The sequence below is a fragment of the Pseudanabaena sp. BC1403 genome (genome assembly GCF_002914585.1).
Classification (GTDB): domain Bacteria; phylum Cyanobacteriota; class Cyanobacteriia; order Pseudanabaenales; family Pseudanabaenaceae; genus Pseudanabaena.
Window position 1 is genome coordinate 1 of record NZ_PDDM01000013.1, and the last position, 57,671, is coordinate 57,671.

Genomic DNA, 57,671 nt, shown 5'->3' on the forward strand with positions numbered 1-57,671 from the left:
GAAATTTTGGGCAAGGTTAAAACATCATGTCAGTAAGATTATAGGAAAATGTGAAAGTTTATGGGATGCCGTACAGCAAGCCTTCTGTCAATTGTCCTAACTATCCCTTTCTTTGCTATAGTTGCAGTCATACCAATTCACAAAAGTGTGACAACACTTCTGTGAATTGGTATGACCAAACCCTGTAAGGGTTTTATAGCAAAAAAAGATCTAGTTAGGACATAGCATTAGCATCTAAAAGGCTCTATTGCTAGGAAAGCCATATATAAATATGTCCTATCTTTCCCTTTTTTTACTATACAAACACAAAATGGCTGCGCCACTTTGTGTTTTGGTATCACTTGTCTTAGAACAAATCAAAACCCAAGAATTGATTGGCGGCGCTTCGCGCCGCCAATCAATTCTTGGGTTTTATGTTCTAGTGCGCTTGGCGACGGCTATAAATGTAAATAAATTTATGAAGTTTAACTCAAACCGACGTTAGTTAGGATGTAATCGAGGATGCATCATTGAGGGGATCTCTACATTGCCAAGTAAATGCATTTCAATAATTGCCTGAGATTTTTCAGGCGTAACATGCCAGTAATACACATTATCTGGTAACACAACAACTATTGGGCCAGAGCCGCATAGTCCTATACATCCGCAAGCTTCTACACTTACATTTGCAATTTTTTGCTGTTGTAATGTTGCCAAAACTTTAGCCGCACCATCTTTTGTACAGGTGAGATACTGACAGACAAGAACTTGACGGATGGGATAATTATCCAAGGTATCGATCGCAGTTTTTAATATCGACAATGTATGGAGATCTAAATTCTAGCGCACGACTAAAACTGGTGAAGCACAATGGTGCAATACGTAATCGCTGACGCTACCCAGCATCAGCCTTTCGACTGAACCCAATCCTCGCGATCCCACTATTAATAAATCGGGATTTTCCTCTTTTGCCACGTAGCAAATTACATCACGAGGTTGACCTATTTCCAATCTGGTACGACCATCGACCTGTGCAGATTGACAAGTGTCTTGAGCCTTTTGCAGCAGAGCTTGACCTGCATTCAAAATTTTACGCTCTAGCTCTATGTCAGGAAGTCCGCGCCAGCCGACCCAATCACCAGTGGGCAGCATGACTTCAGGAATATAGCTGCTGAGTGGTTCAACTACAGTCAGCAAGACAATTTCGGCTTTTAGCGGAGCAGCAAAAGTCAAGGCTTTTGCAAGCACATTTTCGCTAGCTTGAGAGCCATCAATAGCAACTAAGAATTTCATATGGTTACCTTAATATAGAACTTATATTGTCTGTAAAGCATCTGTAATGCTTGGTAAGTAATGCATTCGTTGCATATATAGCGATCGCTAATTTTAATTTTCAAGATTTGGTTAATCTAGCGCGTTTATTTGCAATAAATGGGGTGTAACTGCAATAAACCGAGAAAACTCAAATTTGCAAATATCTATATAACTAATTACAGACCCAAATATACTGAAGTTAATAAACAAGTTGTAAATCTTTGCTGTAGTTCATCTCTTGTAATATTCCATGACACGCGATATTCGTATTGGTTTTGCTAACTCTGTGGGTAATACCCCCCTGATTAAAATTGAGTCTCTTTCAGAAGCAACTGGCTGCACTATTTTAGGGAAAGCTGAATTTCTGAATCCTGGTGGTAGTGTTAAGGATCGAGCTGCTTTGTTTATGGTGTTAGAGGCTGAAAAAGCAGGAACACTCAAAGCTGGTGGCACAATTGTGGAAGGTACGGCAGGTAATACTGGTATTGGACTCGCTCTTGTTGCTAATGCGCGTGGTTATCGCAGTGTGATTGTGATGCCTAGTAATCAATCGCAAGAAAAAATTGATTTGCTCAAGACTTTGGGTGCTCAAGTAGAACTCACTAATCCTGCGCCTTTCTCTAGCCCTGATAATTACTATCATGTTGCTCGAAAACGAGCCGAAGAAGTTGAAAATGCTTTCTGGGCAAATCAGTTTGAGAATATGTCTAATTCGGATGCACACTACTACACAACTGCTCCTGAGATTTGGAGTCAAACTGCTGGAGAACTGGATGGGATCGTTATGTCTTCTGGGACTGGAGGCACAATTGGTGGTGTGACAGCTTATCTAAAAGAACAAAATTCTGCGATCGCAACTTATTTAATTGACCCGACTGGTTCAGGTTTGTATAGCTATATTACAACGGGCGAATTTAAGGCTGAGGGTAATTCAATTACAGAAGGTATTGGCATTAACCGAGCAACGGCAAATTTTAACCGCGCTAGATTAGATGGGGCTTTCCAAGGAACCGACCAGCAAGTAATTGAGATGTCACAATATTTGCTAAAGCATGATGGCTTATTTATCGGCAGTTCGGCGGCGTTGAATGCAGTTGGTGCTGTCAAGTTGGCGCGAAAACTGGGCAAAGGTCACACGATCGCGACAATTCTCTGTGATGGTGGTGGTCGATATCAGAGCCGAATGTATAACCCAGAATGGTTAGCAGAAAAAGGCTTAACTCCAGTGTCTAAAGGCTTGGACTTTATGGATGACTAATTTGATGACTGATTTAACAACTAAAAAGTATCGATGTATCGGTGTTGGTGTGGTCTGGGATTGCGATCGCCAACGTATTCTAATTGATCGCCGTTTGCCTGAAGGTGAACTGGCGGGATATTGGGAGTTTCCTGGCGGCAAGATTGAGGGACATGAAACTGCGGCGGAATGCATTAAGCGGGAGTTGCAAGAAGAACTGGCGATCGATGTTGAAGTTGGCGATCATTTGATCACAGTTGATTTTGAATATGAAACGCTGCGGGTAAGTCTGATTGTGCATCACTGTCGTCATATTTCGGGAGAACCGCAGACGCTCGCCTGTTCAGAAATTTGCTGGGTAACCGTTGACGAATTAGATAGCTATCAATTACCTGCTGCCAATTATCAAATTGTCCATGCTTTAAAAGCATCACAGGCTCTTGGCGAGATGAATTAACTTATGAAATTTTTTGTTGATCTATGAAAACCGACAAGCTATTTTACCGAATCTTCTTAAGCCAACCCAGTTTGATTGCCGAATTGTTATCGGATATACCTGAAGATTGTCAATTTGAATATAGCGCTCCCGTTGTCAAGGAAAAAGAAATTCGCTTGGATGGATTGCTAACACCAGTTAGTGAAAATCCTGATTTACCGATCATTTTTCTCGAAGCCCAAATGCAACGAGATCAAGAATTTTATGGTCGTTACTTTAGTGGCTTATTTGTTTATCTGCATCAATATAAAATCACAAGACTTTGGCGAGGACTTCTGATCTTGCGCGATCGCAGTCAAGATTTAGGCTCAGAAAGAACCTATCAAACCCTTCTCAACAAGCAAGTCCAAAGATTATATTTAGACGATTTACTAACTCAAGAAAACCTAAGCCCCAATTTAGCCATCTTGAAACTAATAGTAACACCAGAAAACGAGGTCGTATCATTAGCTCAGAGCATTTTAGGCGGTATCGAGACAGCTGAAGAATTTCGACAAAAACTAGATTTGGTAGAAGCTATACTAGTAAATAAATTTCCTGAATTAAGCATAGAGGAAATCCAGAAAATGCTCGATCTTAGAGAAGCTGACATCACTAAAACTCGTTTTTATCAGGAAGTCCTACAAATTGGTCGCCGCGAAGGTGAACAAATCGGTCGCCGCGAAGGTGAACAAATCGGTCGCCGCGAAGGTGAACAATTTGGTTTGCAAATAGGAGAAGCCAATATGGTAATCCGCCAGTTGACTCGCCGTTGCGGTAGTCTCACGCCTCCTCAAATGCAAAAAGTGCGATCGCTTTCCTTACCGCAGTTAGAATCTCTCGGAGAAGCATTGTTGGATTTTAAAAATGTAGCTGATTTAGAAAATTGGTTTAAGTCGATTGTCGTTCAAAAACACCCCTAATTTAACGATTTAGGAGAGAAAGCAAGCACATTGAGAAGGTAAGATGCTTGCGACTAATCATCATATTATTTTATGTCCGAAGAAATCAGTGCTGAGCAACTAGCATCGCAACTATATCAAGAAGGGGTGAGTAACTTTGAGAGTGGCAACTATCAGCAGGCGATCGCCCTGCTAGATCGCGCTCGCGCTTTAGCTATTTTAGAAACTACATTGGGCGGTGAAATTCTGATCTGGCTAGCCAATGCCTACGATGCGGTTGGTAAAACGGAGGAAGCGATCGCCATATGTCGCGGCCTCAAAAAACACCCAACTAATAGTGTGCGGAAATCAGCACGTTATATGTTGGGTGTTTTAACTGCACCGCAACTGAGCAAATTGGATGGAGTTGTCTCTGAAGTGCCGATTTTACAGTCGCCTGATACCTATCAATCTAAACCCGTCGCTAGAAGCAAAAGTTCAAGTGATACTGAGAAAAAGCCATTTCGTGAAGTGTCTCTAGAGAAACCCAACACCAATAGCAATAATAATTTTTTATGGTTTGCGATCGCCTTTTCTCTCTTGCTTTTAGCCGCTTGGGCAGCAAAATAAACAGAGGAAGTAGCTTTTAGCGGCGCTATTTTCTCTGTTTAAGGGAGCTCCAAGGAAAAATAATATATAAAACCCAAAAATGTGGTGGCGGGCTTAGCCCGCCACCACATTTTTGGGAGCAATTATTTTGTATAAGTCCCTAAGCACTGTAAACATCAAACTCAAAAATGAATGGTATGCTAGCTTATACTTTTGTTAAGTTACTTAAAGCAAAATTCAAACTTACAGAGATTTGCGATCAAGAGAGCCGCAATATTTTTGTTGCAGGTGCTGCTTTACAGCAGCACCTGCAACAAAAATATTGCTTCTGGTTTCAGATCAAAATGCAGTAAACAAGTAAATTTCAACTATTTCTGGGAGTAAATGGCGTGATGAGGCGAGCGATCCCCGCACAATGGCTTAATTTAGGAATGCACCTAATTTCAATGGTGTTTGGTCTTTTTGGCTTGATTTTTGTACTACCAAATACCAAGTTTATTGAAAGCTTATCTGAAGCTGGTTTGCAGGTCTTTTCATGGGGAATGCAAAATGGCGGCGCATCCTACATGATTTTTGGTGCGATCGCCGCATTTCTTTACGGTAAGCAAACTATCGGTCTTAAGCGTACTCTTGCGTTTTGCATTCCTGCGATCGGATTGTCAGTAAGCAGCGAATTATTAGGAACTAGTACAGGGTTTCCTTTTGGTGCTTATGCCTATCTGAGCGGATTAGGTTACAAAATCGCTGGCTTAGTCCCATTTACAATTCCCCTTTCATGGTTCTATATGGGCTTCTCAGCCTTCTTACTGTCTGCAACTTTGATGCGCTTCGGTACAGGTTGGGGCTATAGGATTGCCGCGATCGCACTCGGCGCTTTGATGCTGACATCATGGGACTTTGTACTTGATCCCGCGATGAGCCAAACTCCTTATCCTTTCTGGGAATGGCATCAAGCAGGCGAATTTTATGGAATGCCTTACCAAAACTTTTTTGGTTGGTTTGGAACTGGCTCATTATTTATGACCGTTGCATCACTAATTTGGGGCAAAAATAATCAACCAATTCTCAACCGTCAGCAAATCACTTTCCCAGCGATTATATATGCTGGAAATTTCATGTTTGCATTGATCCTGAGCTTTAATGCAGGATTTTATATCCCGGCTTTGTTAGGGATTGCTGTTGGTGCTTTGCCACTTGTCGTGCTTTATCTGACCACACCTAATGGTGAAGATGACAATGCGATCACTAACTCTGATGCCAATATTCCAGTTGTAGTAGTCGATACTTCTAAGATAGAAACGATCGCAACTCGTTAAAATAATTGTCAAAATAAAAAAGGGTAGTCGCTTAGCGACTACCCTTTTTTATTTGCCTTGCAAGGATTTTAGCTCTCGCAGAATTACCATCAAACCTTTGTTTTGGTGATCAATTTGTTCTGAAATTTTTTCCATGCGTTGATTCAGGGATTTGATCGCGTTGTCTTGATGCTCGATTCGAGTATTTAACTCGATAAACCGCGCCACAACTTCGCGCTGAATCAAGTTCTCTATCCCTTGTACTAGCAAAGTCTCAGTCGCGGTCAGGCGATTGACGATCATTTGTAGACTAGGCTCTTCAGCACGAGGCATCTCTTTAGGCACAGTAGATACAGGTGCAGTACGAGAAGTTGCCGCAGAACTTGTTTGTTGAGCAGTCTCAGGAGTCAAAAAGTTCTGAATGCGGGCAACTAATACATCCGCTTCAAAGGGCTTTTCGAGGAAATCAAACTCAGTGAACGGTTCAGGTACATGCTCGGTGACTTGCTCTTTGAGTCCCGAAATCATGATTACAGGGACTTTTTGTAATCCTTCAACACGACGGATTGCCTGTAAGGTTTGATAGCCATTGTATTTGGGCATCACAAAATCGAGCAAAATTAGGTCAGGAAAGGCTCGGCGAGCAGCATCTAAACCTGATTTGCCATCACTTGCTTCTAAGACATCATATTTGCCCGACAAAATGCTTTTAACCATTTTGCGGATCATGATGCTGTCGTCAATTACCAGTACTTTCTTTGCAGTCATGGATTTGAAGAATCCGCCCCAAATAATAGCTATGCGAGACCATCATATTACATCACAAAACTTGGTTGATTGAAATTTTTTCTGATCAACTGCTTTGATTAATCATGTACATCTACTTATTAGTGGGAATATTCCAAGTTTGTAATCTGCATCTGATCAAGATGAGCGCGATCGCGTTAAACTTAAAAGACCCATTTTCTTTCGGTTTTATGGCAAAACGATACACTATTGACTCATCGCAAATTATTCGTCGTGTCGAAGAACTGATAAGCGCATCTTCTAACCGTTATCGCATTACCGTTCAAGTTGCGAACCGCGCCAAACTCAGACGATATGAAGATGATGACTATGACGATCGCATGATGAAGCCGATTTTACGCGCCATTATGGAAATGTCTGACGAAATTTCCCAGCCTGAAATTTTGAGCGACTGAAAGCCCTAGAGTTGGCGGCGCTTAGCACCGCCAACTTTGCTAATTACTATGCTAAATTTCGCATCTCAAGATACATCTAAGCAGTTGTTAAGCGGTGAAGGTTGGCGGATTGGTCTGCGCTCGGATGTCGATTTGTATAAGGGATTGGTGGGGACTGACAGTTGGGCGATCGAGCTAACTGAACGTGAGTTTAAAGATTTTTGTAAGCTAGCATCACAACTTGCCGAGACGATGCAGATTATGGCAGCAGAGCTGTCGGACGGCGAGAAGATTTGTTGTACGTTGGAAACTGAAGATATCAGCCTTGAAGTTAATGGGTTTCCCCATGCTTTTACTTTACATTTACAATTATTGACTGAGCGAAGTTTTGAAGGTTTTTGGGATGCGGCGGCTGTACCTTTTTTAATCACGGCGATCGCAAATCTCGTTGGCTAATCATCACAGCTAGGAGTTGAAAAAATGACCATTGTTGTTATTGAAAAAACTACGCCTGAATCAGAAGTAAAGCAAAAGCTGACATTAGAGCAATTTTTGCAATTGCCCGACCTTGATGGAAGTTATGAACTATTTGAAGGAGATTGCATAAAAAAAATGTCACCAAAGTTTTTTCATTCTTCTTTAACAACTGTGTTTTGGGTCGAGCTTTCGGCATGGTGTGATGGACGTGGGCGAGTGAGGGTCGAGTGGTCGGTAGTCCTCAAACGACGTGGACAAGATTGGGTTCCTGTACCTGATTTGCTATATGTTTCTCACGATCGCCTTGCTGTAGATTGGCGTGAGGATACTCCTTGTCCTGTATTGCCTGAGTTGGTGATTGAGATTGTATCGCCCGAACAGACTTTTAATCAGTTAGCCCAGAAAGCGATGGACTATTTGAATGCTGGAGTTGATCGAGTGTGGGTAGTTTATCCACCGATGCGAAGTCTGACCGTGTTTTTTGTCGATCGCCCACCTGAGACTTATCGCCGCGATCGGCTATTAACAGATGAGATATTTCCTAACTTGGCTGTGACATCAGAGCAGTTTTTTGTGAAGGCAGGAATTTAGATCGCTTGTGCTCAAAACCAAAAGAGAGTGGCGGTGCAAAGCACCGCCACTCTCTTTTAGTTTGCAATTATGCCGAGAGAACGTGTGGCGTAAAATCTTCTATTTCTTGCAAATAAGAATTTGTTTGGAGTAGTCGCGAAGGGTTTGTGAATAAATGAATTTTGCTCCAAGAGTCGCTATAGTCGGTGTCTGCGATTAAGGAGGATACTAACTCATTGGAGATTGAATGCCACTGTGCATTGGTGGCATTCAATTGTTGCCATTTAAATGTGACTTCACTGTACTCTGTGCAAATTTGTCTGCTGTCATAATTAGGGTCATGCTCAATCCAAGTTAGACGATTAGGATTAAGCTGAAAATCCTGAATAATCTGTGTGGCAAGCTTTTCAATCTGAGATGGAATAAACCAACCAATTTCACAGTTTTGGGGTGAGACGATCACGACTTGCTGTCCAAACTGTTGATAGATAATGCGTAAATGACATTGCAGTTGCCAAATTGCAGAATCTTGACCAGTAACGTGACATTGATAAAAGAGATTGATGTTTTTCATAAAGTTAAATTGTGTGACCTAAGCTGCAATATCAAACAACAGAGCTTGATTTAAAAAAGATAATGAGGGAATGATGAGGAGAATCTGTAGTTAGTGAAGTATTTTTCAAATAATTCGTTGTACTGAAATAAAAATCATTTTTTTGGGCAAAAATGTTGCTAAGCGATCGCAGCTACCAGCCTAAAATCTTGGTAATTTCAGGAACGATTTTGATCGCACTAAAGGGTTTGGCGATCGCGCCTTTGACTCCCAGTTTGGTAAGTTTTTGGGGCTCCAGCAGATCTACGCGAGCGGTGATAAGTACAACAGGGATATCAGCAAGTTGAGGATCGGCTTTTAAGTTTTTGAGGAAGGTAAACCCATCCATATTTGGCATCATCATGTCCAGCAAAATTGCATCAGGTTTTGCCTGAGCTGCTGCGGCTAATCCTTTGTCGCCAGAAGTCGCGATCACTGGTCGCCAATCGCTGAAATTATCTATACAAGCCTCTACAATTTGGAGAATGTAGTCTTCATCATCAATCAATAAAATCGTTTTACTAGATGCACGTTGCGTTTCCATTTTGTTTTTTAATTACTAGTCACTAGTGTAAAAAACAAAAATGAGGACAATCTGAGAGATCGGAATTACCAACCAAGCATCTCGGCAATTTGATCGGAAATTTTGAGAGGCTCAAAGGGCTTGGCGATTGTTCCTACTACTCCTAACTGGGCAAATCGTTCGCGATCGCTTACCTGTACCTTCGCTGTTAAGAAGATTACGGGAATATTTTGAGTAAGTGGATTTTTTTGCAAGTTTTGATAGACGGTGATGCCATCCATTGTCGGCATCATCACATCAAGGAGGATTGCGTCAGGCTTGAGGGTTTCCAAAAGGCTAAGTCCTGCTTTGCCAGAATTAGCCTTTTGTACTTTCCATCCTTTAAAGCTTTCTAGGCATACAGCAATGACTTCCGCAATATTTGGCTCGTCATCAATAAGTAAAATTGATTTGGTCGTCATAAATTTAGAATCTCCTCTTAGGATTGCAAATCAAATAAATTACTTTCTACTGTGACTCTAAGAAATCCCCCTCAATCCCCCTTAAAAAGGGGGAAGAATTAAATTCTCCCCCCTTTTTAAGGGGGGCTGGGGGGGATCTAGACAGTTCTTAAATGGTGTCCAAAAAACCAATAATTGTAGAGTCGAGCTTCGCTCGACTCTACAATTATTCTTAGCTTATGCGATGGGGAATGGTAAATGAAAAGGTACTGCCTTCTGACAATACACTCTCGACCCATATCTTGCCACCATGTTGTTGGACAATACTGCGACAGATCGCCAAACCTAAGCCTGTGCCTCCCATTTGACGTGAATCGGAAGCATCGACTTGGTGGAATCGTTCAAAAATACTTTCGAGATGATCGGCTGGAATACCACGCCCGCGATCGCATACTCGAAAGACAATCTCATTAGCAATTTGTTCGGCTTCAAGTTGCACCTGACTTTGAGGTGGCGAAAACTTAACGGCATTACTGAGCAAATTAACTAAGGTTTGGACGAGGCGATCGCGATCGGCAAAAACTTGCTGTGGCTGGACATTGCATAATATTTCGATCTGGCTTTCGGCTGCGATCGCCTGCATCGTTTCGATCGCCTGTTGACATAGCTCAAGCACATCATACCAATTGCGATCAAGTGTGACTTTGCTAGATTCTAAACGCTCTAAGTCCAGAATGTCATTAACCAGCCGCACTAATCTTTCGGTATCTGAGGAGGCAATATTGAGCATGTTTTGGGCAGTCTCAGGTCGATTAGCCAATACACCTGAAGAGATCAAGCCTAATGCGCCCCGAATCGAAGCTAATGGAGTTCTGAGTTCATGGCTAACAATGGAAATAAATTCACTTTTGATCCGATCAACTTTTAATTTCTCAGTAATATCTTCGCCAATACTCAGGGTTCCAATAATTTCGTTTTCTTGATTACGCAGAATAGTATTGTTCCAAGAGATCATTCTTTCTTCGCCAGCCTTTGTGACTATGGCATTTTGATAATATTTCGGAAAGTCATTAATCAGTAGGCTAGAAAAACCCTCTCTGATCTCCGATTGATCGATCTGGGGTATAAATTGAGAGAACCAGTCTTTGCCGATTACTTCCTCCATGTCATAGCCTGTAAGCGCTAACAAAAATGGATTGATATATTCCACCTCTCCCCCACAGTTCAAACCCACTACGATTAAACTGACATTATCTAGTAAATATTGCCAACGACGGTTTGATTCTTGGAGAGCGATTTCATTCAGTTTGTTCTGCGTAATGTCATAGAAGATCGATAGTATCGTGGCAATTTCGCCATCTGAAGCATATTCAGGAATGAGATGAGCGCGATAATATCCCATGCTCTGATCTTCTGGAAATGGATATTCGATTTCATATCGCTGGTCTTGACCAGTTTCGAGCAATCTGTGAGCAGCAGATTCAAGCATGGCTACATTCTTTTCAGGGAATCCCATTTCGCGCAGGGTTTTACCCAGAAACTCTTTAGCGGGGATACCTGTAGCTCTTTCTACGGCTGGATTAGCATAGAGATAACGCATTTGGTGATCGAGGCGAAGCGTCACGTTCGGCGAATTCTCGGCAAGGGCGATAAATTCCTGTTGGCGTTGATATAGCTCGGCAGTGCGCTCAACCACACGATTTTCTAAGTTTGCGTTAGCTAGCTGAAGTGCAAGTTCGACATTTTTGCGTTCCCCAATTTCTTTCTCTAAAGAGAGATTTGCAATCTGAAGATTGCGATAGAGTTCAGCTTGTTGAATCGCGATCGCTAACTGCACCGATAACTGCTGAAGTAAGCGAATATCTGACTCTTCCCAAATCCGTGGAGACTCACATTGATGGGCGATTAGCAACCCCCATAAAGTTTGAGTTTGGTTATCAGTTATGAGGATTGGTAAGACTAAATTTGCCCTTACCTGAAACTGTTCCATTAGGTTCAGATGGCATTCATGCAAGTTAGCCTTATAAACATCTGAAGTCGAGAAAACTCGCCCTTCTCGATACATTCCACCGAGATTGCCTTGAAAACAGCACTCGTCAATGTGTTGATTTAGACAGGGTTTCCATGGTGAGAGAACTGACTCTGCGACAACAGTTCCAGTCATGTCAGGATTGAACTGATAAACAATGGAACGATCAGCATTTAAGAATGCACGTACTTCTTGGACAATCGAGTTAGCAATATCTTCTATACTGAGATATTGCCGAATATGAAGCGCAATTTTAGCAATTAAAATTTCCTGCTGTTGCGATCGCCTCATTTTGCGAGTGAATTGAGAAATCGAGCTAGAGATCGGATTGGAAGATGAATCTGGCATGATTTCGGGCAATATTGAGAAAATACTTTATTTGCACAACTTGAGACAATAAGTATATTTAGCATAGCCTATAAAAATGAAGACAATCTGAAGGAATCAAGTCGATGTGGGGATATTTAGAAACCATTTAAGAATTACTTTCTGCGGTCAAAAGCTCCAAGAGATCCCCCTCAATCCCCCTTAAAAAGGTGGAGGAATTAAATTCTCCCCCTTTTTAAGGGTCTAGCTCAATTCTTACAGCAATTACCGATCAAACGAACCACAAGAAAAAATTTAAAAGCGTTGCTTCGCAACGCTTTTAAATTTTTTCTTGGTTTGGGTTTAAGCGCAAAGCGCAGTAAATGGTTTCTTAACCATAATGGTGTGTATGCCCATTCCCATCTGCCGCCTGCCTCAGACGACTACGCTCTAAACGGCTGAGAATGCGTGTATACAAATCTTCCTCCACAATTGGCTTGCTGAGATAATCATCTGCTCCAGCAACAAACAATTGACGAATTGTCTCGCGATCGTGATGAGCCGACAAAAACACAATTGGTAAATCTTTCCATAGCGAAGATGTTCGCATGGATTGACACAAATCCATACCGTTACAGTCTGGCATGATCAAATCCAAAATCAGCAGGTCAGGAGAAGTGGATTCCAAAACCTGCCAAAACTTCTGCGGATCTTGCAAAGTGATCACCTCAAGATTCCAATTTTCCAGTAAAGCCCGCAAAATCGTCAGAATATGCGGATCGTCATCGACAATCATTACTTTGGAGAGATCGCCTTGCTGTTGTTGTGGGTGATGAGATTGGGGCTGAGATGTAGAAATGCTAGGACTTACAGTCTTAAGTGGGTCACAAGTACTTGCTTCTAAATCAGTAATTAATTGCTGCAACATCGGCGGATCAGTCTGCACTAAAGCAAAATCACTTTTGAGTTTCTGCTCGATCTGAAATGCGATCGCCGATCCTTCTGGAAAACCTAAAGAACCCATCGATCCAATGAGCCGATGCGCCTCCATATATCCGTCATAGCGTAAATCTTCGTCCAAGTTGCCCTCATCTAAAGCGATCGCTACTCGACGTAAAAGCGCGATCGACTCTGGCAAAATTGCGATTAACTTCTTAGTCACAATCGCAATTACCTCCAGCACTCGCACCTTATCTATCTGCGATGGGCTTTCTTCAGACAAAGGATTTGTGACTACAGGCTGAACATCAGGTATCTCCGCAGCTTGAAAAGGCTCAGGTTTGAGGCGATATCCCAATCCATATAATGTCTCAATCGGATCTATAGGCAGTCCCGCCGCCTTCAGCTTTTGACGTAATCCCTTAATATGTGTTGTCACCGCCTCCTCACTGGGAAACTCTCCCGCCGACCACACCTGATCGATCAAAGCACTACGGCTAAATACTCGTTGGGGATGTCTGAGAAACAACTCTAATAGCCGATATTCCTTTTGGGTTAAGCGGAAAGGTTTCAGGTTATAACTAAATGTATTTGTTCTAATATCCAGATGAAGCCGCTCCCACGTTAATTCCTGAATGAGATTATCGCGATCGCTATAGCGCCTTAATAACGCCCGAATCCTTGCCAATAATTCCTGAAAGTTATAGGGCTTCACCACATAGTCATCCGCACCTGCCTCTAAACCCATCACGCGATCGTTGGTACTATCCTTTGCGGTTAGCAATAGCACGGGGGTATTGTAACCAGCAGCACGAAGCTTGGTACATAGTCCAATACCATCACTATCAGGCAACATAACATCGAGAATGATCAAATCGTAGGTATAGGTTTCGATGTATTGCCACGCAGTCTTAGCATTGAGAGCAGAATCAATTGTGTAATGCGACTCTGCTAGTAGCTGCGAAAGTAGCTCCGTAGAATGTAGATCGTCTTCAACTAGTAAAATCTTCAAAACATCTTTTACCTTATTGTGAAACACTCATCTGTATAGTCATTGCATCTATCTTCCTCTTAACAATGACATATTGGGTCTGTCTATACGATTATCCTAGGAAATCAAAAACACACTGTAAATACAAATCGAATTTTTAGCTGGGTGTTAAACTGAATATTAGGCGTAAGTACTTGGGCTATTAGGAGTTGAATAGATGATTTTAGCGACAAAGCTAAAGCTTCCTCAGCAATGGCATCTGGCAACTTGGGAAGATTATGAGGCACTGCGAGATGACGAACAGAGCGATCGCTGTAAGTTGTTTTTTGATAATTATCGTTTGTGGGTAGAAATGGGTGCAGAAGGAATTAATCACGCTAAATTTGGCGATTTATTTGCATTTATTTTGTATATCTGCGCTATCAAATTCCCTGATTTGAAGTTGAGTACTTTTGGTGGCTGTCAGATGGAAAAAAGAGGGGCTAGGGCGGCAGCACCTGACATTGTTGTGTATGTTGGGGATGATATTCCCACTTGGCAAGACGGACAATCTCGGTTTATTAATCTCGATCAATGGCGATCACCAGATTTAGTGGGTGAAATTTCAGATACGACTTTGGCAATCGATTTAGATCAAAAGAAGCAAATCTACGCAGATTTAGGAATTACGGAATATTGGGTAATTGATGTCCGTGCTGATCGCATTTTTGCTTTTCAATTAGATGAATCAGGTGCTTATCAACAATGTGAAACTTCTCAGATATTACCAAATTTAGCGATCGCCTTACTGGAACAAACGATGCAAATGTTATCCACAAAAACTAATACTGAAGCCGCTATCTGGTTTTCACAGCAACTAAAATAATTCTGACCAGTTAAAAATCATCTCAGGAAAAGCAAGCGGCGACAGAGTATCTCCCTTTTCATAGCGCTGCATTCTCTTATAACCTGATGCTGATGGTTGTGAATATCCTTCTACTAATTTTTTATTCACATCAAATAGCCACATCTCTGGAACCCCGTTCGCAGCGTAAAGAGGACTTTTGACATCACGATCATAAGCGATCGTGCTATCCGCAACTTCGATAAGCAACAAAATATCGTCAGGCGTAGGCAAAGCCTCTGCATAAAAATCATCACGTAATTTCAAGATCGCCAAATCTGGCTGTGGTTCAGAATGATCGCTCAAGCGAATTGGATTCTGCGCCCAGATAATCGTCCGATTGCCTAATTTGATTTGAAAAGCTCTAGTTGTTTTCGCCACACAAGCTCCATGTTTTCTACCAATGGGCGACATTACTCTGATTTCTCCATTAATTAGTTCAAGGCGATCGCCTTCAGCAAATACACCCACTTCGTGCATCAGCTCATATTGCTGCACTGTGAACTTATACACATTAGATGTGGAGTTTGGTGTAATTAATTGGGCTGTCATCGTAGTTCACCTAAGATCACGGTGGATTTTTATTCGACGAAAGGTGCGCTTGGCGCACCTTTTTGGTGATTACATAAATTTTATTGCATAGATTTTCGCGCGAGACTGACTGCCTTGACAAAGCTATAGACACCTACAGGTAAGCTGATTAGCAAAATTGCCCAAGTGGTAGCAAAGCCGAAATCTGGCGCACCGTATGACAATTCATAAATGCAACCAACAAAGGCGATCGCTGCAACAATTGAAATCAGCAAAATTAATTGAGCTTTTATATAATCAGGGGACATGGTTATTTGTAATTTTATTTGTAATTATTATTGAGTTTATTGTAAGGACTTTGGACGCTTGGTTTGCTTTTGGGCATACATCAAGCGATCGCCATCTTCTAGAAGATCTTCGATTGATTGATGACGATTAGGATCAAACGCAACAATACCAACACTACAGAGAATATCGTAGCCACGAGCAGCGGTTTTATTAAAGTCTGTTCTGATTTGCTCAAGACGGCTCAAAATTAATTTGCTTTGTTGATGATCGGCATTGGTCAATAAAACGACAAACTCATCGCCACCCAGCCGACCAATCACATCAGACTCACGAAAAGCTTCTTTTAAGATTTGACTGAAACCAATTAAGGCGCGATCGCCTTCAGCATGACCATAGCGATCATTAATTTCTTTAAATAAATCTAGGTCAAAGAAAAATAGTGAAGCTGGCTTTTCTAATCGTTTGCACAAATTTAGCGCATGAGTAGATAGGGCGATAAATCCCCTGCGATTAGAAATTTGTGTCAATTCGTCAATGGTTGCCATCCGCACAGCCGCCATCTCCTGCTCAGCCATCTGCCCAAGATCACGTAACAGCCCTTGATCTTCCTCGCTAAATGTACGTGGATCTCGATCTACTAAACAGAGAGTACCAACCTTGCAACCATTAGTAATAACGAGGGGAATTCCAGCATAAAAGCGCACTTTAGGATCACCCAGCACAAATGGATTATCCAAAAACCTCTGATCCATTAAGGCATCAGGAATAACAAAAATATCATCCCCCAAAATTGCATGACCGCAAAATGATGTCGCTCTGGAATATTCAGATGTTTCTACGCCTATACCTTGAGAAGACTTGCACCAGAGTCGGTTCATATCAACCATGTTAACCATTGCGATCGATACACCAAATAACCGCTTAGCAAGTCGAGTCAATCGATCAAAGCGTTCCTCTGGTTGCGTATCGAGAATATTTAGCGATCGCAATGCACTTATACGAATTTCTTCATTTTCTGGGTAATCTGGCACTTTCATTTTGATCGGGCTGAATGTTTAGTATTATTAAGAACAAAGGTGAGCGGCGCGGTGTGTTGCTCACCTTCATATTCGCATACAGACTGATACGTGATGGAAACCAGATATAACCCCCAGCAGATCGAACCCAAGTGGCAAAAAGTTTGGGCACAGATGCAGCTTGACAAAGTAAATAATGATGCAGTTGGCGCGACAGGTAGTAGTCAAAAAAAGAAATTCTACGCGCTGTCAATGTTTCCCTATCCATCAGGGGATCTGCATATGGGGCATGTCCGCAACTACACGATCACCGATGTCATCGCTCGATATAAGCGGATGCAGGGCTATCAAGTTTTACACCCAATGGGCTGGGATGCTTTCGGATTGCCTGCGGAAAATGCAGCGATCGATCGCAATACCCATCCTGCCAAATGGACTTACGCAAATATCGCCAATATGCGATCGCAGCTTCAACAAGTGGGCTTGTCCTACGACTGGGATCGCGAGTTAGCGACCTGTTCGCCCGACTATTACAAATGGACTCAATGGATCTTTTTGCAATTTTTAGAAGCAGGTTTGGCTTATCAAAAAGAAGCAAAGGTTAACTGGGACCCAATCGATCAGACTGTAATTGCCAATGAGCAGGTTGATAATGAGGGTAGATCTTGGCGATCGGGTGCGATCGTTGAGAAGCGCAAATTGCGTCAATGGTTCTTGAAAATCACCGACTATGCCGAACAACTTTTGCAAGATTTGGATAAGCTCACCGACTGGCCATCCAATGTCAAGATCATGCAAGCCAACTGGATCGGCAAATCCACAGGCGCAGAGCTAAGTTTCCCAATTGTTGACAGTGACGAAAAAATCACAGTATTCACTACTCGCCCCGATACAGTCTACGGCGTGAGTTATGTCGTGCTTGCTCCAGAGCATCCTTTAGTCGAGACATTGACTAGCACTGCCCAAAAAGAAGCCGTTGACGCATTTATTCAAGAAGTCAAAAATCTCAGCGAAATCGATCGCACATCTGATGATCGTCCTAAACGTGGCGTAGCGATCGGCGCAAGTGTAGTTAATCCGTTTACAGGAAAAGAAGTTCCCATCTGGATTGCGGACTATGTTCTATTTGAATATGGAACAGGCGCAGTCATGGGAGTTCCTGCCCATGATGTCCGCGATTTTGCCTTCGCAAAACAATATAACCTTCCAATCCAAACAGTAATTAATGCGCCTAACTCCAATGGTGAAGAACTAAAGGCTGCCTATACTGAATCTGGAACTATGGTCAATTCAGGTGAATTTGACGGATTAGATTCCGTAACAGCGAAAACCAAAATCATCAAACTTGCGGAATCAAAGCAATGGGGAACTGCCAAAATCACCTATCGCCTTCGTGATTGGTTGATTTCCCGCCAAAGATATTGGGGCTGTCCAATTCCTGTCATTCATTGCCCTAGCTGCGGCATCGTTCCCGTTCCTCATGCAGATTTACCGATCGCATTGCCAGAGGATGTCGAACTCACAGGTCGCGGCGCATCACCCCTAGCCCAACTAGACTCTTGGGTAAATGTCCCTTGTCCCAAATGCGGCACAGCCGCCAAGCGTGAAACCGACACGATGGATACCTTTATCGATTCATCTTGGTATTTCTTGCGCTTTGCCGATGCTAAGAACGATCAGGAAATAGGCGATCGCAATGCCATCAATAACTGGATGCCCGTCGATCAATATGTTGGCGGCGTAGAACATGCGATTTTGCACTTGCTCTATTCGCGATTTGTGACTAAGGTTTTGCGCGATCGGGGCTTACTCAATTTCGATGAACCCTTTATGCGTTTACTCACTCAGGGCATGGTACAAGGGTTAACCTACATGAACCCCAACAAAAGCGGCAAAGACAAATGGGTTCCCTCGGCTTTAGTCGATCCTACAGATCCCAAAGATCCGAAAACAGGCGAACCTTTACAAGCGCTATATGCCACGATGTCCAAATCTAAGGGTAATGGGGTATCTCCTGAAGTAGCGATCGCAAAGTATGGAGTCGATACTTTGCGAATGTTCACACTCTTCAAAGCTCCACCTGAAAAGGATTTGGAATGGGAAGACGCGGACGTAGAAGGGCAACAACGCTTCTTAAATCGAGTCTGGCGCTTAGTCTCTAGCTTTGCAGAAACTAAACAGCATGGCATCTCCAAAAAGATTGATAAGAACTTGCGCCGCGCCATTCACATCGCAATTAAGGAAGTATCCGAAGATTTCGATGGTGGTTATCAGCTCAATACCGCAATTTCCGAAATGATGAAGCTCAGCAATGCTTTGCAAGATGCAGAAGATAAGAGTTCCGCAACTTTCTTGGAAGGTGTGGAAACTCTCTTAACTTTGCTTGCTCCCTTTGCGCCACACATTGCTGAGGAACTTTGGGCGCTCATCGGTCACGAAGAATCGATTCATTTGCAAACTTGGCGCACTCATGCTCCAGAAGCACTTACTGTTGATGAGATTACGCTCGTAATTCAAATCAACGGTAAAGTTCGCGGCAGCCTCCAAGTACCATCTAGCGCTAGCAATGACAAGCAAGCCTTAGAGGAATATGCCCGCAGCTCGGAAGCGGCGCAGAAGTATCTTGAAGGTAAGGAGATCAAGAAGGTGATTGCAGTTGTAGGGAAGTTGGTAAATTTTGTAGTCATCTAGTCTTCTCTTTAATACGCTATCAGCCGATAGCGTATTAAAGAGACTTCTATTTAATACCAAAGTCTAAAGTGAAAAACATCGCCATCACTCTTTTAGACTTTATTGCCTAAACAAAACTCACACTAAAGTCACACGGCTTTATTATTTTTGCTAAAATCAACATAACTAGGCTGTGAGCAGAAATATCATGCAAGCGACTGTAATTGAAACAGAACAGGAACAAGAGCCTCAAATTCATCTTTGGTCGATCGCGGACTATCATCAAATGATTGAGGTGGGAGTTTTGGATGAGGACGATCGCGTAGAACTGTTGGAAGGAAAAATTGTTTGTATGAGTCCACAACGACCATTTCATGCGGCAAGTGTGCAACGTAGTAGTAGATTACTATTTAAATTGCTAGGAGATCGCGCCGAAATTCGCATACAGTTACCCGTGACATTAGGGAATGATTCTGAGCCAGAACCAGATATTGCTGTTATCAGGTTTGATGCTAATGAGTATTCATTTAGACATCCTGAAGCCCCTGATATTTATCTGTTGATAGAAGTTGCTGATTGGACTATCTCAAAAGATCGCAAGCAAAAGGCGCGTATTTATGGCAAAAACCAAGTTTTAGAATATTGGATTCTCGATTTACAAAAACGACAAGTTTACATATTCCGTCAACCAGAGGATGGAAGCTATCGTGAAGAATTGATTTTGAATAGCGATGCTACTGCTACTATGCAAGCTTTTCCTGATGTGGTGATCGCTTTAGATGCTTTGTTTGCGATCGCGCAAAAATAATTTTGCTTATGCGATCGCCCAACAGTAGTAGCAGGTGTTAGCGCAGCGTCACGCATTAATAAATAAACATCAAAAATGTGCGTTACAGTTCATTAATGCACTCTACAAGATCGGCGATCAGACTGGATTAGCTTTAATACAGCAAGTGAAAGATCCTTAATCTAATTGGAGAAACTTGCTAGCAGTTATATTTCTCTCGTATACTAATCAAAAATAAAAGCTCAAACTTATGGTAGTCATTTAGATGAGATTAAAATCAGTCTCTTTTTCAGAGTCTTTAGGTGAGCTGAAGGAGTGGTCAATATCCAACTTTACCCTAGAGCATATCAACTTAGTAGTTGGCAAGAATGCTGCGGGTAAGACTCGCACTCTAAATGTGCTTAGTGGTCTTGGAAAGCTTCTTTCAGGTAGGCAGAAACCAAGTGAGCTAACCTATGGTAGTTTCGATGTCACATTTGAACACGATGATCATATTCTTAAGTACATTCTCCAAATTTCAGACCATAAGGTTGTTTTTGAGTCTTTTGCAGATGGTGAAAAAATTCTATTAGAACGTGGTGAAGGTGGGAAGGGATACATTTTTCATGAGAGAGAAGATAAAAACATAGAGTTTCAGACACCAGAGACTGATGCAGCAGTTGTTGCTAGAAGAGATGCAATACAACATGCTTTTCTTAGCCCTTTGAGTGATTGGGGTTCAGGCGTGCGCCATTACTTCTTTGGAGACACCATGGGCAGAAATACGATCAGTTTTCTTGTCGATGGTGCAGCACAACCTGACCCGACAAATCCTAATGAGGTAATCGGACTATTTCGTAAGGGTACAAAGCAATATCCAGATGTCTTCAAAAAATCAGTCATTAAGGCGATGAACGATATTGGCTACGACATCGAAGATATTAATGCGACTACTCCTCAAAACATACAAATCCAGTCGAATTCAATCATTCCAGTTACGCCTATCGCTTTAATTGTTAAGGAGCGATTGTTATCGGGATCGACAGAGCAAATGGAAATGTCGCAGGGTATGTTTCGTGCGCTATCAGTAATCATTCATCTCCAATATGCAATTCATGGAGACCATCCCAGCTTTATACTTATTGACGACATCGGAGAGGGATTAGACTTTGACCGATCTTGCCGATTAATCCACATCATTCGGCAATGTGCGATGGATTCAAAAATCCAACTGGTCATGAGCACTAATGATCGATTTGTCATGAATAATGTGCCCCTAGAAGAATGGTCTCTATTGAGTCGAGAAGGCGGGAATATCACGGTACATAATTACAAGAACTCAAAAGCCGCATTTGACAACTTTAAATTTACAGGTCTGAATAACTTTGATTTTCTGGCTATGGACTTCATTAACGAAAATGAAGTATTTTTTGCTGAGAATCCAAATGATATAGAGCAAATAGCTGGAATCCATTCATGAAAAAAATGGCTATTTTTGTCGAAGGTGAAACAGAGTTGTGTTTCATACACAAACTAATACGAGAGATTGCAAATGAGAAGAATCTACAAATTGTATTGATCAAAGCTTCTGGTGGTGCTCGAAGTACTCGTGGGTATACAGTTGTCGCTGATAGTGGTAATGCGGCTGACAAGAATTTCTATATCCGAATAGTTAATTCAGGTACTGATAACCGTGTTAGTTCCGACATTCGAGATAGCTATGAAGGTCTCATGAATGAAGGCTTTAGTGTGATTATTGGTGTTCGAGATGTCTATCCATTGTTACTATCAGATTTACCTAAATTAAGAACTGGACTCTGCTATCAATTAAAAACAAAACCTGTCTCGGTTGATTTCGTGTTAGGAGTAATGGAGATTGAAGCATGGTTTCTCGCGGAGCATACACACTTTCCTCGAATACATCCAAAACTTGCAGCTTCTCGCATTGCAGCAATGCATGGCTTTGATCCTAGTGTTGACGATATGCAGCTAAGGACCCATCCAGCACTTGATCTTCACAATGCGTACTCATTGGAAGGCTTGGCATACAAAAAAACAGGTAGTCAGATTCAACGTACTGTTGAGGCTCTAGACTATGCCAATATGTACTTGGAACACAAAGCCAAGTTCCCAGACTTTGCGGTGTTTATACGAGTTATTGATCAATTCTTTTCATGATTCTTCCAAGACTGATTTGTATCCAATGAAGATTTTAAATAATGGCAAAAGCAAAAAGTCGATATGTTTGTAATAACTGCGGTGAAGACTTCCCGCAGATGTATGGGAAATGTCCCGCTTGCTCTAGCTGGGGAACTTTGCAAGAAGAATTAATACCTGTCATATCCACAAATACCAATGCGATCGCTACATTCTCGCATCTCGGTACAGCAAAATCTACGGGCAAAGCCAAACCTAGAGAATCCCTAACCCTCTCGCAAATTACCGACAACGACCAAGCGCGATCGCCTTCTGGTTATGAAGAACTCGATCGCGTCTTAGGTGGAGGCATTGTCGCTGGTTCCCTTGTGCTGATTGGTGGTGAACCAGGGATTGGCAAAAGTACACTGTTATTGGGCATGGCGCAAAAATTGATGAGTCGCTATCCTACGCTCTATGTCTGTGCCGAGGAGTCAGCACAACAGGTGAAACTGCGATCGCAACGGTTAGGCATCTTAGAAGAAAATTCTGATGATCTCTATTTATTAGCGGAAACTGATTTAGAAACAGTCCTGAGAGAATTACAATCGCTACGCCCCAAGGTTGCTGTAATAGATAGTATTCAAGCTCTCTACTTCTCAAACTTAAATGCTGCCCCAGGTTCCGTTTCGCAAGTGCGGGAATGTACGGCAGCACTGATGCGTGTAGCTAAGCGCGAGAATATATCGCTATTTATCGTTGGTCATGTGACCAAGGAAGGCTCGATCGCAGGGCCCAAAGTTTTAGAACATATGGTCGATACGGTTCTTTATTTTGAAGGCGATCGCTTTGCTACGCATCGACTATTGCGATCGGTCAAAAATCGCTTTGGCGCAACGCAAGAAATCGGTGTATTTGAAATGATCGATCGCGGTTTGCGTGAGGTTTCTAATCCTTCTGAACTATTTCTCGGTAATCGCGATGAATCTGTTCCAGGAACCGCCACAATTGTCGCCTGTGAGGGAACACGTCCGATTGTCGTGGAGTTACAAGCCCTCGTTAGTCCCACCAGTTATTCTTCTCCACGCCGCACGACAACAGGGATTGAGACTAATCGATTTCTACAAATTTTGGCAGTTCTCGAAAAGCGAATTGGGATTCCTTTGTCAAAACTTGATGCTTATGTCGCGGCGGCAGGTGGATTGAACGTGGCGGAACCTGCGGTGGATCTTGGCGTAGCGATCGCAGTAGCGGCAAGTTTTCGCGATCGCACAGTCGATCCGCGCACAGTGATGATTGGTGAAGTAGGACTTGGTGGACAGGTGCGTCCAGTATCTCAGCTAGATTTACGACTAAAGGAAGCGGCGAAGTTAGGATTTAAACGCGCCATTATTCCTAGTATGCAGGTGATGCAGGACTATGGAATAGAGATTATTCCTGTGAGTAAAGTTCTCGATGCGATCGTGGCGGCTTTGCCACGTACTAAGTTTGAAGTTGCTAAGCCCAGTGAGGAGTAATACCAATCGTCAAACTGGCTTTGCCAGTTTGACGATTGGTATTACTCTTCCACCTTAATTGCTCCATGAAACATATTCATTCCGCATGAGAATTGATAGTTTCCAACAGTTTGAGGCGTAAACTCAACAGGTGTGGTTACATTTAGAGCCAAATCTTGAGCGATGTGGAAGTCAGGGAATAAAACCTTTTCCAAACAGCTACTAGGATCGCGACGCATGAACTTTAAGCGAACAGGTAGTCCACGTTTCACTGTCACTATTGCAGGAATGTAACCGCCATCTACAGTAATACTAACTTCCTGTATACCATCACTAGTTTTTGCTTGTTGAGACTTTGGTTTACTGAAGAGAAACCACCAAAGTTGGGCGCTAATTAGAGCTAGCCCACCTGCGGTTAAACCGATTTTAATTGCTAGAGGTTGTTCGACACTTTGAAATTGGGGCGATCGCTTAGAATGTTCTTCTGTCATTTCCGCCGCCGATACACTTGAGGCGATCGCACCTACAAGACTGAAGCTAACAATTAGATTGATAAATTTTGTTTTTAGCATAGTTGTATTCTCTAATTAGTAGAATTGGGGCGAAATCCGCGTAGACGCAAAGCATTAGTAACCACAGAGACGGAACTAAATGCCATCGCTCCACCTGCAATGATCGGACTAAGTAGCCAGCCAAAGAATGGGAAGAGAATCCCTGCGGCGATGGGAATGCCTAAAACGTTATAGATAAAAGCAAAGAAAAGATTTTGTTGAATATTGCGAATCGTGGCGCGACTGAGTTGAATTGCGGTGACAATCCCTTGCAAATCACCTGATATAAGCGTGATATCACTGGCGGCGATCGCGACATCAGTTCCAGTACCAATCGCGATACCGACATTTGCCTGTGCTAACGCAGGAGCATCATTGATTCCATCGCCCACCATCGCTACAATTTTTCCTTCGGCTTGTAACTCCCTGATTTTTGCCACCTTTTGGTCGGGACGTACTTGAGCAAAGACTCGCTTGATCCCAACTTCGCGTGCGATCGCCTCAGCCGTGGGGAGATTGTCGCCTGTTAACATCACAACTTCGATTTTCATCCGTTGCAAAGCATTAACCGCCGCATGGGAAGAAGTCTTAACTTTATCAGCAATACCAATTGAACCTCGTGCAATATGATTAACCGCGATTAGTACCACCGTTTTACCACCGTTTTCCCAAGCATCTTGATATTGATGGAGAGAACTCGTGTCAATGTTTAGCTCATTCATCCAGTGTCTTGTGCCGACTTGGAGCAGCGCATTATCAACTTTGCCTTGGACTCCGCTACCAGAAATTGCCTCGAACTCAATAACGTTAGGTATATCCAGATCTTTCTGTTTGGCATATTCCACAACTGCCTCCGCTAAAGGATGTTCTGAATTACGCTCGATCGCTGCGACAAGTTGTAATAATTCTCGATCATCGGGATTGAGGGTAAAGAAATCTGTGACAGTGGGTTTACCTTCCGTAACCGTTCCTGTTTTATCCAAGACAATGGTTTGGATTTTATGGGCTAGTTCCAAACTACCTGCATCTTTAATCAAGATGCCATTTTCTGCACCTTTACCCGTTCCCACCATAATCGAAGTGGGAGCCGCTAAGCCCAAAGCACAGGGACAGGCAATAATCAGCACACCAACAGCGGAAATAGTCGCCAAAGTCAAGTTGCCCATGACGTTGAACCAGATCAGAAATGTAGCGATCGCAATGGAAATAACCACAGGCACAAACCAACCTGTCACTTGATCCGCCAATCTCTGAATCGGCGCTTTCGAGCCTTGGGCTTGCTGCACAAGTTGGACAATTTGCGCTAGCACTGTATCTTTGCCCACATGACTAGCTTTAACCTGTAAGCTCCCAGTTCTATTCATGGTCGCCCCAATCACGCGATCGCCGATTTTCTTCTCGATGGGAATACTTTCGCCTGTCACCATTGATTCGTCTACGGTCGAGTTACCTGCGATCGCCTCGCCATCAACAGGGATTTTCTCCCCAGGACGTACAAGCACGACATCACCAATCAGCACATCTTCAATGGGAATATCATATTCTTGCCCATCACGGAGAACTCGCGCCGTTTTTGGTTGCAAACCCATTAATTTGCGAATTGCATCGGATGTTTCTCCCTTAGCCCGATTCTCAAACAATTTACCCAGTAGAATCAGCGTAATTACCACCACCGAAACTTCGTAATACACTTCAGGTTGTAAACCCTGAGAAATAAAGAAGTTAGGATTTAAGGTGACCGTAATGGAATAGGAGAAAGCCGCTATTGTTCCTAAGGCAATCAATGTATCCATCGTCGCTGTGTGATTTTTAAAAGCTTTCCATGCGCCGATATAAAATGAACTGCCACACCAAATCTGTACTGGTAAAGCCAAACAAAGCTGAAGCCAAGAATTATGTAACCAATCAGGGATAAAGGGAATATTTAATCCTGTCATCATGGGTAGCGAACCGATTACTAAAATCATGCCAATTACGCCACCTAATCTAACTTTATTAGTTAAGTTTTGTGATTCGGTTAACCTTGCTTTCTGATCTATATCCTGCGCATCTGCTGATAGATCTGGTAAAAATGCTTCATAACCAAGGTTTGCGATCGCCTTTTTAATTGCATCTGGACTAGTTTTTTGAGGGTTGTAATCAATCGCTATTTGCTCGATCGCAAAGTTGACATTACTACTAGTCACACCGTCTAGCGATCGGGTCATTGATTCGATGCTACTGGCACAAGAGGCACAGTGCATTCCTCGGAGCTTCATGGTGATCTTTTCCATTGTTTTTCTTTCCTAAAGAAGTAATGTTTTTGAATGATGATGATTCACCCTCTGCGAGAATCATCACTTCTTCTGCAAAATTGGACAAATCTCTCCTGTGGTTGCCTTTGCTGGAGGAGTCCAATCTTCGAGCAATTCGTTAATCTCACCACGCAAAGTAATCAATTCGGAAATTCGCCGATCAATCTCTAGAATCTGTTGCTCTAGTTGCTGCTTGATTTCATCACAAGGAGCTAAACCGCGATCGTAAACTCCCAAGATTTCTGCAATCTCTTGTAAGCTTAAACCCAGTTTCTGTAACCTTTTGACAAAAGAAATTCGCGCGATCGTATTTGGAGAGAATAAACGGAATCCTCCTTCAGTACGTTCTGAAGACTTCAGTAAGCCAAGTTCTTCATAATAGCGAATTGTTTTAATCGGTACTTGACTTTGAACAGCAACTTGCCCAATTTGTAGTAATACTTGATCTTGATCCTGAGATAATTTAGCCGCCATATCTAGCTTTTAGCCTCCTAAAAACTCAAGTGATTTAGATATAAATCAACTCAAATTACTTATACACTCTCTAGCCAACTGGAGAGTCAAGCCCTACTACCTATATTTTCTCAAGCAGTTATGAAATGAGCATGAAATATTTGCAATGATTGATAAGCTGTAGCCAATCTACTCCCTTCCCACCAAAGAAATAGACATCAAAAACCAAGAATTAGCGTTGCGGCGCTTCGCGCCGCAACGTCTAATCCTTCGCTGGGAAGGGAGTATTTAAGATGTACAGGACTTTGTGCTCAATTTTGCTTTACTTTCAACTAAATGGTGAGCAAATATCAATCAAGCAACCATTTGGATCAGTAGTTAAAAATCGTCGCTGACCATAAAACTCGTTGCGTGGTTCTTGGACTATGTGAATCCCCATATCTAAAGCTTTTTCATAGACCTCGTCAACATCTGGAACTACAAAAGTTACATACATACCAGTAGGAGCAGTTTGAAACTCTTGTGGAACTAGGTTATGACTGCGAAGAATGATTCCAAACTCTTGTTCATAATTAGACGGATTACGAAGTTGTACGTACCAATCGCTATCGTAACTGATTTCAAAGCCGAGTAAAGCCACATAAAAGTCTCGACTTTCAGAAAGCCGATCAGAGCAAATATTGGTAAGAATGCGACTAAAACTCATGAGTATTTTTTATTGTAGGACTTATGTAAATACACCAAGAACTCAAGTTCTTGGCTAAAAAGCTCAAGTTCACTGAAGTGGGCTACAGAAAACTGTTAAGTAAAACGTTTCAACTGGTTTGAGATTTTATTCCGCACTTGAGTGCAGGGCTTTTTAAGCTTGTATAGGTGTACATAACTCAATTAGCATTCCATCTGGTGCGCGGACATAAGAAACGGTTTGCCCCCAAGGCTTTTGTAATGGAGATGCTATTTCACTTGCACCATATTCAAGTGCGCTTTGGTGTGCCTCGTAGATATCAGAAGTGACAAATGCAATTTCTATACCAAAAGGCTGTATTGAGTCACTCGCTCGAACATATCCTTTAGATAGATTCATCTCGCCGAGCGAGTGAGAGGCAAATGCAAGCGTTGTCTCTCCCGTATTCAGCTCGCCATAGTCACCTGATTCATGCAGAAACTTCTGTTGAAAACCAAAAGCTTGACTGAAGAAGTCAAGCGAGGTCTTAACGCTTGGAACATAGATAATCGTGTAGCCAAGTTTCATAATGGTTTACAGGCTGATAGTTGGGATTTGGTGAGTGGAAATCATTTCCAGAAAGTGGTCAGAGAAGTCGATTGTTGTATAACCTAAATAGAACCTATAGAAAACTATGGTTTAATTTTGGCATTTTTAAAGATAAATTACCGTAGATCTTATGTTGAGTCAAATGCGATCGCCTTGTCAATCTTTGCTGCTCAAGGATTTTCTGTAGACGATTTACATATGTACATGCAGATGGAGTTTGGCTTATCAAGATCGGGTTTCTCGAAGACAATCTAACGTAGATCACAACCTAAACAGCCCTACCGAGAACAAGCTGAGGTGGTAAATCAGCGCTTAAGAGAACGCTACCCTGATGCAAAAAGTTGGACGGGGAGCCGTAGAAACATGGCAGGGCAGATGTTAGGGGGAATTACTAATAATTTCACTGCGATCGCCTCAATAATAGGAATTTATCGTGAGCCGCTCCATCGATATACTGGCTCTGAAATTTCCACTCCCCAATATCCATTAAAACTAGAAAAATCTTCAGAAAATGTAACTTCAAGCTCCCCAGTCCCATATTTGTCATTCCAGATACAACGCATTACCTGAATCTTTATCGCTCGACATTTAGACAACTTACCTTGTACTATTTCTCCTTCCTCATTCATAGTATAAATACCGACTAAAGAGCCGTTACTATTTTTTCTGAATTCTGTTTTTCCAGAAGCGAGAATATCTGCGTTCAAAATTTGACTTTGATAGCTTCCTAAAGCTTGCTCTACCCAATTATTTGAGGACTGAGCATTTGCACTTAGATTGGAAGTACTAGTTAAGAGCGAAACAACTAGAGAGGTAATAACTAATCCAGAACTTTTCACGAATTTCTCCCAATGAACTTTAATATTAAAATAGGAAAGTATCATGTCAAGTTTAACTGCGATCGCAATAAACACCATGACTCAAAATATTAAAGAACACAAGACTTAATGCAAGAATGGGGTGAGTCATGCTTAAAAAAGGTTTTCTTTTTCCTTTCATGAGTTGACCCTATATTTTTTTGGTCACGCTTAACTGAAGATGGCTATATCTCAGGAGTTCTATCTGCCTAAGGTAAGCTAGGACAAGTAGATTTAAGCTGTAAGTGGAAGTTCTAAGTTAGCGATCGCATTACGTGCAGCATCTAAATCATAGGGAAAAGGATGACGACGGGGTTGGTAATCTTTGGGATAGGGCGCACCATGACGTAAGACAGCATTCACCATTACACAAGGTTGAGCGCTGAGATTAATCGCAGCATGGGGTACATTGGGCGGAATTGTCACCACCGCAGGACGATATTCGCTTAAGGGAATGTATTGATATTGGCGATCGCTTAGCACCACCAAAACAAAGCTACCGCGCACCACCAAAAGTTGATCGGTCTGGAAATGATGGACAAACAAATCATCAATCGCCCCTGCCGCTACCTGAACAAGCATAGTTTCATCGCTTGTCTGTGGCGTATAAAACTCTGCCATCCCATTTTTGATCGAAGTGAGATAGCGAATTTCGACTTTTCTGTTTGCAGCCATTGAGATCTCCGCAATATATCGCGACATGTTTAGGTTAGTCGATAATTTTTTAATTTTTGTTACAAAGAAAACGAATGTATTTTTTTATGCATATAGGAATAGACGTATTTTGCGATCGCATTGTATGGAAAGAGATGCAAAAGCTCTCTCGGCTTACTTTATGCGATAAAATCCCAAGTTAATTTACTATCTGCGCGATCGCAAAACATGATGTTTAGCTTTCTAAAAAGACAACGTGGTTTGCTAACGCCTGAATATCAACTATGGCGACAGCAGTTTATGCAAAAGAGGCTGAGTTTAGGAATGCGAATAGCCTTCTTTTACTTTGTCACATTACTGGGGGAGCAACTTGTCTATTTGTTATTTAGATCCACGCAATTTTCTCAAATTTGGTTGATTACCATTCTTGTGATTTTGACGGGACTGGTATATGGACTAAATTATCTAAAAAAAATACGTCCACCTATACAAATTTCACTGGTTTTCTTGATCCTTTCTTGGACGATCACGATCTTAATTCAACTAGTTGATACCATTGGCAAGCAAGTTAAACCAGACATGATTTTAATTTGGTGGATGGTAACATTCTTCTCACAAGCAACTCTAGTCCCAGTACGTTGGCGATTTCATCTCATTTCTCAATTAGGCGGATTAGCATATTATTTTTCAGTGAACAGTGCCTTGGGTATTGAAATATTTCCAGATGATATGCCTGCTATTTCTTGGCTTATTAATATTTTTTGGACTTGTTTTATTAGTAATCTCTCTGTCTATCTCTATGAGAAATTAGCAAAATCAGAATTCTATGCTCGCAGTACTTCCGAAAAGCTATTACTAAATATTTTGCCTGAATCGATCGCTATAAGACTCAAAGATGATGAGAATACGATCGCTGATAGTTTTACTGATGTCACAGTTTTATTTGCAGATATTGTCGGATTTACGCAACTTTCCAGCCATTTACCTCCCGATCAAGTCGTTGGCTTCCTCAATCAAATTTTCTCGCGTTTCGATCGCTTAGTCGAAATTCATCAACTAGAAAAGATTAAAACTATTGGGGATGCTTATTTAGTCGTTTCAGGACTTCCCTATCCACGAGTTGATCATGCTGACGCGATCGCCAACATGGCACTCGATATGCAAAAAGCGATCGCTGATTTCAATCAAGAAACAGAAAAAAATCTCAGCATTCGCATTGGTATTCACACGGGTCCAGTTGTTGCTGGTGTAATCGGACTCAAAAAATTTGCCTATGATCTTTGGGGAGACACAGTAAATACTGCCTCACGAATGGAATCTCATGGCATCGCTGGCAAAATCCAAGTTAGCGAAGCTACCTACGATCGCCTGAAAAAAAATTATAACTTTGAGGAAAGAGGCGCAATTACCATCAAAGGCAAAGGAGAAATGACTACTTACCTATTATTAGGTCAAAAAAATTCGGAGTCAGAAAAATTTTAATCCTGTTAGACTAGACAAGGCGCGAAATTGTCTATATTGGCAAGTTAACGCATAAACTTAACTCTTGAAAGACCTTCGGATAATTACCACTATGTTTTGGGCGGATAAATTTGCAGCAGATGCAAGCGGCGATCGCATTATAGTTAACGATTCCAAAACCCCCTCTGGGCGCGTTCATGTCGGCTCATTGCGCGGGGTTGTGATTCACGATGCCATTTATCGCGCCCTCAAACACGCAGGTAAACCTGTAACTTTTACCTACGGCGTTGACGATTACGATGCGCTCGACACTGTACCCCACTATTTAGATCAAGCTAAATTTGCACCCTATCTGGGACAACCTCTCTGCAATGTTCCTTCACCTGATGAGACAACAGCTACCGATTACGCCAAATACTTCATGGGCGAATTTCTAGAAGTATTCGAGCATTTAGGCGTGCGTCCCGAAATTTATTACCTGCGCGATCTCTACCGTTCAGGCAAGATGAATCAATATATTGATTTGTTCCTGAATAATGCTCACCTCGTGCGCGAAGCTTACAAAGAAGTTAGCAAAGCCGATCGCCCCTCCAATTGGTATCCCTTCCAAACCATTTGCGAAAACTGTGGCAAGATCGCGACTACGGTTGTCACTGACTACCAAGACGGCAAAGTGTTTTACACCTGTCAGCCCAACGCGATGGAGTACGTCAAAGGCTGTGGTCATACAGGCTGGATCTCGCCCTTTGATGGCAATGGCAAATTGCCTTGGAAAGTAGAATGGGTCGCTAAATGGGAAGTTGTTGGTGTATCGATCGAATTGGCGGGCAAAGACCATTCCCAAAAAGGTGGCTCTCGCGATGTCGCTAACTCCATTTGCCGCAAAGTTCTCAAAAAGAATCCACCTACCCATGCACCCTACGAATTTATTTTGGTAAATGGAACCAAGATGAGTTCTTCTAAAGGTGTCGGTTCCAGCGCTAAGGAAATCGCAACTCTTTTACCACCTGAACTACTGCGCTTCTTGATGCTGCGGACTCAGCCTCGCAGCGTGATCAATTTCTCGCCGAACTACGAGACAATTACTCGTTTATTCCGTGACTATGACACCTTGATTGATAAATATCAGGCAGATACAGTCAAAGATGAAAAGACGCTGGAAGACTTGGTTCCTTTAATCTATTCGCAATTAAATACAGAGGAAAAAGTCTCAGGTTATCAAGCTTTTGATTTCAGCACCTTAATTTCCTTGCTGCAAATCCCTCACCTCGACCTCGAAGCTGAGATTGCTGACAGAAGTGATAATCCCCTCAGCGATCGCGACTGGGAAGTAGTACGCGATCGCATCCGCGTCGGCAAGAAATGGTTGCAAGACTATGCCGATGAAGAAGAGAAGTTGGTTCTCTATCTGGACTCGATGCCTGACAAAGCAAGTAACCTCACTGCCGCGCAGATCAATTATTTTGAAACACTAGTGACTAATCTCGAAGCTGCTGATCATTGGGATGGAGAAAAGTTGCAAACCTTGCTATTTAGTACCTCAAAGCAGGTAGAAATTTCGCAAAAAGATGCTTTTGCCGCAGTGTATTACACCTTCTTAAATAAGGAGCGTGGGCCAAAGGCAGGAAGTTTACTTTCTTATCTGGATAAACCATTTGTGATTCAGCGCATCAAAGATGCGATCGCGCTTAATCTCACAGCTAGTAAATCCTAAAAAAAACGGCGCTTCGCGCCGTTTTTTTTGTTGCTATTTTCTTTTTCTAGGTTTAGGAAGAACTGTTTCAATTGAGATATCTTCGCTGAGTAGATAAGTAGCGGCTTTTTCACTGAGAAGCATTGCTTTAGCAAGTAGCGATCGCGCTGTACCACTCGCGGGCAAATAAAGCTGGATAATTTTGCGCTTGATCAATGGCGATGTTGCCGAAAGCGTACTACGCGCATTACGCCATTCGGCATCGGAGCGACAAAAGAGCCGCAGTGCTAAATCAACGGTCGGCTGTCGGCAATTAGTTTCATCATTATTGAGGAAAGTATAAATCCTTTCATAACGGCGACTAATCTCAGGTGCGAGACAGAGAATTAACAGATCGCGCTCAAAATGCCCTAACTCTAAGCGATCGCAAAGTGTAGGAATTGCGAGGTGGATATTTTGAGCGCGATTCACTTCAAGGCGATCGCCATAGCGCCCAAGAGGATGGATAATCTGTGGTGTATTTTTGGGTGCAAGACTGCCACCTTTAGATGGGTCGATCGCAATAAAACCTTTCCACCAATGACTAGTCGAGCGATCGGCGGCGGATTTTGCCACGCGATCGACTTCTTGATTGTTTTGACGTTGCTTAGCCAGCGATCGCATCAATACGCGATCGAGCCAAGCTAATTCCGCTTTCAGATATGACCAGTTATCGGCAAAGGGTTGAACCTCAGGAAAAGCAGGGACTTCACCTGTTTCTGGAATCATGCTACGCCTCGGCGCAAAGTACCACGGATAAATATGCTAACGAATATACCGAAACTCAATAAAGCGATCGCAGCATTAGCGATCGTCATATTTCCCCAAGGAGCCGTAAACACAACGCTATCCCATGCCCATGTGCTATGGCTGTACACATAACGAATTGGCTCGATCGCCCAAGATAGAGGATTGAGGCTCGCAATCCATTGCAACCAAGTCGGCATAAAAGCCAGTGGTGCAAGAGCTGTACTAGAGAACATCAAAGGCAAATTCACCAAGAAGATAAAGGCAAGCATCTCTTGATGTCCAGGCATAGCGAAAGCAAGTCCCAAACTCAACATCGTAAAGTCTACGATTAGCAACATCAAGATTAAAGACATTACCGCTAAACCACTTAGGCTCGGCAACCCCGCACCCATAAGTCCACTGACCGCTACGATCGCTAAAGTCTGCACCATACTTAGGGCAATGATAAAAATCGCGGAAGCGGCAATAATCGAAAATCGGGATACTAGGGGCGCGACTAAGATGCGATTGAGGAAACCAAATTCGCGATCGAATAGCATCGGCAATCCCGAATTAAGTGCGCTGCTAAAAGCCGTAAATACAATGATCCCCGCCGCTAAAAACTGCACATAGGTCTGACCGTCACCGACTAAACCTTTGGGCAACCCACTAAACAATGCGCCAAACAGCAATAACCACATCAATGGCTGCAACACCCCTGCGATCAAAGTTGTAGGGCGGCGACGTAGTTGGATAAATAGGCGCGTAGTTAAAGCTGTCACTTCTTGACGAAAATCAGCCCACCATAAGCTTGGCTGCGGACTTTCTGGTTGCGAGAATTGATGGCTTTGTGGTTCTTGGATTAAAGGTGGAAGGGGAGTTTGAGTCATATCGTTATCTGTACAGATGAGCCACAATATCTATCATAATCCACACATAGCCGAGCGCTTTGCAAACTCACGATAGGTATAGGGCTGGAAATTGTCAAAATCCGTTTTCCAATAAATACCCCAAGAAGGATAATAGCCCTCTGGTAATTGAAGCCCTTGTTTCAAAAACTTGGTATCCCCTCGTCCCATTCTGTCTGGGATTCCAGTTGTAAAGTTCCAGATATCATCAGCGAGGCAAGTCTCCGCACATCTTCCTGGTATTGTAGATTTACATTTCTGCCTACAAATTTCCCTGGATTGTCCAGAATTGGATAAATTTTCCTCTCTTTCCACAATTAGTCTTTGTGCATTAAAGCCAAAGCGTCCTAAGCTAGCTTTTTGCCATAGGCGATCAATTGTTGTGAGATCGGTGCAAGGAAAATTAAGGATATCTTCCCTACTCATTGGCATAAATATCTCCAAATCACTAGCTTTCGCTAATAATCGTCCTGTTTCTCGATCTGCTTTTTCCCATTGTTTTGCTTCTAGTAGCGATCGCAGTGGGCGATAGTCAATATTTCGCACCGATGGCAAGGATTGCATAATCGTTTCATCTGATGGTTTGTTAAACTGCCAGATCGGATTTTCTAGTAAGTAGGGATAGGCATTTTTTAACCAAAGCCATCCTGCGCCAGTAGCGATCGCTGTAAATACACCAATGAATATCCATTGCGTTTTCCCCAGTTTAGGAATTGCCATTATGAATTTACTTTTTAGAAACTGAAACGATTAAATACTAGATTTTTAAAGAGATATAGGGGTTTTACATAATTCTTATCGCTATTGCCCTTTTAGCTTAGACATAAAGCTTAAAAGAGAGTGGTGCTGCAAAGCAGCACCACTCTCTTTCCAAATTGGAGATAGCTAATTCTCCTCTGTCTTGGGTGGTCTGCGTAGTCGGATACCGATCGCGACAAGTCCTATACCAGATATGACATAAATGGGCGCAATGGAAGCAAAGCCAATTGTGGAGCCGAAGATAGACAAAATCCCAATAGGAAAAAGAACAGCCCCCGCACCAGATGTAATACACATTCCACTGATAATCTTTTTCGCTATAACAATGGGGTACTTTGGTTTGAGCAATGTCCAGCCCAAAGTACCAGCCGTTAATCCTGGCAGCCCAACCAACATAATCATATTGAGGAGATCTCCCCCTACCACCATTACAAATAGAGTAAAGGCAATCGCTGGTAAACCTCCCAAGATCAGCATCCAAGAGGCAATAGCACGAATTACTTCTAGGAAGCTAGTAGATCGATAAACCAAAACAGCGATCGCAATCATTGCCAATCCACCAACTGCAAACATCAAGGCAGCAAAGGAATTATTAAGACTGCTGGTATACAGCCACACCCCAAAAATTAATGAGGCTGTGCCAAAGACAAAAAGAAGTAATGCAAAAATTCTTCGTAAGCTCATAGCTAATAAATTTTCTGCTATTCAAATGTAACCAAGTAAATTAAAGCGCTCTGTACTGCGAAACGTAGAATGGGTTAGCGATCGCGTAACCCATAATTCTTGATCATATAGATGTAGATGCGTTAAGACATAAAACCCAAAATAGAGTTGCGACGCAACTCTATTTTGGGTTTTATACTACATTGGCTATAGCTATATAACTAGCGCAGAATAATCAGACTTTTAACCATTACTTCGACTACGAATTCTTGCTTTCACTGAATCCCAAGAACTTGCTTCACTTACATCTTTTAAATGAGCGGCTTTTCTTTTTGTTAATTCTTCTTTCTGCCAATCAAGTATAGGAATATTTGCTGGTTGAGATGCAATGTTATCCCAAAGATCTTCAAGAAGCTGTAGTTTCTCAGAAGTCTCTAGTTCAAAAATTGGCGCAAATTCTACTGGCATAAATTTATCAGGTGTAGAAATTATGTTGCTATTTTACGTTATTCCTATCTGAGATGACAGCCAACAAAAAAAGAGACTCGCAAAGCGAGTCTCTTTTTTTCGTTAAATTTGCTTTAACTCATTTGCAAGTTTGCCAACCATGTCCTTTGCACCACCAAACAACATCATCGTTTTTTGTTGATAGAACAGGTCATTTTCCACACCTGCAAAACCAGCACTCATGCCTCGCTTAATCACGATCGCATTTTTGGCTTTATCCACATCTAAAATTGGCATCCCATAAATGGGGCTAGCTTGATTAGTTCTTGCCGCAGGATTGACCACATCATTCGCGCCGATAATCAATACCACATCGGTATTCTCAAATTGAGTATTGATATCGTCCATGTCATAGAGTTGCGAGTAAGGCACATTAGCCTCCGCTAGCAACACGTTCATATGCCCTGGCATCCGCCCCGCAACTGGATGGATGGCAAACTTTACTTCTACACCTTTGCGTTCGAGCATATCCGATAACTCACGCACAGCGTGCTGCGCTTGAGCGACTGCCATGCCATAGCCAGGCACAATTACCACCGATCGCGCATAGCCCAACATCATCGCGCATTCTTCAGGGTCAATAGTTTTCACGGTTTTGTTGCTGCTGTCGCCTGCGTCACCATCTGTGACTAAGGTTGTACCAAAGCCACTAAATAGCACATTGGGAAGAGTACGGTTCATAGCCTTACACATAATTTGGGTAAGGATCAAGCCTGAAGCACCGACTAATGCACCTGAAATAATCAACACATTATTCATCACCACAAAGCCAGCGGCACTAGCAGCAACCCCTGACAGAGAATTCAGCAGTGAGATTACCACGGGCATATCACCGCCGCCGATGGGGATCACAAACAATACACCAACTAGGAGGGAAATGATATTTATGCCAATGAATGCGACCAGATCAGCAGGATTGGCAATCAGCATCGCTGCACCAACGACAAAAGTGGCTAGCAGCAGAATATTGATGGTTTGCTGATAGGCAAATCGAATCGGTGCGCCCTTCATGATTCCTTGCAATTTAGCAAAGGCAATCATGCTACCCGTAAAGGTAATATTGCCGATGAGAACACTAGCGGTAATTGAAAGATTATCGACCAATGGCAATGTCAACCCATGACTGACTACCCGCCAATATTCGCCTACAGCTACTAAAGATGAAGCCAAACCGCCCAACCCATTGAGCAAGCCGACCATCTGGGGCATATCGGTCATCGCAACTTTGTAAGCAATCAGAGAACCGATCGCCGAACCGATCGCGATCGCTACCAAAATCAGGCTATAGCTCAACACTTGCTTGTCAAGTAAAGTAGCTACAACCGCTAGCAACATGGCGATCGCACCCAGCAAATTTCCCTGACGTGCTGTAGCAGGCGATCCCATCTGTTTGAGACCAATCATAAATAAGGAAGCTGCCACCAAATAGGTAAGCTGAATCCCCGTCGGGACATAATCCAAAATATTTTCTAGCATGGTGCTTTACGCCTCTTTCTTTTTGAACATTTGCAACATGCGATCGGTAACCAGAAATCCGCCAACAACATTGATCGTGGCGCAGACTACCGAGATCAGTCCTAAAATTACAGAAAGATTGGGATTCACATCGCTACCTGCCACAATCAAAGCACCAATGACGGATATACCTGAAATGGCATTAGACCCTGACATCAGGGGAGTATGTAATGTTGGCGGAACCTTGTTAATTACTTCAAATCCTGCAAAGGAAGCAAGAACAAAGACAAATAGAGCACTAATTAATGATTCGTTCATAGTTGTTTAACGAACTTGTTGACTTCAGTGCCAACAAGTTCAAATCAATTGAATGTGAATTAAAACTTAAACCCAGTAAGGGTTTTCAAGAAACCATTTAAGAATTGTCTAGATCCCCCCCAGCCCCCCTTAAAAAGGGGGGAGAATTAAATTCTTCCCCCTTTTTAAGGGGGATTGAGGGGGATCTCTTAAAGCTTTTGACCGCAGAAAGTACTTCTTAAATGGTTTCTTAGACAGCGACTGCTAGTTGAGATAGAGCATCTTTAACGCGCTGATTGCGAATTTCGCCAGCATGAGTGATACAGGTACTGCTGATAATATCGTCATCAAAATCAAGATCCAGTTCGCCTTTCTTAATCAAGTGATTGAGAAGGTTGAGCAGATTTTTAGCGTATTTTTGAGAAGCATGAATTGGCATTGATGATGGCAAATTGATTGGTGAAATAATCATTGCGCCATGACACATTACATCCTTGCCAGCTATCGTACCTTCGCAGTTACCCCCCTGTTCGCCTGCCATATCCACAATGATCGAGCCACGCTTCATATGGGCAATCATGGCATCAGTCACCATTACTGGAGCTTTACGTCCAGGGACTTGGGCAGTGGTAATGACTATATCCGCTTCTTTAATATGTTTAGCGAGAATGACTTGAGCATGTTGTTTCGCTGCTTCGGAAATTTCTTTCGCATATCCACCATCGGCGGTCGTATCCTCATCCAAGGTTACATCGATGAACTTTGCACCAAGGCTCTGCACTTCTTCACACACCGCAGGACGAATATCATAGGCTTCCACCTGTGCTCCGAGACGACGCGCCGTAGCGATCGCCTGAAGCCCTGCCACACCTGCACCCAATACCACCACTTTTGCAGGTGGGATCGTTCCTGCTGCGGTGGTCAACATGGGGAGATATTTGGGCAATGCTGCGGCTGCGATCAGTACAGCTTTATAACCAGCGATCGAGGCTTGCGAGGAGAGCGCATCCATACTTTGAGCCCGACTGCTGCGGGGGATCATCTCCATACTCATTGCTGTTACCCCCTGATGCGCGAGGCGGCGGATTAGTTCAGGTCTACCTAAAGGATTTAGAAAACCAATTGTGATTTGTCCAGATTTAAACATGCTCACTTCTTCTTCGCGAGGTGCTCCCACTTTGAGCAAAATATCTGATTCATTAATCAGAACACTCTTGTCAAAAATAATCTTGGCTCCAACTTCTTCATAAGCTGCATCCGCAAAAAAAGATGATTCGCCAGCATGACTCTCGATCAAGACTTCCAAACCATTTTTGACCAAGCGACTCACCACTTCAGGAATTAGAGCGACTCTACGTTCTCCAAATTCTATTTCTTTGATTACGCCTATCTTCATTCATGCACCTTATTCAATTATCTTCACTTACCGAAATATATGATCGGGCAACCCAGATACAGCGCTTTGCACTTAAACCCGAACCAAGCAAATTTCTATAAGCGTCGCAAAGTAACACTTATAGAAATTTGCTTGTGGCTCTTTCGATCATAAATTGCTGTAAGTAGAGACAATTCATGAGTTGTCCTTACTTACAGCAATTTATTTAGGATTGCTATATGTGTTAGCTTCATTGTAAGAACCTAAATGTGCTCTTTTGGATACTTCTTCGGATAATCTTTAACTGTCTTAACGAAAGTACCGTAGAAATATTTACTTTCAATAACTTTTGCAAACAAGTCTAAATGATCAAGACCTACACACAACGCAAAAAAGCCAAGACTTGGCTCAAAAACTACCGTGGAAAACGTCCAGTATTTGCTTGTGTGCTGGGATTTACAGAGACAGGATTAATACCCAATATTTCCGCCGCAGGAGCAACTCCTGAGGATCGTAAATATACAGCGATCGCTGATGCTGAATTTCTTGCTACAGGAATTAACACCAGTTTCCCTTTACCACCCCTAGTTGCAGGAGCCTCACCAGTCCTAATTTCCCGTGCTGTTGTCGCCGCCCAAGATTTGCCGCTATTTATTTTTGATGCTGGTTTAGCGATCGCGCCGACTATTCAAGCGATCCCCCTCTCTGGATCACCTGCAAAATGTCTAAGTACAGGTAAAGCTTTGCCAATTGAAACTGTGCTGCAATTATTTGTCCAAGGTTTAGTATGGGGCGAAAAACTAGCCCAATCAGGCGCTTATGTAATCTTGAGTGAATGCGTAGTAGGGGGTACAACCACAGCTTTAGCCGTGCTGACAGCATTAGGAATTGCTGCTAAAGATAAAGTAAATAGCTCTCATTCCACTTGTAACCATGCGCAAAAGTGGGAAATTGTGCAAGCGGGATTACAGCACCTAGAGCAAACAGTCACTCCATTTGAAATAGTGGCGGCAGTGGGTGATCCCATGCAAATTGCGGTAGCTGGAATGGCGATCGCGGCCAGTCGTCATGCAGGAGTATTGCTGGCAGGCGGGACTCAAATGTTAGCGGTATACGCATTAGCAAGAGCGATCGCTGCCCATCAAAATCTTGTCTGGAATCCTGATGCGATTATTGCAGGCACAACCAGATGGGTTGCTGAAGATCCCACAGGTAATACCGTCGATCTAGCCCTAGCTGTGCAAGATGTGCCTTTACTAGCCACACAGCTAAGTTTTGCCAAGTCTAAGTTTGCACAGTTGCGCGCCTATGAACAAGGTTTTGTCAAAGAAGGTGTTGGCGCTGGTGGAGCAGCGATCGCTGCGCATTTATATCAAAATTGGACACAAGAAAAATTGCTGAGTGCGATCGAAGCCCAGTTATAATGGTGCGCGGCTTTGCTGCGCACTATTACACTATTAATCATTCACTGGGAAGGGTGTAGCACAGAACCATATATTTTCATTAATTGCTGATAGTTCGTAGAACGGGTGTAGAGTTCTTGGTATGTTTGATATGCATTCTTACCAAGAGTTTGCATGGCTTCGGGATTTATGCCGCACCAGTGCAATTTTTCTGTCCATGCACTAATGAGATCGCAAGGAATAAGAAATCCATTGTATTCTGAGGTGATTAGTTCCGATAAAGCACCCAAATCAGAGGCAATTACAGGTTTGCCACAAGCAAAGGCTTCGACAACCACACGTCCGAAGGTTTCATACCATTGAGAAGGTACAACGATCGCAGTAGCAGATCTCATAGAGATCGTCACTTGCGAAGGAGTCAAGTATCCTAAGAACTGCACATTTTTTAATTTCATCTCATCAACAAATCGCTGCAAATTTGATTGTTCAGAACCATCTCCGATAATCTTTAATTGCCAATCGAGCATGTTCAATTCAGCCCATGCTTGCAGCAGCGTCATTATGCCCTTCTCTGCGGATAACCTTCCCACAAATAAGAAGTTAGGATTTTCGAGCTGTACAGAGGGTAAAACTTCAACATCTACGAGATTAATCACATTTGGATTCACATAAAGACGATCGCTTCTAATACCGATCTCCTTAAGCTTTGCCGCAGCAAAGTGACTAGGTGTAATGAATGCATCCACATCTTTTTGCCATGTGCGCCGCCACCGATTGAATGTCACCATTGTCCAGACTGCTAAAGAGGCAATAGACGAATCCCGATAACAGCCATAACCAACGCCGCGCCAAGGATTGCGACCCACACAAGCTTCACAAATTTTGTCTTTTCTAAATAAGTACCCATTCAGACAACCTAACCGAAAGTTATGAAGATGCTGCACAGTCGGAATTTTTAGCGATCGCGCAGCAGCATGAATGGAAGGAGAGAACAATGGAAAAAAATTCTGGACATGGACAAGATCGGGTTTTAGTTTTTGAAGCTGCGATCGCATCTCGCGATAAACCTTAAAGCTCCAGACAGTTTCTACAAACAGTTTAAATTTATCGAACTTGGAATAAGTTTTAATAATGTCATTGTGCACTTCAATCAAGGTGACTCGATGACCATATTCACGCAGCATTTCCACGTCCGCTTTGGTAGCAGCATCTTCGCCTCCAGCATATTGATAGCGATTATGAAACATCACAATATGCAGTGGTTTAGACATAAAAGCGAATTAACCAAGAAAACATTTTAATAGTGAATAGAGGTAGTCCAATCAAAATACCATATTTATAAGTATGGTAATGAAACTGCGTAGGTAAATGATAGGGAGATTTATAATCCCAGAATATTGATTTTAAGGTGCGAGATTTTGCTTTCTGGACATAATTAGTAAAATTGTGAATAGCATCTTTTTCTTCAACCAAGTTTACCTTTGCAGCGCCTAAAATATAGGCTTTAAAACCTGATCTAGTAGCTTTTAACGTATACATACCGTCGCCAGCATATTGTCGAAATTTATCAGCATCTGGAGCACCAATTTTTTCAAATACATTCGCTGACATAGCAACACAATAGCCACTCAAACCATCCACATCCATAACTTCATTTTCTAATGCTTTAACTCTTATTTTTCCTTTAAATCCTGTTTCCACTAATAGCCTTGATTCAGCCTCATAACAAGCAGCACCAACAATTAAATTAGGATGTTTTTGTAAGAAATTCACTAATAGCTCTAGAGTGTTTAATTCAGTAAGACAATCATCATTTAGCCAAATAAAATGCGTTGCTCCTTGGTTATAGGCATATGTCATACCTAATGCGATCGCCCCTGTCCACCACAAATTCCCATCCCCCTTGAGAATAGTAACTTCAGGATAGTTTTCTGCAACTTCTTCGGCTGTGCGATCGCTAGAGCCATCATCAACAATAATCACATGATACTTCTGTAAATCACCATTAGTTTTTAGATTTTTAAGACAAGCTAAAGTAATCTTTTTGCGATTATAGACAGGGATAATTATATAAATTAATTTCTTCATGATTTTGAAGAATGACTAGACATAATTTCTTCAAACAAAGATAGATATCGTTTGGCTTGCAACTCTTGCGAGAATTCTTGTTCGGCTTTTTCTCTTGCTCGATATGATAATCTTTGCAGACGATCACTATCTTCTAAAACCCAATTAATTCCCTTTGCTAAATCATATGTATCAAGTGGCTTTGCTAAGTATCCATTCTGCTGATGATTAATAATATCACTTAACCCATTCCCATCAAATGCAACAACGGGTGTCCCACAAGCAAGAGATTCAGAAGCCGTTTGACCGAAGGCTTCCTGAAGTGAGGGAACAATCATGACATTTGCGGCTGAGTAAATAATTTGTAGGGTAATATCGTCATGTAGTTGTCCTAAATAGTGAGTTCTAAAACCCAAGTCTACAGGGGGATCTGGTTGTGAAGCCCCAAATATTGCTAACTCGATTTTGTCTTGATATCCAAATTGTCTAAGATGTTGCAAAGCAATTTTCAAAAGTTGAAAACCTTTTCTCAAATCATTGGTCGCTTGTATGGCTCCAAATAAGACAATCAGTTTATGCTGTGATAGATGTAATATATCTCGTGCAATTTTTTGAGGAATAGGCTTATATCGATTTATATCCAAACCGAAGGGAATGACTTCTATCCGTGTATCTTGAAAAATAGAGCTGGACTTAGCACATTTTGCTAACCAGTTACTAGGAGATACAATAGTAATATTGATATTCCTCCAAGCATTTACTTTACGCTTCCATACCCAACTTGATAAATCCTGATCTTTATAGCTATGGAGTTGTGGACAAGCACCACACGAATTTATATAGCGATCGCATGTATTACTATAATGACACCCTCCTGTAAATGCCCACATGTCCATCAATGTCCAAATCTTAGGTTGAGGTATCTTTGCCAAAGTTTCGATTTGAAAATAACCATCACAAACCCAATTTAAGTTAACGATATCAGGTTGATTTTGTTTGATTTTTGGCATTATATTATCTGGCAACCACTGCGGGGAAAAGAGTTGCTGCGTATTATCTAGTGTTAGTTTAGCTAAGCTAGGTCTAAACTTGTTCACTATCTTATCTAACCAAAATGTAGGTGCAATAACTGAGTAATCATCACTAACTTTAGTTTGCACCAACATCTTTGACTGCACCCCAATTCCCTGTAATCCTTTATGTAAGCGATAAGCAGCACGAGCTGCTCCACCCACAATATCGTAAGTATTGAGATGTAGAACTTTCATACTAGTGATTCCAATGTAAGTACTTGGTACTAAGTTTTCGCAATTTGATTAAAATTCTGGGGACAAAGCTGAGGGCGACTTCTTTCAAACTAACTTTTGCAAAATATTCTTTCCCTTCCCGATACAAAGAGGCTTTGTTGAGACTATAAACTCTTACATACTCCAGTGGATATCCCCACTGCTTTTGAAAAAAACCATACTTAACCACAGCTAACTCAGCATATTCTACACTTGGGAGAGAACGATGCTGCACATAATTATGCAGGATTTCCACTAGTTCATCGTGACTGCGCGGTTTGATTGAACCTCCTAAATCTTCATATATTGCTCTTCCCATTAAAATCGAAGGCTTACCTTTATAAACAGCTTCAATACCAACTGTAGAGTTAAAAGTAATGACAACATCACAAGCACTAATCAGATCGTAAGTGCTAATTGGTGATTCAGGTGAGATTATTTCTAAATGATCGAACTCTTGAGCAAGAACTTGTAAAAACTGTTTCTGGGTATTGTTCGCATTGGCTAGGTTGGGATGAATCCTTAGAAAAAAACGAATACAATCATTCTGATAAAAGCTATTGAGTAGTTGGTAGATGCCGTCATTCTGGCTTCTATAAATGGGATTGTCATACTCTGGAATTGTATTAAACTCGCCTTCCGATGAATTAAAGATGGCGACATTTACTGTTTTAGGCGTTAAACTTTGCGGTAATAAACCTTTTTGCTGGTTCTTCGTAAAATCAAACCACCAACTTTTAATCCGATTATGAATTCTTTCTTCGTACCATATATCAGCTATCTGTTTTTTTTCTGTTTCAGGCAATGGCGAAGTATTATAGATAAACTCTATTTCTGCTTTCATCACGTCTAAATCATGTGGATAAGCATTCTTGGTAAGAGAATATCGTTCTGGAACATCAGATGTTTCATGGACATAGGTGGTAATGTTTAACTTTTGAGCAAGCCTTAGTGCTGGTCGCATGGCAGCAAAAGAGCCATTAAACAAAATAAATTCGTCAGGTTGCTTTTCGATCAGATGTTTTTGCATAGAAAAATGCACGATCGCGCTAGTTACTAAGTAATTTCTGATTAAGTCTCTATGCTGATAAACATCTGGACGCGGTTCGTTTAGACAAAAAATCACCGATCTTAACGCTGCTAAGCCAATATCAGAACCTTCAAGCTCAATTTTGGTGAGCATATCTAACGAGGGAATTTCCAGTATACTAATTTCCTCAATCTTTCTCTGCTGTTCTTCAGTAATGGCATAAAAATCTTGCACTTCTATCCTTTCTTTTCCAATCCATTTTAAGCCTGAAAGTAGGCGAGATTGGCAAAAATGACAATTATGTTCGTAATGATAGGGATTGGGCGCACAAGCAGGTAACTTACCAGAGCAGGTTAGTAAGGTAACACTATATCCCTTTTGTAAATACTTTTCTACTAGTTCTAATCCAGTTTCAAAGTGTATGGGTGCAAGAGCAAATGGTATATACAGTAATGTTTTTTTGTTCACAGCTATGGTTTAATTCCTTCCATAAATAAAGAGTCTGGTCTTTTGACTAAGCCATCAAAAACATCTAGTTCATAAGTATTGAAATCCAGTATTTTACTTTCGTTAGCTTGGCAACAATGGATATCAACAAAGCCTACTTGGGTCAGCATTCTTTGGAGTGAGAATCTGTCATACATCCAGCGATGAACTTCTCCTGTATTACGAAATAATCCTTCATCAAAGGCATTATGTGCTTCTTTGCCAGCCACTAAGATGACCAAAGTTCTTGCGATCGCGATTCTGAACTTCTGAAATAGCCATGCCAAATTTTTAGATTTCAGTTTATCCCATACAGATTTTTGCTTGGATATTTCTTTACTTTGCCAATAGTTCTCTGCCGCAGAACCAATCCGTGACATTACAAAATCCTTATTCTTGATATTGCAATTATCGAGATAACTCCCCATCTCCCCACCACTGAAAGTACGTACTGCCTGATCATAAAGTTCCAACAGCATCCAGTCATAGCTAGACTCTGCTTGCAAATCACCTGATTTAACTTGTTCAAGAGCATAAAGATATTTTTTTGTAATTACTTCTAGGTCAGGTACGATGACTCTAAATATACCTTGAGGTTTTAGTACACGAAAAGCTTCAGCAATTACTTGGTGGGCTTCTTGCAATGTTAGATGTTCAATCATATGAGAGCTATAGCAAGCATCAAAATAGTTACTAATATAGGGTAAATTTTTACGGATATCATAGGCTTGCACTGCTGGTGATGCTGCAACCAAATCAATATTTATCCATGTAGGATGAAATGCTGAGCCGCAACCAATGTTTAGGAGTTTTAGATCTTGATGCATTAGAGTTTTGGGTGAGTGCAATCTTTTACGGAACGTTTGGATAGACTTTGTTGTGAGATTCGGACTGAGCAAGCAACTTGAACTCATTACTTTGAGATAACAGCTCATTGTATGTGCCTGAGCAAATTACTTGTCCTTGCTGCATTAAATAGAGACGATCGCAGTTTTTTACAGTACTCAAACGATGCGCAATCATAATCATCGTTTTTTGTCCACTCATAGATTCTAAGGCACACATAAACTCTCGCTCGGTCGTATTATCTAAAGCAGCAGTAGCTTCATCCATAACGATCACCTCTGGATTATGATATAGTGCTCTCGCAATACCTATGCGTTGCCGCTGTCCGCCAGATAATCGAATACCGCGTTCACCAACTAGGGTATCTAGTTGTTCTGGCAAGCCATGAACTAGCTCTTCCAACTGTGACGCTTTGATTGCAGCCCACACTTTTTCTTCGTTAATTTCATGACTGGCTAAGCCAAAGGCAATATTGTTCCTAATTGTATCGTCTGATAGATAGATACTTTGAGGAATATACCCAATTTGTCGTTGCCAACCAGCAAGATTAGTCAGAATATTTTTGCCGTCAACTGAAATTTCACCTTGACTGGGTGTGAGCAAACCCAAAATGATATCGACAATTGTCGTTTTACCTGCTCCCGATGAGCCAATAAATGCAATAGTTTGCCCCCTAGAAATTTCTATAGATATACCTGATAGTGATGGTTGAGAGACATTTGGATAAAGATAGTGAATATTTCGTAGTTCAATTGATTTTTTAAACCGAATTTCTGGGGCTACGAAATTATTTACTTCTTGTAGTGAATTTGATCTTATTTCTAAATAAACCAGATCTTGGTGAATAAGATCGACAGAATGTTTAAAATAACGAATATTAGTAACTGTGGAGACAATGCGTTTCGCTGAGGGCATAAGGCGTAAAGCCGCGATCGCAAATAAAGACAGCATCGGCAAAATAGATTGAATCTCTCTGCCTTGAATCAGACTAAAAATCACAATTAACAATACAGATGCAATTAATACTGTATCGATAAATAAATTAGGTAATTGGGTCGCAAGTCCCACAAATAGATTGGCTTTCCCAAATGCTCGTGTGCTTTTTGTAAATGCATCAAGAAAGAATGTTTCTCTACCCAATACCTTAGTTTCCTTAATTCCACCCAAACTTTGGTTAACCCATTGGATCATTTGTCCACTTTGCTCTTGGCGAATCAATCCCTGCCCACTCATTTGTTTGCGAATCGTTCCATTTAACCAAAATATCGATGCTCCCAAAAACATAGCTGCGATCGCAGATGATAATGGTTCAGCGATCGCTAGTAATATTCCAAGACAAATCATCACCATTATCTCAGTAACTAAAGTCAGCATTGGTATAAGTATACCCGCGAAAATTTGTGGAACTTCAGAAGTAACATTGCGAACCAAATCAGCGGAATTACGTTGCAGATGAAATGTATATGAGCTATTTAAGTATGAACGCAACAGACGACTTGATAAAGAAACTTGTTTTCTATATAGAAAATAATATTGCCAGTAGGTCAAGATCGAGAGGTAAATATTTTTAATTAAATAAATGGCTAATAGTGCAATACTTACCCACAGCAAAAATATTTGATGAGATGTTGCACCCGATTGGATATATAGCCAATTTAAAGTCTTTTGCTGCTCAATTATTTCAGGATTGCCTAATAAAGCCACAAATGCAGGAATCAAACCTACTCCAAGCGTCTCCAATCCTGCTCCCATGAGCATGAGCAAAAAAATTATACCTATTTGGATCTTTTCGCGATCGCTAAATAAATAGAAGAGCTTTTTTACTAATTTGCCCATATTTAAGCCAGCATTTCCCAACTCATAGGAGTTCCTTTCTTTACATCTTGTTTGACAGCTTTTCCTAATAAAACATCATAATATTTCGGTGCTAATCCTAATCCTGGCCGAATTGTTCTAAGATTTTCTGGCTTTAGAATGTCACCCTTTTGCATATCCTGAGAAATATATAGCGATCGCCGATACATGAGTGATTTCTTCTCAGCTTCAGTAACACCGTAACTAATTTTACCTAGTGCTTGCCACGCTCTTTTCGTTTCTATTACTAATTGGCGCATTTCTTCTGGCTCCATCGAAAAAGCTGAATCTACGCCTCCATCAGCTCGACTTAGTGTAAAGTGCTTTTCAATGACTGTAGTACCCAATGCAACGCTGGCTACAGCCACACCGATCCCAATCGTGTGATCTGATAGTCCCACTTGAACATCAAACAAATCACGCAAATGCGGGATCGTCAAAATGTTCGTATTCTCTGGAGTGGTGGGATAGGTGCTGGTACATTTGAGCAAAATAAGCTCTTCACAGCCTGATTCTCTTGCGGTTCTGACTGACTCATCGAGCTCTGCAACAGTCGCCATACCCGTAGAAATAATCATTGGTTTACCAGTCTTAGCAACTTTGCGGATGAGTGGGATATCAGTATTTTCAAATGATGCAATTTTATAGCAAGGCACATCTAATGTTTCTAAAAAATCGACAGCCGTGTCATCAAAAGGAGTACTAAAACCGATGATGCCTAGCTCTTTACATCGGTCAAATATTGGTTTGTGCCATTCCCAAGGTGTATAGGCTTGTTGATAGAGATTATAGAGAGAATTACCTTCCCATAGACTCTGAGGATCGCTAATAAAGAATTCTCTCTCACTAATATCGAGGGTCATTGTATCGGCTGTATAAGTCTGGATTTTAAGAGCATCTACGCCAGCCTTAGCTGCAGCTTCAACAATTTCCAGAGCTTTTCCCAATGATTGGTTGTGATTACCAGACATTTCGGCAACGATCAACGGAGGCTGTTTTTTGCCAATTTTTTTATCTAAAATGTTAATTTCTTTCATAAACTTATCTTGAGGGCTTTCTCGATCATCCATTCGTTTCTGCTGTTGATTTACGGAAAATGTAAAGTCTGTTCTGCCCAAAACCACCAAATGGATAGCCACATCCTTGGGCTGCAAGGTTCATAGTAACCTCTGCTGCTTTGACAATTGCTGGCTCGTCGTAGTGATCCTTGGTTGGATCAGCAGCAGTAAGTATGACGTATAGCATCAGATCGTGAAGACTACCAAAGTCATCTATTTGCAAAAGGTCTAACCCTCTACTACTACAGTAAGGGAGTATAATTTCTTCATCGAAAAATAGGTTAAATGATGGAGGATTCCTCTTTGACAGACCAACAGCCTCACGAGCATCATTCTGATTTCTGTAGGTCTGTTGACTATTTTCTAACATTAGAAAAACTCCTCCTTGCTTTAAAGCCTTACAACAATTATCAATTGCCTTTTTCTGCAGCTCAATATCTGTAAGGTTGATAATGCAGCGATCTGTCGTGACGATGTCAAATTCAGCATTGTATGGCAATGTAAGAACGTCTGCAACTTCAAAACCAATCATTTTTTGCTGTTCTTGGCTAAGCTTCTGCGCATTGAGAATAGCATTCTCAATCATCTCTTTTGAGTAATCTACTCCAACGACAGTTATATTGGGAATGTTTTCGATAAAAGCAATTCCGTTGTAGCCATTGCCACAACCAACATCAAGAATTTTTGACCCAGGAACTAAATGTTTCATGAGGGCAAAAATCTCAAGCTGTTTGATAGTCATGCTCTTTGTGGTGGCTCTCAAAGAAGTGCCAAATTCTTTTGCCCAGCTATCCCAGTGTTTCTTAACCTGCCCATAATTCATTGTCATTGTATTTTCCTAATTTCGCGTTCTCTCAATAGTGAGTTTGCAACTCGATATGCTTTAATAATCAGTTTTGTTATTCTACATATAATGTTTTACTATTTACCCCAGACATTTTTTTGCAAATATATTGCATACAGTAAATTCGGGCTAAGCTATCATATCAGCAATTTTTGAGACAATGCGCATTACGCCCTCTCCATCTACTATCTGCTGTCCTTGCTGGCTCATTTTTTTTTGGTTGAGGCGATCGCATATCAACTTCTGCAATGTAAAACTAATCCATTCGATAGACAAATCTTGATGCCATCCTAGATTTGTAATCACTCCTTGTCGATCAAGCTCGGCTATACTCTCCTTCTGATTATCCGCTACTGTAATCACGAGACTAGGCAATCCCATAAATGCTAATTCCCAATTAGTTGAGCCACCCGCAGCAATCGCTATGTCTGCCCAAGCCATCAACTCAGGCATATTACTAACATTCCGTTGCAAAGTAATTAGTGTTCTGGATTTTGCAACTTCAGCCTGTAATTTCTCATAGTGTGGGTTGCTGCCACCGACAACAACAATAACTTCTAAATTATTACTTTTTACTATTTGTAAAGCTTGAATGACTTTAAGGGTGACATTATCAGGATCGCTACCACCTAAAGTGACTAATATTTTTGAGGCGATCGGATTTATTACTCTTTGCCAATTTTTCCAAGACAAGAATTCTTTTCTAAGTAGAACGTACTGCGTACCTAATAATAATTGAGTATATGGTTCTCGACTTTGATATAAGTCTATCTTAGCTGAAATATTTTGATTTAAGATTAGATCAGCGTAGTAGTGATCGGCATGACCATTATCATCAAAAAACAATAAGCTAACATCAAAATTCTTAATAGCTTTTTGGTAAGCTGCTCCAAAGTGATATCCATCTAAAATTATCCATTGAGCAGAAAATTGCTGACACAAATCTAAGGTTTGCTGAGCATCTTCATTACTACCAGCTTCACCTGACAAATATACAACTTCCATTCCTTCAAATCTTAATCTCGCTTCTAAAGATGGAGATTTATTTGCTAGCATAAATATAGCTTGACCTCCTAGAACTCGCCATGTCTGTGATAATGCTAAGCAACGCATGACATGTCCTGTGCCAATCTGCGCAGAAGCATCAGCTCTAACTATGATATTCATGTCCTTAGATTTCATGGATATCCTCTCCCTATCGTTATATATTTTGCATCACCGTTATATTCTAGATAGTTATTAGCTGTAAACAGTTGAGGCAGATTTACTTTTGTATCTTCGACTGATTGAGGTTGCTGCATACTCCAGCCAATAAATTCCCATTTATTAGTCTCAATTTGATTCCAAAATTTGGGGTTGCGATGTTGATCAATCATAAATTGTAGAGATCGTGGTGTCATTCCTAACCATTCACAAAATTGATTGATATAGGTAAGAGGCGCTAATTCATACTTACGAACAAGAGTTAATCCCTCTTCACGAGAGAGTCTCCCAAATCGAATCTCACGGCAAGCATGATCAGTGACTTTGGAATAGCCGTGCTTGTATAGCTTCAATAAATCGTGAAGGTCCATGTAATTGAAGCAGTCAACGTAATCATAACAGTCAAAAGTTCGATTAAAAGATGCGGTTTTGTAGTCGTATTCATACATCATTTGTTCATGTTGAGTCTTAGAATCCCATCGCACGTAATTACCTAGATATATTCCGCGCACACCGACTGTATGTAAATCGAGATCGCTAGGATAGCGGTATTGCCAGATATCTTCCACTTTTAGAATGTCGAAGATTGATAGCAAATCATCGGCTTCATGCCCCATTAAGTCATGATCTTTCCGATATCGACGAGTCATTTCGACTTCATGGGTATGGGAGAACATCCCGACTTGCTCTAGTCCCTGATGAGCCCCCCAAATGATTAGAGGGATTTGATAACGAACTGCGGTCTGCACAGGAAAAACTGTTTGCCCTGCCAAAATCGGCCAATAGATACTGCCAAAACGGCGTAAAGTCGTGCGTGTTATTTTCTTGACAGAAATAGGGTTAACATTTTGGTAAAGAATATCGCAATTAAATTTTATACGCAGATTTGCTAGATTTCGGATACCTAAGGGTGTATTGAAATATTTGTTGTAGGTGACAAGGAGTGGATTCAGCCCTAATCGCTCTTTCACTAAGTAGACAATGTAGTAAGAGTCTTGAGAACCGCTCACAGGAACAATACAGTCATAATTTTGTCCGTTCAGGTTTCGATACGGCTGGATCTGATGCTCTAATAATTCCCATCGCGCATTCCAATCAAGGGAATCTTTCTCTTCATGAATGCGGCATCCAGAACAAATACCATCCGCATCCAAAATTAATCCTAAAGGATGAGCAGTTGAGTAAAGGCATCTCTGACAAAAGTAAATTTCTGGATGAAGTTCAGGCATGAGTTAATAGGGAATGGCTTGAGTCATAAACTGGATTACGAAGTTGTGCAGACGAGATCGCTTGCTTGTATGTCTGAATAGTCTGTTCTTTGTAATTTAAAAAGTTTCCCACGGCGATCGCAACAATATTAGGCTGAAGTAGTAGGTTCCTAATTTGATTAGGATCGCTCAAACCACCAAAGGCGACGATGGGAACATCCTGCAAAGGGAAATTTGTAATTAGATTTGACTCAAAACCATTGGCTTGTCCCTCATGAGAAAAATCGGAAATGAATACCTCTGAGACTACACCCGAACTAATAAATGATAGAACTTGATTTGCTATCGCGGTTCTAGTTTGGGTACGATAATCAAACCACTCAATTCTTCCTTCTTGCCAAGATAGCGGCAGAGAAGCAATTATCGCCTGTGCTCCTAGTCTCGCTGAGAGATGCTGCACTGCTTGGAGATCGTCATGCAATAGAGCATCAACAACAAGGCGATCGGCTCCATACTGAATCACCTTAACGCTATCAGCGACATTCCGAATCCCACCTGCATAGATTAAGGGAGTTGCTAAGCCCAGTTTTCCAATGCTTTCTAATAGACGAAAATCAGGCTCCCTGTTGCAGCGAGAGCGATCAATAACCTGTACCAAAATTTCATCTGCACCCCAGCGATCCAAATTTTCAATTAAACATTCTGGCTTACCCAAAGGTAAATAGCGCCGATATCCAAAGGATTGGACAGCCCAACCATCCTTAACCGTGACAACTCCCATCAATCTCTTTTTTAGCATCAACCAACCCCACAATTAAATTTTTAAGTAGTTCTCGACCAGCAACCTGACTCTTTTCTGGATGAAATTGTAAGCCCACTATACTACCATTGCGGATCACCGATGCGATCGGCTGAGAATGTTGAGACATAGCTATTTGATATTTATCCACACCTTGATAGGTAAATGAGTGATTAAAATAAAACACCTCGTTATCACTAGCCTGAAGTAATACATCCTCTTGAATGCATTTAATCGTATTCCAGCCAATATGCCATTGTGATTCAGGTAGCGGAACGACTTCGCCTGCAATCAAATCTAACCCTAACGTATATTGATATTCATGGGAAGCAGTTGTTAAGAGTTGCATACCGAGACAGATCCCAATAATTGGGCGTTGTCTCTCAGCTTGCTGTTGCAAATAACTTACTAGTCTGCGATCGTGAAGTGCTTGCATTGCTGACGGAAAAGCGCCAACCCCAGGGAGAATTAATACATCTGTACTATCTAAAGCTTGGGGATCAGCACTAACTCGAACTTTCAACCCCATATTTTTGAGGCTATGCATCACTGATGCATGATTACCCATACCATAATCCACTATTCCTATGGTCACAGCACTCATAAACCAACTCCAACCTTAAATTTGCGAAGGATCGCTCCATTTGGTTCCACCGAAAATAGGTGTAGATTTACTGAAGCATGTACATGATCCCAAAATTCATTTACTGATATATCGATGTATGTACAGAAACTCTCTATATATTCATCACTACAAGCATCATCATACTTTTCCACAACAGAGATTCCTTGTTCACGAGTCATTCTTCCAAGACGAATTTCCTCATTGGCATAGTCAGTTACCCGTCCAAAACCAAATTTATAGTATTTAATCATCTGATTCAAGGTTACCCAGTCTTCATCGAGGGAAGTCACACCATAAAGATCACCTGTATTTTCGACTGTATCTTCGCGTATTTCTAGTCCATTAGCACAAGCATAGGCGGCATTATTCACCAGAGACCAATCACCCAAAAACCATCCCAAATAGACGATTTGCAGTTTCGCAGCCTCAAATTCTTCCGATTGAGGATAACGATAGGGAAGCAGTTCTTGCTGTGGAAATCCTGCTTTTATCATCCATTCCAGCCCACCACCAGAGAGCGTATTCATATAACGCAAGTTATTGCCGTCATAGCCTGTACGTCCCAGAGTCTTCAAATCCCCTAACTGTAATCCAGGGTTTTCGCCCCAGAGAATCAGAGGAATTTGATAACGAATAGCGATTTGAGGAACAGAAGTAAATAGAGCCAGTTCAGTGGAACGCGCCCAGTTGGTAAATTTATCGAAACTAGCTCTCAGTAAACCTCGCCAAGTCTCAGGTGCGGGCGCAGAGAGGAGTACATCAAAACCTAGTTCAATCAGGTTAGAAATATTATCCACACCTCTTTGGCTAACCTGTGGCGGTGGGTAACTAAGACACACTAACAGTGGATTCAATCCTAACTTGTCACGAACATATAGAGCTTGTCTAGTACTATCTTTACCACCACTCACGCCAATAATACAGTCAAAATATTGACCTGATTGACGGGGAAATTGTTTTAATAAGTCATTTAGTATTTCATAGCGTTCTTGCCAATCAGCATCATTTAGCTGCTGAAGATAATTGCAAGCAGGACAAATACCCTCATCTGTAAACTGAGAATTAGGTCGGGTATCTGGTTGAACACAAAACTTGCAATATTTCATAGTGGTTAGAGATTACATTTAGGTAAAGTCATTTAGTTTATTTACCTACTCTAAACTTAGAGTAACTATATGGGAAATGTTTCATAGACTGAGATAAAGCATCTGTTAACCCATCACTTAGTTGGATTGAACTATATGTAGCACCAAAAAGATCCATACTAAAAGTAAGCATAATAATGAGACGTTCACTATGTTCTAACGCTTTACCTTTATGAAATGCTCGCGTATCAGCAGCAATAATAGTTCCTCTCTTACCCACAATTTCGTCCATATGTTCTTTGCCATAAAAGTTTTCGATTTCTTGATCGGAAAATCGACCATCTCTGAGTAAACTTAAAGGCTTAGTAAGATGGGAACCTCTTACAAAACAATGAGGTCCATTTTGTGATGTAACTTCTGTCAAATATATAAATACGTTGATAAACTTAACCGAATCTCCATCCCAATGATAAAGTTGTGCAGATGAAGAATCTGCATCTCCTTTCAAGAACGCTGTACTCCACCACATACTAAGGTCTCGAAGCGTAGCTCGACATCCAAAATATTCTTGGACGACCGATATTATAGAAGAATCTGCAATAAGATTTTGGATGTCTGGATTGTTCGCTAACTCTTGCTCGTCAACTCGATAGGTTACGGATTTGGGATTGTCGCTATCATATCTCAAATACTTTTCAGTCGAAATATCAGGATAGTGAGGAGCTAGTTTACATAGAGCATTTTCTGCAAATTTAGTTAGGCGATCGCAAATCTCACGACTTAATTTTTCATCAAACAGATGATATCCCTTGTCTCTAATTTCTTGTACAATATTTTGCAATCCTCGTGATTCCGTAAGCCCCAAGTTTCTTGCTTGATCAGAAAATAAGTATTTTGGATATTTAGGAAAGAACAGTCCGTAAAAAGAAACCCAAAAGTTATTGAACTTGCCATCGGTCATCCAATACAACTGCCGAGAACTATGATTTGCCTCTGGCGATGTCATGCCAGTATTACAGTATTGCTCATAGCCTTCTACAAAGGCTATCACGTTATCATAAAAGCGGATAGAAATTGATTTTACTTTTTGCTCCGTAGCCCAATTCCATAGAACTTTTGGAAAGCTGTTTTTGAACAAAACATATAGAAGTTCTTGCTTTTTAACATCTTCAATTGAACTTTGATGGATATTATTTAGCTCGTGCAATACATTCAATAAACTTTCTGATATTGTGCCAACGAGATGTTTGTTTTTAGCTACATACATTTGATATCTTTGAATCTTAAAAAAGATTGACTTAATCTTCGGTAGAAATGTTTTAGGATTTAATTTAGTCTTTAGCATGATAGACTTCTTATTTTTTAATAGTAAATATTACACAAATACGCGAAGGGTTACTAACAAGTCCGTCGGCAGTATGAGACCTTTTACTAGGAGCATCGTGAGAAAAATAAATATGATCAACATGTGCACTAAAAAGATCAAGAATCTCTTGCACTGAGTTACATTCTCGGTATCCTTCTTCAACTATTTCATATCCACAGAGTTTTCTGACATCGTCGTTAGTCATCTCTGAATATTCAACGGCAATTCCAAATAACGCACCGTTCTTAGCAATTCTTAAAGATTCCTGCACCCATTTTTGTGGATCTTTGCTATAACCCAATGTGTAGCCACTAATAATGACATCAAAGCTATTATCCGCATAGGATGTTTGATGCATATCACCAACATCAATTAGTGGAGAATAACTCATAAGATCGAGTCCACGAATATTATCTTTAGAAAAGCCGTGGCCGATTAAACTGAGCAGATCTCCTTCATTTCTGGGTCCAACTACCAATATTTTAGAATCATGATTAAGAAATTCGAGAACTGATATTGGCTTGATCAGAATGTTCATTCTAGGTGTGTCAAAGTAATGTAATCCTCTAAGATTATGAGCATTGGTATTATCAAATGCATTCTCGGAAGATATTATCTGCCATCTTTTCTGGATTTTGAGGAAATAGAATAGGCGAATACGACCTACAAACTGTCTAACAGAGGGAATAATTAGAAGTTGACGTGCTATTTTAGAGAGCTTTGCAAGCATTGGATTCTTTGACAAAAGATTAGGAACAGATCGCTTATATTTAATTTAACGAGCTAACCGATGGTTTATGTTCTGGATTTTTCAATAAATCTTACAATAGTCTAGGTAATAAGATCTGCTAATTTGATAATTTCGGTTTGAGGTAGAACACAATCCTCTCCGTATGGAGGTATTGAGCATATAACTTGT

At 41.4% G+C, this 57,671-nt stretch carries 60 protein-coding genes (1 of these 60 running past the window's edge); 18 read left to right on the top strand and 42 right to left on the bottom strand.

From position 1 onward, the window contains the following. Positions 1-480 precede the first annotated feature (480 nt). Both CQ839_RS12890 and CQ839_RS12895 read right to left on the bottom strand, forming a co-directional pair. Positions 481-801, bottom strand: coding sequence for a ferredoxin (locus CQ839_RS12890; protein ID WP_258040727.1), 321 nt, complete (start codon positions 799-801; stop codon positions 481-483). Between the two features lie 18 nt (positions 802-819). Further along, complete coding sequence (locus tag CQ839_RS12895; RefSeq protein WP_103668693.1) at positions 820-1,272, bottom strand: universal stress protein; 453 nt, start codon at positions 1,270-1,272, stop codon at positions 820-822. A gap of 271 nt (positions 1,273-1,543) precedes the next feature. Here CQ839_RS12895 and CQ839_RS12900 point away from each other — a divergent pair, with 271 nt between their 5' ends. The 6 genes from CQ839_RS12900 (at position 1,544) to cruF (ending at position 5,811) form a co-directional block, all read left to right on the top strand. Continuing rightward, positions 1,544-2,551, top strand: coding sequence for a cysteine synthase A (locus tag CQ839_RS12900; RefSeq protein ID WP_103668694.1), 1,008 nt, complete (start codon positions 1,544-1,546; stop codon positions 2,549-2,551). A 4-nt stretch (positions 2,552-2,555) separates the two neighbouring features. After that, positions 2,556-2,987, top strand: a complete 432-nt coding sequence (gene mutT, locus CQ839_RS12905; protein WP_103668824.1) for an 8-oxo-dGTP diphosphatase MutT — start codon at positions 2,556-2,558, stop codon at positions 2,985-2,987. Between the two features lie 23 nt (positions 2,988-3,010). Further along, positions 3,011-3,928 carry a DUF2887 domain-containing protein gene (locus CQ839_RS12910; protein ID WP_103668695.1) on the top strand — a complete coding sequence of 306 codons (918 nt, stop codon included), beginning with the start codon at positions 3,011-3,013 and terminating at the stop codon, positions 3,926-3,928. 72 nt (positions 3,929-4,000) lie between these two features. Then, positions 4,001-4,516, top strand: a complete 516-nt coding sequence (locus CQ839_RS12915) for a tetratricopeptide repeat protein (RefSeq protein ID WP_103668696.1) — start codon at positions 4,001-4,003, stop codon at positions 4,514-4,516. Positions 4,517-4,692: 176 nt separating this feature from the next. Continuing rightward, positions 4,693-4,848, top strand: a complete 156-nt coding sequence (locus tag CQ839_RS25140; RefSeq protein WP_181016193.1) for a hypothetical protein — start codon at positions 4,693-4,695, stop codon at positions 4,846-4,848. Positions 4,849-4,887: 39 nt separating this feature from the next. Beyond that, a complete protein-coding gene (gene cruF, locus CQ839_RS12920; protein ID WP_103668697.1) occupies positions 4,888-5,811 on the top strand; it encodes a gamma-carotene 1'-hydroxylase CruF in 924 nt (307 codons plus the stop codon). A 48-nt stretch (positions 5,812-5,859) separates the two neighbouring features. Here the strand turns inward: cruF and CQ839_RS12925 are convergent, their stop codons facing one another. Beyond that, entirely contained in the window at positions 5,860-6,558 is a 699-nt protein-coding gene (locus tag CQ839_RS12925; RefSeq protein WP_103668698.1) for a response regulator, read from the bottom strand. 209 nt (positions 6,559-6,767) lie between these two features. Here CQ839_RS12925 and CQ839_RS12930 point away from each other — a divergent pair, with 209 nt between their 5' ends. From CQ839_RS12930 to CQ839_RS12940, 3 genes are read left to right on the top strand one after another with little or no spacing between them, the layout of a single operon-like run. Further along, positions 6,768-6,992, top strand: coding sequence for a DNA-directed RNA polymerase subunit omega (locus tag CQ839_RS12930; protein WP_103668825.1), 225 nt, complete (start codon positions 6,768-6,770; stop codon positions 6,990-6,992). Between the two features lie 48 nt (positions 6,993-7,040). Continuing rightward, positions 7,041-7,427, top strand: a complete 387-nt coding sequence (locus CQ839_RS12935; protein ID WP_103668699.1) for a DUF1818 family protein — start codon at positions 7,041-7,043, stop codon at positions 7,425-7,427. A 24-nt stretch (positions 7,428-7,451) separates the two neighbouring features. Then, positions 7,452-8,039, top strand: a complete 588-nt coding sequence (locus CQ839_RS12940; protein ID WP_103668700.1) for a Uma2 family endonuclease — start codon at positions 7,452-7,454, stop codon at positions 8,037-8,039. A 67-nt stretch (positions 8,040-8,106) separates the two neighbouring features. On the opposite strand, the gene CQ839_RS12945 is transcribed toward CQ839_RS12940, so the two are convergent. The 5 genes from CQ839_RS12945 to CQ839_RS12965 form a co-directional block, all read right to left on the bottom strand. Beyond that, positions 8,107-8,592, bottom strand: coding sequence for a hypothetical protein (locus tag CQ839_RS12945; RefSeq protein ID WP_103668701.1), 486 nt, complete (start codon positions 8,590-8,592; stop codon positions 8,107-8,109). Between the two features lie 172 nt (positions 8,593-8,764). Beyond that, positions 8,765-9,154, bottom strand: a complete 390-nt coding sequence (locus tag CQ839_RS12950; RefSeq protein ID WP_103668702.1) for a response regulator — start codon at positions 9,152-9,154, stop codon at positions 8,765-8,767. A gap of 65 nt (positions 9,155-9,219) precedes the next feature. Next, positions 9,220-9,594 carry a response regulator gene (locus CQ839_RS12955; protein ID WP_103668703.1) on the bottom strand — a complete coding sequence of 125 codons (375 nt, stop codon included), beginning with the start codon at positions 9,592-9,594 and terminating at the stop codon, positions 9,220-9,222. Between the two features lie 211 nt (positions 9,595-9,805). Continuing rightward, positions 9,806-11,950 carry an ATP-binding protein gene (locus CQ839_RS12960; protein WP_103668704.1) on the bottom strand — a complete coding sequence of 715 codons (2,145 nt, stop codon included), beginning with the start codon at positions 11,948-11,950 and terminating at the stop codon, positions 9,806-9,808. A 349-nt stretch (positions 11,951-12,299) separates the two neighbouring features. Next, a complete protein-coding gene (locus CQ839_RS12965; protein ID WP_181016194.1) occupies positions 12,300-13,859 on the bottom strand; it encodes a response regulator in 1,560 nt (519 codons plus the stop codon). Positions 13,860-14,055: 196 nt separating this feature from the next. Here CQ839_RS12965 and CQ839_RS12970 point away from each other — a divergent pair, with 196 nt between their 5' ends. Then, on the top strand, positions 14,056-14,703 hold the full coding sequence (locus CQ839_RS12970) for a Uma2 family endonuclease (RefSeq protein WP_103668706.1): 648 nt from the start codon (positions 14,056-14,058) through the stop codon (positions 14,701-14,703). Here CQ839_RS12970 and CQ839_RS12975 read toward each other — a convergent pair. The 3 genes from CQ839_RS12975 to CQ839_RS12985 all read right to left on the bottom strand — a co-directional run bounded on the left by CQ839_RS12975 (position 14,695) and on the right by CQ839_RS12985 (position 16,577). Further along, positions 14,695-15,273: a Uma2 family endonuclease gene (locus CQ839_RS12975; RefSeq protein WP_103668707.1), complete on the bottom strand. Its 579-nt coding sequence runs from the start codon at positions 15,271-15,273 to the stop codon at positions 14,695-14,697. The genes CQ839_RS12970 and CQ839_RS12975 overlap by 9 nt on opposite strands. A gap of 80 nt (positions 15,274-15,353) precedes the next feature. Further along, positions 15,354-15,560 (bottom strand): hypothetical protein, encoded by a 207-nt coding sequence (locus CQ839_RS12980; RefSeq protein ID WP_103668708.1) that lies wholly within the window; start codon positions 15,558-15,560, stop codon positions 15,354-15,356. 36 nt (positions 15,561-15,596) lie between these two features. Beyond that, positions 15,597-16,577, bottom strand: coding sequence for a diguanylate cyclase (locus CQ839_RS12985; protein WP_103668709.1), 981 nt, complete (start codon positions 16,575-16,577; stop codon positions 15,597-15,599). Positions 16,578-16,670: 93 nt separating this feature from the next. On the opposite strand from CQ839_RS12985, the gene leuS reads away from it, so the two are divergent. From leuS to radA, 5 genes are all read left to right on the top strand, one after another. Continuing rightward, positions 16,671-19,247 carry a leucine--tRNA ligase gene (leuS, locus tag CQ839_RS12990; RefSeq protein ID WP_103668710.1) on the top strand — a complete coding sequence of 859 codons (2,577 nt, stop codon included), beginning with the start codon at positions 16,671-16,673 and terminating at the stop codon, positions 19,245-19,247. Between the two features lie 187 nt (positions 19,248-19,434). After that, positions 19,435-20,034 (top strand): Uma2 family endonuclease, encoded by a 600-nt coding sequence (locus CQ839_RS12995; RefSeq protein WP_103668711.1) that lies wholly within the window; start codon positions 19,435-19,437, stop codon positions 20,032-20,034. A gap of 244 nt (positions 20,035-20,278) precedes the next feature. Next, positions 20,279-21,472, top strand: a complete 1,194-nt coding sequence (locus CQ839_RS13000) for an AAA family ATPase (RefSeq protein ID WP_103668712.1) — start codon at positions 20,279-20,281, stop codon at positions 21,470-21,472. Continuing rightward, on the top strand, positions 21,469-22,170 hold the full coding sequence (locus tag CQ839_RS13005; protein WP_103668713.1) for a DUF4276 domain-containing protein: 702 nt from the start codon (positions 21,469-21,471) through the stop codon (positions 22,168-22,170). The genes CQ839_RS13000 and CQ839_RS13005 overlap by 4 nt, the downstream gene beginning before the upstream one ends. 41 nt (positions 22,171-22,211) lie before the next feature. Then, positions 22,212-23,645, top strand: coding sequence for a DNA repair protein RadA (gene radA / locus CQ839_RS13010; RefSeq protein ID WP_103668714.1), 1,434 nt, complete (start codon positions 22,212-22,214; stop codon positions 23,643-23,645). A 41-nt stretch (positions 23,646-23,686) separates the two neighbouring features. On the opposite strand, the gene CQ839_RS13015 is transcribed toward radA, so the two are convergent. The 7 genes from CQ839_RS13015 to CQ839_RS13045 all read right to left on the bottom strand — a co-directional run bounded on the left by CQ839_RS13015 (position 23,687) and on the right by CQ839_RS13045 (position 29,727). Then, positions 23,687-24,196 (bottom strand): cupredoxin domain-containing protein, encoded by a 510-nt coding sequence (locus CQ839_RS13015; protein ID WP_103668715.1) that lies wholly within the window; start codon positions 24,194-24,196, stop codon positions 23,687-23,689. A gap of 11 nt (positions 24,197-24,207) precedes the next feature. After that, positions 24,208-26,448, bottom strand: a complete 2,241-nt coding sequence (locus CQ839_RS13020) for a heavy metal translocating P-type ATPase (protein WP_103668716.1) — start codon at positions 26,446-26,448, stop codon at positions 24,208-24,210. Between the two features lie 63 nt (positions 26,449-26,511). After that, entirely contained in the window at positions 26,512-26,943 is a 432-nt protein-coding gene (locus CQ839_RS13025) for a heavy metal-responsive transcriptional regulator (protein ID WP_103668717.1), read from the bottom strand. A 307-nt stretch (positions 26,944-27,250) separates the two neighbouring features. Next, positions 27,251-27,628, bottom strand: a complete 378-nt coding sequence (locus CQ839_RS13030; protein WP_103668718.1) for a VOC family protein — start codon at positions 27,626-27,628, stop codon at positions 27,251-27,253. Positions 27,629-27,781: 153 nt separating this feature from the next. After that, complete coding sequence (locus CQ839_RS13035; RefSeq protein ID WP_103668719.1) at positions 27,782-28,174, bottom strand: VOC family protein; 393 nt, start codon at positions 28,172-28,174, stop codon at positions 27,782-27,784. A gap of 449 nt (positions 28,175-28,623) precedes the next feature. Beyond that, complete coding sequence (locus CQ839_RS13040) at positions 28,624-29,034, bottom strand: hypothetical protein (RefSeq protein ID WP_146048738.1); 411 nt, start codon at positions 29,032-29,034, stop codon at positions 28,624-28,626. A 252-nt stretch (positions 29,035-29,286) separates the two neighbouring features. Further along, on the bottom strand, positions 29,287-29,727 hold the full coding sequence (locus tag CQ839_RS13045) for a dTDP-4-dehydrorhamnose 3,5-epimerase (protein ID WP_103668721.1): 441 nt from the start codon (positions 29,725-29,727) through the stop codon (positions 29,287-29,289). Between the two features lie 207 nt (positions 29,728-29,934). On the opposite strand from CQ839_RS13045, the gene CQ839_RS13050 reads away from it, so the two are divergent. Both CQ839_RS13050 and lysS read left to right on the top strand, forming a co-directional pair. Beyond that, a complete protein-coding gene (locus CQ839_RS13050; protein ID WP_103668722.1) occupies positions 29,935-31,188 on the top strand; it encodes an adenylate/guanylate cyclase domain-containing protein in 1,254 nt (417 codons plus the stop codon). Positions 31,189-31,279: 91 nt separating this feature from the next. Continuing rightward, complete coding sequence (gene lysS / locus CQ839_RS13055) at positions 31,280-32,881, top strand: lysine--tRNA ligase (RefSeq protein WP_103668723.1); 1,602 nt, start codon at positions 31,280-31,282, stop codon at positions 32,879-32,881. 33 nt (positions 32,882-32,914) lie between these two features. Here lysS and CQ839_RS13060 read toward each other — a convergent pair whose 3' ends face one another. The 8 genes from CQ839_RS13060 to CQ839_RS13095 form a co-directional block, all read right to left on the bottom strand. Further along, positions 32,915-33,628 carry a hypothetical protein gene (locus CQ839_RS13060; RefSeq protein ID WP_103668724.1) on the bottom strand — a complete coding sequence of 238 codons (714 nt, stop codon included), beginning with the start codon at positions 33,626-33,628 and terminating at the stop codon, positions 32,915-32,917. Continuing rightward, positions 33,625-34,518, bottom strand: a complete 894-nt coding sequence (locus tag CQ839_RS13065; RefSeq protein ID WP_103668725.1) for an ABC transporter permease — start codon at positions 34,516-34,518, stop codon at positions 33,625-33,627. Before CQ839_RS13065 ends, CQ839_RS13060 begins: the two co-directional genes overlap by 4 nt. 33 nt (positions 34,519-34,551) lie before the next feature. Then, positions 34,552-35,256, bottom strand: a complete 705-nt coding sequence (locus CQ839_RS13070) for a GUN4 domain-containing protein (RefSeq protein WP_103668726.1) — start codon at positions 35,254-35,256, stop codon at positions 34,552-34,554. A gap of 165 nt (positions 35,257-35,421) precedes the next feature. Beyond that, entirely contained in the window at positions 35,422-35,979 is a 558-nt protein-coding gene (locus CQ839_RS13075; RefSeq protein WP_103668727.1) for a hypothetical protein, read from the bottom strand. 222 nt (positions 35,980-36,201) lie between these two features. Continuing rightward, positions 36,202-36,426, bottom strand: coding sequence for an addiction module protein (locus tag CQ839_RS13080; RefSeq protein WP_103668728.1), 225 nt, complete (start codon positions 36,424-36,426; stop codon positions 36,202-36,204). Positions 36,427-36,528: 102 nt separating this feature from the next. Further along, positions 36,529-37,929 carry an NAD(P)(+) transhydrogenase (Re/Si-specific) subunit beta gene (locus CQ839_RS13085; protein WP_103668826.1) on the bottom strand — a complete coding sequence of 467 codons (1,401 nt, stop codon included), beginning with the start codon at positions 37,927-37,929 and terminating at the stop codon, positions 36,529-36,531. A gap of 18 nt (positions 37,930-37,947) precedes the next feature. Beyond that, positions 37,948-38,238, bottom strand: a complete 291-nt coding sequence (locus CQ839_RS13090; protein ID WP_094533598.1) for an NAD(P) transhydrogenase subunit alpha — start codon at positions 38,236-38,238, stop codon at positions 37,948-37,950. Positions 38,239-38,467: 229 nt separating this feature from the next. Beyond that, positions 38,468-39,613, bottom strand: a complete 1,146-nt coding sequence (locus CQ839_RS13095; protein ID WP_103668729.1) for a Re/Si-specific NAD(P)(+) transhydrogenase subunit alpha — start codon at positions 39,611-39,613, stop codon at positions 38,468-38,470. A gap of 344 nt (positions 39,614-39,957) precedes the next feature. Here CQ839_RS13095 and cobT point away from each other — a divergent pair, with 344 nt between their 5' ends. Next, positions 39,958-41,016 carry a nicotinate mononucleotide-dependent phosphoribosyltransferase CobT gene (cobT, locus tag CQ839_RS13100; protein WP_103668730.1) on the top strand — a complete coding sequence of 353 codons (1,059 nt, stop codon included), beginning with the start codon at positions 39,958-39,960 and terminating at the stop codon, positions 41,014-41,016. A gap of 41 nt (positions 41,017-41,057) precedes the next feature. Here the strand turns inward: cobT and CQ839_RS13105 are convergent, their stop codons facing one another. From CQ839_RS13105 to CQ839_RS13180, 16 genes are all read right to left on the bottom strand, one after another. Next, entirely contained in the window at positions 41,058-42,266 is a 1,209-nt protein-coding gene (locus CQ839_RS13105; protein ID WP_103668731.1) for a glycosyltransferase family 4 protein, read from the bottom strand. Then, entirely contained in the window at positions 42,259-43,083 is an 825-nt protein-coding gene (locus tag CQ839_RS13110; RefSeq protein ID WP_103668732.1) for a glycosyltransferase family 2 protein, read from the bottom strand. The genes CQ839_RS13105 and CQ839_RS13110 overlap by 8 nt, the downstream gene beginning before the upstream one ends. Then, positions 43,080-44,330, bottom strand: a complete 1,251-nt coding sequence (locus CQ839_RS13115; protein ID WP_103668733.1) for a glycosyltransferase family 4 protein — start codon at positions 44,328-44,330, stop codon at positions 43,080-43,082. The genes CQ839_RS13110 and CQ839_RS13115 overlap by 4 nt, the downstream gene beginning before the upstream one ends. 1 nt (position 44,331) lies before the next feature. Further along, positions 44,332-45,846: a hypothetical protein gene (locus CQ839_RS13120; protein ID WP_103668734.1), complete on the bottom strand. Its 1,515-nt coding sequence runs from the start codon at positions 45,844-45,846 to the stop codon at positions 44,332-44,334. Positions 45,847-45,848: 2 nt separating this feature from the next. Then, a complete protein-coding gene (locus CQ839_RS13125) occupies positions 45,849-46,691 on the bottom strand; it encodes a methyltransferase domain-containing protein (protein WP_103668735.1) in 843 nt (280 codons plus the stop codon). 25 nt (positions 46,692-46,716) lie between these two features. Next, complete coding sequence (locus tag CQ839_RS13130; RefSeq protein WP_103668736.1) at positions 46,717-48,546, bottom strand: ABC transporter ATP-binding protein; 1,830 nt, start codon at positions 48,544-48,546, stop codon at positions 46,717-46,719. Between the two features lie 2 nt (positions 48,547-48,548). After that, positions 48,549-49,601, bottom strand: coding sequence for a pseudaminic acid synthase (gene pseI, locus CQ839_RS13135; protein ID WP_103668827.1), 1,053 nt, complete (start codon positions 49,599-49,601; stop codon positions 48,549-48,551). A 25-nt stretch (positions 49,602-49,626) separates the two neighbouring features. Continuing rightward, the gene (locus CQ839_RS13140) at positions 49,627-50,451 is read right to left on the bottom strand and encodes a bifunctional 2-polyprenyl-6-hydroxyphenol methylase/3-demethylubiquinol 3-O-methyltransferase UbiG (protein WP_103668737.1); all 825 of its coding nucleotides are present in this window, start codon (positions 50,449-50,451) and stop codon (positions 49,627-49,629) included. Between the two features lie 144 nt (positions 50,452-50,595). Next, positions 50,596-51,633: a UDP-2,4-diacetamido-2,4,6-trideoxy-beta-L-altropyranose hydrolase gene (pseG, locus tag CQ839_RS13145; protein WP_103668828.1), complete on the bottom strand. Its 1,038-nt coding sequence runs from the start codon at positions 51,631-51,633 to the stop codon at positions 50,596-50,598. Between the two features lie 11 nt (positions 51,634-51,644). Next, a complete protein-coding gene (locus CQ839_RS13150) occupies positions 51,645-52,898 on the bottom strand; it encodes an N-acetyl sugar amidotransferase (RefSeq protein ID WP_219817779.1) in 1,254 nt (417 codons plus the stop codon). Beyond that, positions 52,891-53,676 (bottom strand): HisA/HisF-related TIM barrel protein, encoded by a 786-nt coding sequence (locus tag CQ839_RS13155; RefSeq protein ID WP_103668738.1) that lies wholly within the window; start codon positions 53,674-53,676, stop codon positions 52,891-52,893. Before CQ839_RS13155 ends, CQ839_RS13150 begins: the two co-directional genes overlap by 8 nt. Then, complete coding sequence (gene hisH, locus CQ839_RS13160; RefSeq protein ID WP_103668739.1) at positions 53,639-54,280, bottom strand: imidazole glycerol phosphate synthase subunit HisH; 642 nt, start codon at positions 54,278-54,280, stop codon at positions 53,639-53,641. Before hisH ends, CQ839_RS13155 begins: the two co-directional genes overlap by 38 nt. Continuing rightward, a complete protein-coding gene (locus CQ839_RS13165; RefSeq protein WP_103668740.1) occupies positions 54,277-55,407 on the bottom strand; it encodes an N-acetyl sugar amidotransferase in 1,131 nt (376 codons plus the stop codon). Before CQ839_RS13165 ends, hisH begins: the two co-directional genes overlap by 4 nt. A 37-nt stretch (positions 55,408-55,444) precedes the next feature. Continuing rightward, the gene (locus CQ839_RS13170; protein WP_103668741.1) at positions 55,445-56,731 is read right to left on the bottom strand and encodes a phytanoyl-CoA dioxygenase family protein; all 1,287 of its coding nucleotides are present in this window, start codon (positions 56,729-56,731) and stop codon (positions 55,445-55,447) included. A gap of 10 nt (positions 56,732-56,741) precedes the next feature. Next, the gene (locus CQ839_RS13175; RefSeq protein ID WP_103668742.1) at positions 56,742-57,482 is read right to left on the bottom strand and encodes a methyltransferase domain-containing protein; all 741 of its coding nucleotides are present in this window, start codon (positions 57,480-57,482) and stop codon (positions 56,742-56,744) included. Positions 57,483-57,583: 101 nt separating this feature from the next. Then, a protein-coding gene (locus tag CQ839_RS13180; RefSeq protein WP_103668743.1) for a hypothetical protein crosses the window boundary here: on the bottom strand, positions 57,584-57,671 show its final stretch. Its footprint extends 839 nt past the window's final position; only the last 88 of its 927 coding nucleotides appear in the window; its start codon lies beyond the right edge, outside the window; it ends in the stop codon at positions 57,584-57,586.

Coding starts and splice junctions, on each gene's coding strand:
- CQ839_RS13080 (WP_103668728.1), bottom strand. CDS start 36,426: ATGCCAGTAGAATTTGCGCCAATTTTTGAACTAGAGACTTCTGAGAAA.
- CQ839_RS13020 (WP_103668716.1), bottom strand. CDS start 26,448: ATGGAAAAGATCACCATGAAGCTCCGAGGAATGCACTGTGCCTCTTGT.
- CQ839_RS13150 (WP_219817779.1), bottom strand. CDS start 52,898: ATGCCTGAACTTCATCCAGAAATTTACTTTTGTCAGAGATGCCTTTAC.
- CQ839_RS13130 (WP_103668736.1), bottom strand. CDS start 48,546: ATGGGCAAATTAGTAAAAAAGCTCTTCTATTTATTTAGCGATCGCGAA.
- radA (WP_103668714.1), top strand. CDS start 22,212: ATGGCAAAAGCAAAAAGTCGATATGTTTGTAATAACTGCGGTGAAGAC.
- CQ839_RS13025 (WP_103668717.1), bottom strand. CDS start 26,943: ATGGCGGCTAAATTATCTCAGGATCAAGATCAAGTATTACTACAAATT.
- CQ839_RS12985 (WP_103668709.1), bottom strand. CDS start 16,577: ATGAAAGTGCCAGATTACCCAGAAAATGAAGAAATTCGTATAAGTGCA.
- CQ839_RS25140 (WP_181016193.1), top strand. CDS start 4,693: ATGCTAGCTTATACTTTTGTTAAGTTACTTAAAGCAAAATTCAAACTT.
- CQ839_RS13005 (WP_103668713.1), top strand. CDS start 21,469: ATGAAAAAAATGGCTATTTTTGTCGAAGGTGAAACAGAGTTGTGTTTC.
- CQ839_RS12940 (WP_103668700.1), top strand. CDS start 7,452: ATGACCATTGTTGTTATTGAAAAAACTACGCCTGAATCAGAAGTAAAG.
- CQ839_RS13015 (WP_103668715.1), bottom strand. CDS start 24,196: ATGCTAAAAACAAAATTTATCAATCTAATTGTTAGCTTCAGTCTTGTA.
- mutT (WP_103668824.1), top strand. CDS start 2,556: ATGACTGATTTAACAACTAAAAAGTATCGATGTATCGGTGTTGGTGTG.
- CQ839_RS13060 (WP_103668724.1), bottom strand. CDS start 33,628: ATGATTCCAGAAACAGGTGAAGTCCCTGCTTTTCCTGAGGTTCAACCC.
- CQ839_RS13090 (WP_094533598.1), bottom strand. CDS start 38,238: ATGAACGAATCATTAATTAGTGCTCTATTTGTCTTTGTTCTTGCTTCC.
- CQ839_RS13075 (WP_103668727.1), bottom strand. CDS start 35,979: ATGAGCTTACGAAGAATTTTTGCATTACTTCTTTTTGTCTTTGGCACA.
- CQ839_RS13045 (WP_103668721.1), bottom strand. CDS start 29,727: ATGGCTGCAAACAGAAAAGTCGAAATTCGCTATCTCACTTCGATCAAA.
- CQ839_RS12995 (WP_103668711.1), top strand. CDS start 19,435: ATGCAAGCGACTGTAATTGAAACAGAACAGGAACAAGAGCCTCAAATT.
- CQ839_RS13035 (WP_103668719.1), bottom strand. CDS start 28,174: ATGAAACTTGGCTACACGATTATCTATGTTCCAAGCGTTAAGACCTCG.
- CQ839_RS13175 (WP_103668742.1), bottom strand. CDS start 57,482: ATGCTTGCAAAGCTCTCTAAAATAGCACGTCAACTTCTAATTATTCCC.
- CQ839_RS13125 (WP_103668735.1), bottom strand. CDS start 46,691: ATGCATCAAGATCTAAAACTCCTAAACATTGGTTGCGGCTCAGCATTT.
- CQ839_RS13095 (WP_103668729.1), bottom strand. CDS start 39,613: ATGAAGATAGGCGTAATCAAAGAAATAGAATTTGGAGAACGTAGAGTC.
- CQ839_RS13165 (WP_103668740.1), bottom strand. CDS start 55,407: ATGAAATATTGCAAGTTTTGTGTTCAACCAGATACCCGACCTAATTCT.
- cobT (WP_103668730.1), top strand. CDS start 39,958: ATGATCAAGACCTACACACAACGCAAAAAAGCCAAGACTTGGCTCAAA.
- leuS (WP_103668710.1), top strand. CDS start 16,671: ATGGAAACCAGATATAACCCCCAGCAGATCGAACCCAAGTGGCAAAAA.
- CQ839_RS12970 (WP_103668706.1), top strand. CDS start 14,056: ATGATTTTAGCGACAAAGCTAAAGCTTCCTCAGCAATGGCATCTGGCA.
- lysS (WP_103668723.1), top strand. CDS start 31,280: ATGTTTTGGGCGGATAAATTTGCAGCAGATGCAAGCGGCGATCGCATT.
- CQ839_RS13065 (WP_103668725.1), bottom strand. CDS start 34,518: ATGACTCAAACTCCCCTTCCACCTTTAATCCAAGAACCACAAAGCCAT.
- CQ839_RS13140 (WP_103668737.1), bottom strand. CDS start 50,451: ATGACAATGAATTATGGGCAGGTTAAGAAACACTGGGATAGCTGGGCA.
- CQ839_RS13070 (WP_103668726.1), bottom strand. CDS start 35,256: ATGGCAATTCCTAAACTGGGGAAAACGCAATGGATATTCATTGGTGTA.
- CQ839_RS13155 (WP_103668738.1), bottom strand. CDS start 53,676: ATGCTAAAAAAGAGATTGATGGGAGTTGTCACGGTTAAGGATGGTTGG.
- hisH (WP_103668739.1), bottom strand. CDS start 54,280: ATGAGTGCTGTGACCATAGGAATAGTGGATTATGGTATGGGTAATCAT.
- CQ839_RS13000 (WP_103668712.1), top strand. CDS start 20,279: ATGAGATTAAAATCAGTCTCTTTTTCAGAGTCTTTAGGTGAGCTGAAG.
- CQ839_RS13110 (WP_103668732.1), bottom strand. CDS start 43,083: ATGAAGAAATTAATTTATATAATTATCCCTGTCTATAATCGCAAAAAG.
- pseG (WP_103668828.1), bottom strand. CDS start 51,633: ATGAATATCATAGTTAGAGCTGATGCTTCTGCGCAGATTGGCACAGGA.
- CQ839_RS13115 (WP_103668733.1), bottom strand. CDS start 44,330: ATGAAAGTTCTACATCTCAATACTTACGATATTGTGGGTGGAGCAGCT.
- CQ839_RS12930 (WP_103668825.1), top strand. CDS start 6,768: ATGGCAAAACGATACACTATTGACTCATCGCAAATTATTCGTCGTGTC.
- CQ839_RS12975 (WP_103668707.1), bottom strand. CDS start 15,273: ATGACAGCCCAATTAATTACACCAAACTCCACATCTAATGTGTATAAG.
- CQ839_RS12925 (WP_103668698.1), bottom strand. CDS start 6,558: ATGACTGCAAAGAAAGTACTGGTAATTGACGACAGCATCATGATCCGC.
- CQ839_RS13050 (WP_103668722.1), top strand. CDS start 29,935: ATGATGTTTAGCTTTCTAAAAAGACAACGTGGTTTGCTAACGCCTGAA.
- CQ839_RS12915 (WP_103668696.1), top strand. CDS start 4,001: ATGTCCGAAGAAATCAGTGCTGAGCAACTAGCATCGCAACTATATCAA.
- CQ839_RS12895 (WP_103668693.1), bottom strand. CDS start 1,272: ATGAAATTCTTAGTTGCTATTGATGGCTCTCAAGCTAGCGAAAATGTG.
- pseI (WP_103668827.1), bottom strand. CDS start 49,601: ATGAAAGAAATTAACATTTTAGATAAAAAAATTGGCAAAAAACAGCCT.
- CQ839_RS12900 (WP_103668694.1), top strand. CDS start 1,544: ATGACACGCGATATTCGTATTGGTTTTGCTAACTCTGTGGGTAATACC.
- CQ839_RS12955 (WP_103668703.1), bottom strand. CDS start 9,594: ATGACGACCAAATCAATTTTACTTATTGATGACGAGCCAAATATTGCG.
- CQ839_RS12945 (WP_103668701.1), bottom strand. CDS start 8,592: ATGAAAAACATCAATCTCTTTTATCAATGTCACGTTACTGGTCAAGAT.
- CQ839_RS13105 (WP_103668731.1), bottom strand. CDS start 42,266: ATGTCTAAACCACTGCATATTGTGATGTTTCATAATCGCTATCAATAT.
- CQ839_RS12960 (WP_103668704.1), bottom strand. CDS start 11,950: ATGCCAGATTCATCTTCCAATCCGATCTCTAGCTCGATTTCTCAATTC.
- CQ839_RS12950 (WP_103668702.1), bottom strand. CDS start 9,154: ATGGAAACGCAACGTGCATCTAGTAAAACGATTTTATTGATTGATGAT.
- CQ839_RS13170 (WP_103668741.1), bottom strand. CDS start 56,731: ATGCTAAAGACTAAATTAAATCCTAAAACATTTCTACCGAAGATTAAG.
- CQ839_RS12935 (WP_103668699.1), top strand. CDS start 7,041: ATGCTAAATTTCGCATCTCAAGATACATCTAAGCAGTTGTTAAGCGGT.
- CQ839_RS12910 (WP_103668695.1), top strand. CDS start 3,011: ATGAAAACCGACAAGCTATTTTACCGAATCTTCTTAAGCCAACCCAGT.
- cruF (WP_103668697.1), top strand. CDS start 4,888: ATGAGGCGAGCGATCCCCGCACAATGGCTTAATTTAGGAATGCACCTA.
- CQ839_RS13030 (WP_103668718.1), bottom strand. CDS start 27,628: ATGAGTTTTAGTCGCATTCTTACCAATATTTGCTCTGATCGGCTTTCT.
- CQ839_RS12980 (WP_103668708.1), bottom strand. CDS start 15,560: ATGTCCCCTGATTATATAAAAGCTCAATTAATTTTGCTGATTTCAATT.